At 68.4% G+C, this 49,957-nt stretch carries 49 protein-coding genes; 22 read left to right on the top strand and 27 right to left on the bottom strand.

Translation table 11 applies throughout. The features are described from left to right. Positions 1-39: 39 nt before the first annotated feature. The 4 genes from AC1DVT_RS00305 to AC1DVT_RS00320 form a co-directional block, all read right to left on the bottom strand. Entirely contained in the window at positions 40-1,428 is a 1,389-nt protein-coding gene (locus tag AC1DVT_RS00305; RefSeq protein WP_477385524.1) for a S8 family peptidase, read from the bottom strand. Between the two features lie 268 nt (positions 1,429-1,696). Further along, the gene (locus AC1DVT_RS00310; RefSeq protein ID WP_477385526.1) at positions 1,697-2,404 is read right to left on the bottom strand and encodes a ZIP family metal transporter; all 708 of its coding nucleotides are present in this window, start codon (positions 2,402-2,404) and stop codon (positions 1,697-1,699) included. Between the two features lie 194 nt (positions 2,405-2,598). Next, the gene (locus tag AC1DVT_RS00315) at positions 2,599-3,579 is read right to left on the bottom strand and encodes an aldo/keto reductase (protein WP_477385528.1); all 981 of its coding nucleotides are present in this window, start codon (positions 3,577-3,579) and stop codon (positions 2,599-2,601) included. A gap of 23 nt (positions 3,580-3,602) precedes the next feature. After that, complete coding sequence (locus tag AC1DVT_RS00320) at positions 3,603-4,388, bottom strand: SDR family oxidoreductase (protein WP_477385530.1); 786 nt, start codon at positions 4,386-4,388, stop codon at positions 3,603-3,605. A gap of 138 nt (positions 4,389-4,526) precedes the next feature. Here AC1DVT_RS00320 and AC1DVT_RS00325 point away from each other — a divergent pair, with 138 nt between their 5' ends. Then, entirely contained in the window at positions 4,527-5,399 is an 873-nt protein-coding gene (locus AC1DVT_RS00325) for a helix-turn-helix transcriptional regulator (protein ID WP_477385532.1), read from the top strand. A 253-nt stretch (positions 5,400-5,652) separates the two neighbouring features. On the opposite strand, the gene AC1DVT_RS00330 is transcribed toward AC1DVT_RS00325, so the two are convergent. The 3 genes from AC1DVT_RS00330 to AC1DVT_RS00340 form a co-directional block, all read right to left on the bottom strand. Continuing rightward, the gene (locus AC1DVT_RS00330; RefSeq protein ID WP_477385534.1) at positions 5,653-6,747 is read right to left on the bottom strand and encodes an endo-1,4-beta-xylanase; all 1,095 of its coding nucleotides are present in this window, start codon (positions 6,745-6,747) and stop codon (positions 5,653-5,655) included. Positions 6,748-6,960: 213 nt separating this feature from the next. Further along, positions 6,961-7,287: a heme-binding protein gene (locus AC1DVT_RS00335; protein WP_477385536.1), complete on the bottom strand. Its 327-nt coding sequence runs from the start codon at positions 7,285-7,287 to the stop codon at positions 6,961-6,963. A gap of 35 nt (positions 7,288-7,322) precedes the next feature. Further along, positions 7,323-9,107 (bottom strand): 2-isopropylmalate synthase, encoded by a 1,785-nt coding sequence (locus tag AC1DVT_RS00340; protein WP_477385538.1) that lies wholly within the window; start codon positions 9,105-9,107, stop codon positions 7,323-7,325. Positions 9,108-9,294: 187 nt separating this feature from the next. Between AC1DVT_RS00340 and AC1DVT_RS00345 the strand changes: the two genes are divergently transcribed. Next, positions 9,295-9,963, top strand: a complete 669-nt coding sequence (locus tag AC1DVT_RS00345; RefSeq protein WP_477385540.1) for a FadR/GntR family transcriptional regulator — start codon at positions 9,295-9,297, stop codon at positions 9,961-9,963. Positions 9,964-10,007: 44 nt separating this feature from the next. Here AC1DVT_RS00345 and AC1DVT_RS00350 read toward each other — a convergent pair whose 3' ends face one another. Beyond that, on the bottom strand, positions 10,008-11,147 hold the full coding sequence (locus AC1DVT_RS00350; protein WP_477385542.1) for a PucR family transcriptional regulator: 1,140 nt from the start codon (positions 11,145-11,147) through the stop codon (positions 10,008-10,010). A 195-nt stretch (positions 11,148-11,342) separates the two neighbouring features. Between AC1DVT_RS00350 and AC1DVT_RS00355 the strand changes: the two genes are divergently transcribed. The 3 genes from AC1DVT_RS00355 (at position 11,343) to AC1DVT_RS00365 (ending at position 14,628) form a co-directional block, all read left to right on the top strand. Next, positions 11,343-13,415: a PKD domain-containing protein gene (locus AC1DVT_RS00355; RefSeq protein ID WP_477385544.1), complete on the top strand. Its 2,073-nt coding sequence runs from the start codon at positions 11,343-11,345 to the stop codon at positions 13,413-13,415. A 150-nt stretch (positions 13,416-13,565) separates the two neighbouring features. Next, positions 13,566-14,249, top strand: a complete 684-nt coding sequence (locus tag AC1DVT_RS00360; protein ID WP_477385546.1) for a phosphatase PAP2 family protein — start codon at positions 13,566-13,568, stop codon at positions 14,247-14,249. A 205-nt stretch (positions 14,250-14,454) separates the two neighbouring features. Beyond that, a complete protein-coding gene (locus AC1DVT_RS00365; RefSeq protein ID WP_477385548.1) occupies positions 14,455-14,628 on the top strand; it encodes a hypothetical protein in 174 nt (57 codons plus the stop codon). A gap of 110 nt (positions 14,629-14,738) precedes the next feature. Here the strand turns inward: AC1DVT_RS00365 and AC1DVT_RS00370 are convergent, their stop codons facing one another. Then, positions 14,739-15,404, bottom strand: coding sequence for a DUF4241 domain-containing protein (locus AC1DVT_RS00370; RefSeq protein ID WP_477385550.1), 666 nt, complete (start codon positions 15,402-15,404; stop codon positions 14,739-14,741). A gap of 174 nt (positions 15,405-15,578) precedes the next feature. Here AC1DVT_RS00370 and AC1DVT_RS00375 point away from each other — a divergent pair, with 174 nt between their 5' ends. Both AC1DVT_RS00375 and AC1DVT_RS00380 read left to right on the top strand, forming a co-directional pair. Further along, positions 15,579-16,508, top strand: coding sequence for an ATP-binding cassette domain-containing protein (locus tag AC1DVT_RS00375; protein WP_477385552.1), 930 nt, complete (start codon positions 15,579-15,581; stop codon positions 16,506-16,508). Next, positions 16,505-17,278: an ABC transporter permease gene (locus AC1DVT_RS00380; protein ID WP_477385554.1), complete on the top strand. Its 774-nt coding sequence runs from the start codon at positions 16,505-16,507 to the stop codon at positions 17,276-17,278. Before AC1DVT_RS00375 ends, AC1DVT_RS00380 begins: the two co-directional genes overlap by 4 nt. Before the next feature lie 86 nt (positions 17,279-17,364). On the opposite strand, the gene AC1DVT_RS00385 is transcribed toward AC1DVT_RS00380, so the two are convergent. Continuing rightward, positions 17,365-17,709: a hypothetical protein gene (locus AC1DVT_RS00385; protein WP_477385556.1), complete on the bottom strand. Its 345-nt coding sequence runs from the start codon at positions 17,707-17,709 to the stop codon at positions 17,365-17,367. Positions 17,710-17,931: 222 nt separating this feature from the next. Between AC1DVT_RS00385 and AC1DVT_RS00390 the strand changes: the two genes are divergently transcribed. The 3 genes from AC1DVT_RS00390 (at position 17,932) to AC1DVT_RS00400 (ending at position 19,628) form a co-directional block, all read left to right on the top strand. Then, positions 17,932-18,348: a hypothetical protein gene (locus AC1DVT_RS00390; protein WP_477385558.1), complete on the top strand. Its 417-nt coding sequence runs from the start codon at positions 17,932-17,934 to the stop codon at positions 18,346-18,348. Positions 18,349-18,439: 91 nt separating this feature from the next. Further along, positions 18,440-19,090: an HAD-IA family hydrolase gene (locus AC1DVT_RS00395; RefSeq protein ID WP_477385560.1), complete on the top strand. Its 651-nt coding sequence runs from the start codon at positions 18,440-18,442 to the stop codon at positions 19,088-19,090. Between the two features lie 97 nt (positions 19,091-19,187). Further along, positions 19,188-19,628 carry a GNAT family N-acetyltransferase gene (locus AC1DVT_RS00400; protein ID WP_477385562.1) on the top strand — a complete coding sequence of 147 codons (441 nt, stop codon included), beginning with the start codon at positions 19,188-19,190 and terminating at the stop codon, positions 19,626-19,628. Between the two features lie 19 nt (positions 19,629-19,647). On the opposite strand, the gene AC1DVT_RS00405 is transcribed toward AC1DVT_RS00400, so the two are convergent. Next, positions 19,648-20,949: a glycosyltransferase gene (locus AC1DVT_RS00405; RefSeq protein WP_477385564.1), complete on the bottom strand. Its 1,302-nt coding sequence runs from the start codon at positions 20,947-20,949 to the stop codon at positions 19,648-19,650. 118 nt (positions 20,950-21,067) lie between these two features. Here AC1DVT_RS00405 and AC1DVT_RS00410 point away from each other — a divergent pair, with 118 nt between their 5' ends. After that, a complete protein-coding gene (locus AC1DVT_RS00410; protein ID WP_477385566.1) occupies positions 21,068-21,778 on the top strand; it encodes a lysophospholipid acyltransferase family protein in 711 nt (236 codons plus the stop codon). 72 nt (positions 21,779-21,850) lie between these two features. Then, positions 21,851-22,024, top strand: coding sequence for a hypothetical protein (locus AC1DVT_RS00415; protein ID WP_477385568.1), 174 nt, complete (start codon positions 21,851-21,853; stop codon positions 22,022-22,024). A gap of 33 nt (positions 22,025-22,057) precedes the next feature. Here the strand turns inward: AC1DVT_RS00415 and AC1DVT_RS00420 are convergent, their stop codons facing one another. Together AC1DVT_RS00420 and AC1DVT_RS00425 are read right to left on the bottom strand one after the other, a co-directional pair. Beyond that, a complete protein-coding gene (locus AC1DVT_RS00420; RefSeq protein ID WP_457100872.1) occupies positions 22,058-22,609 on the bottom strand; it encodes a DUF937 domain-containing protein in 552 nt (183 codons plus the stop codon). Positions 22,610-22,734: 125 nt separating this feature from the next. After that, positions 22,735-23,625, bottom strand: a complete 891-nt coding sequence (locus AC1DVT_RS00425) for an NAD-dependent epimerase/dehydratase family protein (protein WP_477385570.1) — start codon at positions 23,623-23,625, stop codon at positions 22,735-22,737. 83 nt (positions 23,626-23,708) lie between these two features. On the opposite strand from AC1DVT_RS00425, the gene AC1DVT_RS00430 reads away from it, so the two are divergent. Continuing rightward, positions 23,709-24,056 (top strand): MerR family transcriptional regulator, encoded by a 348-nt coding sequence (locus AC1DVT_RS00430; RefSeq protein WP_457100874.1) that lies wholly within the window; start codon positions 23,709-23,711, stop codon positions 24,054-24,056. 45 nt (positions 24,057-24,101) lie between these two features. Here AC1DVT_RS00430 and AC1DVT_RS00435 read toward each other — a convergent pair whose 3' ends face one another. Both AC1DVT_RS00435 and AC1DVT_RS00440 read right to left on the bottom strand, forming a co-directional pair. Next, complete coding sequence (locus tag AC1DVT_RS00435; RefSeq protein WP_477385572.1) at positions 24,102-24,485, bottom strand: hypothetical protein; 384 nt, start codon at positions 24,483-24,485, stop codon at positions 24,102-24,104. 54 nt (positions 24,486-24,539) lie between these two features. After that, entirely contained in the window at positions 24,540-24,893 is a 354-nt protein-coding gene (locus tag AC1DVT_RS00440) for a VOC family protein (protein ID WP_457100876.1), read from the bottom strand. Positions 24,894-25,031: 138 nt separating this feature from the next. Between AC1DVT_RS00440 and AC1DVT_RS00445 the strand changes: the two genes are divergently transcribed. Next, positions 25,032-26,003, top strand: coding sequence for a GNAT family N-acetyltransferase (locus AC1DVT_RS00445; RefSeq protein WP_477385574.1), 972 nt, complete (start codon positions 25,032-25,034; stop codon positions 26,001-26,003). An 81-nt stretch (positions 26,004-26,084) separates the two neighbouring features. Further along, positions 26,085-26,924: a YhjD/YihY/BrkB family envelope integrity protein gene (locus tag AC1DVT_RS00450; RefSeq protein ID WP_477385576.1), complete on the top strand. Its 840-nt coding sequence runs from the start codon at positions 26,085-26,087 to the stop codon at positions 26,922-26,924. Here AC1DVT_RS00450 and AC1DVT_RS00455 read toward each other — a convergent pair. Beyond that, a complete protein-coding gene (locus AC1DVT_RS00455; RefSeq protein WP_477385578.1) occupies positions 26,905-27,477 on the bottom strand; it encodes a TetR/AcrR family transcriptional regulator in 573 nt (190 codons plus the stop codon). The two genes, AC1DVT_RS00450 and AC1DVT_RS00455, sit on opposite strands and share 20 nt — an antisense overlap. A 71-nt stretch (positions 27,478-27,548) precedes the next feature. Here AC1DVT_RS00455 and AC1DVT_RS00460 point away from each other — a divergent pair, with 71 nt between their 5' ends. Further along, entirely contained in the window at positions 27,549-30,074 is a 2,526-nt protein-coding gene (locus tag AC1DVT_RS00460) for an MMPL family transporter (RefSeq protein WP_477385609.1), read from the top strand. Between the two features lie 122 nt (positions 30,075-30,196). Here the strand turns inward: AC1DVT_RS00460 and AC1DVT_RS00465 are convergent, their stop codons facing one another. The 5 genes from AC1DVT_RS00465 to AC1DVT_RS00485 all read right to left on the bottom strand — a co-directional run bounded on the left by AC1DVT_RS00465 (position 30,197) and on the right by AC1DVT_RS00485 (position 35,087). After that, on the bottom strand, positions 30,197-31,780 hold the full coding sequence (locus tag AC1DVT_RS00465) for a transporter (RefSeq protein WP_477385579.1): 1,584 nt from the start codon (positions 31,778-31,780) through the stop codon (positions 30,197-30,199). Next, positions 31,762-32,526, bottom strand: coding sequence for an ABC transporter ATP-binding protein (locus AC1DVT_RS00470; RefSeq protein WP_477385581.1), 765 nt, complete (start codon positions 32,524-32,526; stop codon positions 31,762-31,764). Before AC1DVT_RS00470 ends, AC1DVT_RS00465 begins: the two co-directional genes overlap by 19 nt. Then, positions 32,526-32,921 carry a VOC family protein gene (locus AC1DVT_RS00475; RefSeq protein ID WP_477385583.1) on the bottom strand — a complete coding sequence of 132 codons (396 nt, stop codon included), beginning with the start codon at positions 32,919-32,921 and terminating at the stop codon, positions 32,526-32,528. Before AC1DVT_RS00475 ends, AC1DVT_RS00470 begins: the two co-directional genes overlap by 1 nt. Then, positions 32,918-33,877, bottom strand: coding sequence for an LLM class flavin-dependent oxidoreductase (locus tag AC1DVT_RS00480; protein ID WP_477385585.1), 960 nt, complete (start codon positions 33,875-33,877; stop codon positions 32,918-32,920). Before AC1DVT_RS00480 ends, AC1DVT_RS00475 begins: the two co-directional genes overlap by 4 nt. Positions 33,878-33,968: 91 nt before the next feature. Then, positions 33,969-35,087, bottom strand: coding sequence for a glycosyltransferase family 4 protein (locus tag AC1DVT_RS00485; protein ID WP_477385587.1), 1,119 nt, complete (start codon positions 35,085-35,087; stop codon positions 33,969-33,971). A 178-nt stretch (positions 35,088-35,265) separates the two neighbouring features. Here AC1DVT_RS00485 and AC1DVT_RS00490 point away from each other — a divergent pair, with 178 nt between their 5' ends. After that, complete coding sequence (locus AC1DVT_RS00490) at positions 35,266-37,446, top strand: amylo-alpha-1,6-glucosidase (protein WP_477385589.1); 2,181 nt, start codon at positions 35,266-35,268, stop codon at positions 37,444-37,446. 27 nt (positions 37,447-37,473) lie between these two features. On the opposite strand, the gene AC1DVT_RS00495 is transcribed toward AC1DVT_RS00490, so the two are convergent. Beyond that, entirely contained in the window at positions 37,474-39,927 is a 2,454-nt protein-coding gene (locus tag AC1DVT_RS00495; RefSeq protein WP_477385591.1) for a beta-glucosidase, read from the bottom strand. Positions 39,928-40,040: 113 nt separating this feature from the next. Next, a complete protein-coding gene (locus tag AC1DVT_RS00500; protein ID WP_457100887.1) occupies positions 40,041-41,324 on the bottom strand; it encodes an MFS transporter in 1,284 nt (427 codons plus the stop codon). A 171-nt stretch (positions 41,325-41,495) separates the two neighbouring features. Between AC1DVT_RS00500 and AC1DVT_RS00505 the strand changes: the two genes are divergently transcribed. The 5 genes from AC1DVT_RS00505 (at position 41,496) to AC1DVT_RS00525 (ending at position 46,939) form a co-directional block, all read left to right on the top strand. Beyond that, a complete protein-coding gene (locus AC1DVT_RS00505) occupies positions 41,496-42,470 on the top strand; it encodes a LacI family DNA-binding transcriptional regulator (RefSeq protein ID WP_477385593.1) in 975 nt (324 codons plus the stop codon). 231 nt (positions 42,471-42,701) lie between these two features. After that, positions 42,702-43,592 carry a hypothetical protein gene (locus AC1DVT_RS00510; protein ID WP_477385595.1) on the top strand — a complete coding sequence of 297 codons (891 nt, stop codon included), beginning with the start codon at positions 42,702-42,704 and terminating at the stop codon, positions 43,590-43,592. Next, the gene (locus tag AC1DVT_RS00515) at positions 43,589-44,806 is read left to right on the top strand and encodes a cytidylyltransferase domain-containing protein (RefSeq protein ID WP_477385597.1); all 1,218 of its coding nucleotides are present in this window, start codon (positions 43,589-43,591) and stop codon (positions 44,804-44,806) included. The genes AC1DVT_RS00510 and AC1DVT_RS00515 overlap by 4 nt, the downstream gene beginning before the upstream one ends. Then, entirely contained in the window at positions 44,803-45,675 is an 873-nt protein-coding gene (locus AC1DVT_RS00520) for an N-acetylneuraminate synthase family protein (RefSeq protein WP_457100891.1), read from the top strand. Before AC1DVT_RS00515 ends, AC1DVT_RS00520 begins: the two co-directional genes overlap by 4 nt. A 4-nt stretch (positions 45,676-45,679) precedes the next feature. Further along, the gene (locus AC1DVT_RS00525) at positions 45,680-46,939 is read left to right on the top strand and encodes a DUF6716 putative glycosyltransferase (RefSeq protein WP_477385599.1); all 1,260 of its coding nucleotides are present in this window, start codon (positions 45,680-45,682) and stop codon (positions 46,937-46,939) included. A 2-nt stretch (positions 46,940-46,941) separates the two neighbouring features. On the opposite strand, the gene AC1DVT_RS00530 is transcribed toward AC1DVT_RS00525, so the two are convergent. The 4 genes from AC1DVT_RS00530 to AC1DVT_RS00545 all read right to left on the bottom strand — a co-directional run. Next, the gene (locus AC1DVT_RS00530) at positions 46,942-47,430 is read right to left on the bottom strand and encodes a hypothetical protein (RefSeq protein WP_477385601.1); all 489 of its coding nucleotides are present in this window, start codon (positions 47,428-47,430) and stop codon (positions 46,942-46,944) included. Further along, complete coding sequence (locus tag AC1DVT_RS00535) at positions 47,423-48,217, bottom strand: prolipoprotein diacylglyceryl transferase (RefSeq protein WP_477385603.1); 795 nt, start codon at positions 48,215-48,217, stop codon at positions 47,423-47,425. Before AC1DVT_RS00535 ends, AC1DVT_RS00530 begins: the two co-directional genes overlap by 8 nt. 4 nt (positions 48,218-48,221) lie before the next feature. Next, complete coding sequence (locus AC1DVT_RS00540; RefSeq protein ID WP_477385605.1) at positions 48,222-48,539, bottom strand: hypothetical protein; 318 nt, start codon at positions 48,537-48,539, stop codon at positions 48,222-48,224. Further along, a partial coding sequence (locus AC1DVT_RS00545) for a radical SAM protein (RefSeq protein WP_477385607.1) occupies positions 48,536-49,957 on the bottom strand: 1,422 nt, incomplete at its 5' end. The genes AC1DVT_RS00540 and AC1DVT_RS00545, both read right to left, overlap by 4 nt.

A 49,957-nucleotide genomic window follows, 5' to 3' on the forward strand; every position in this document is an offset into this window, starting at 1 on the left:
GCCCGKGGGTCAGCGAGCGGGTCGCGACGGGCTGGGCGCCTATTCGTCGGGGCCTTGCCACCAGAGTTCGTAGTCGCCCCCGCCGTTCACGCTGGTCACCTCCAGCTTGTAGGTCGCGAAGTCACCGCGGAACGCGATCGACTCAGTCGATTTGCTCGTCGTGGCGGACAGCAACGGGACCCAGCTGCCCACGGACGGGTCGAGCTTGGACAGAGCCAGGTTGAAGTTCGACTTGATGGGGCCCGCGAGAAGGATCCGCTGGTTTCCCGAGATCCACGTCGGGGTGTACCCGAATGGAACGGTGGCTGTTGCTCCCGTCCCGGCGAGGTGCCCCGTGAACTTGATGGAGATCTGCCCGCCGGGCGATCCGTCTGCGGCGTAGGCGCTCCACGCCCTGCTGTCGACGATGGCCTCGTGAACGGTTGCCGCGGTGGCGGCCGGATCACGCTCGAGGAAGAGCGCGGCCATCCCCGCGACCAGCGCCGACGCCATCGATGTGCCTGACATCGTCGTCGTTGCGGTGGACGAAGTGATCCCCGCCGATTCGATGTTCACGCCGGGTGCGTAGACGTCCACGCACGGACCCTTGTTTGAGAACGCTGGAATGACATCGCCGTTCCCGTCCTGGTCTGCAAGCTGAGGTATGCCTACGGGGCCGATCTCCGTCGCGCCCACCGTGATCGCGGTCGGTGTGGACGCGGGGGTCGTATGGCATGCGTCACCGGAGCCGTTGCCGGCGGCGACGACGAACGGGATGCCTTTGTTCGCGATGACGGACGCGATAGCGTCGTTGAGCACGTTCGTCTCCGCATTCCAGGTGCCTTCTATACTCATGTTCACGACCGCGGGCTTGACGGCGTGCGCGGCGACCCAGTCGACTCCGGCGAGGACAGTGCTCAGCGTCCCCGCCTTGGCGCAATCGAGCACCCGTACCGACACGAGCCTCACGGCCTTCGCGACACCATAGGTGGCGCCCCCAATCGTGCCGGCGACATGTGTTCCGTGGCCGGCGCAGTCCTCACCCTTCGTGCCGGTGCCCAAGCCCAGAGCGTCGAACGCGTCGAAGCCCTTCTTGCCTGTCACAGCGCGGCCGCCGAATTCAGCATGATCGGAACGGATGCCGCTGTCGATGACGTACGCGGTCACACCGGCGCCGGTGGTGACGTATCGATAGATCCCATCGAGCGGGGTCCTCTGCTGATCGATCCGGTCAAGATTCCAGGGCGCGTCATCCTGCTCGGTCGCTGCCCGCACCACCGTGTCTGCGACCACGACATCCACGGCCGGGTCCGTTTCCAGACCTGCTGCTTCGCTCGCGGTCAGCGATGCCGAGAAGCCGTTCAAAGCGGCCGAGTACTCCTGCCCGGTGCTGACGTGATGCGCGGCCGCGACGGCATGCTTGTCCGCGCCGTCCACCAGACGGACCACGTAACCCGCTCGAGCACCCCCGGTCACAGGCGGCGCCGCCGTCGCCGCATCGGCCCCGATCGCCGTAATGAAAAGACCGATCGCCAGCGCAATCGCCGGCACCATTCCACGCGGTGGCGCATCTGCCTTTGTCCCAGTCCCACGAACCATTTCAAGCCTCCTCATTGAGGGGGTATCTCCCCGCCGCCATGAGAACACGGTGCTCGTGCGGGCGCATCGGGCATTTGCCCCTCTCGTCGATGAGCCCTACTTCTCCTGTGGTCGGGCCCTAGGCGGCGGCGGACAGCCCAGCTGCGACGGCGAACCCGAGCACGGCGACAAGTCCAGCGGTATTGCCCGCCTTCTCGGTCGCTTCCGGAATCATCGAGCCGACCAACATGACGAGAAGCGCGCCGGCCGCGAATCCGTCGACGGCACCAGTGAAGCTATCCCCGACCAGGGCGGAGATGCCATACCCGCCGACCGTGGCAAGCACACACAGTATGGCCACGATGGTCCAACCGAGAATGATCGTCCGGGACTTGGTCCCAGCCGATCGCATGTCCGTCGCGGAGCCGATCGCCTCGGGGAGGTTCGATACGAAGATCGCGACGAGCAGAGCGATGCTCACGCCTTTGCCGGCGGCGAGGCCGATGCCCAGGACCGCCTGTTCGGGGATTCCGTCGAGGAGCGCGCCCAGCAGCAACGGCATCCCGGCGGCACCCCCGCCCGAGCGGCCGCCGATCCGCTCCACGGCGCGATCGCCGAGAAAGAAGGCAAGCGCACCCGCAGCCAGTCCGATCGCGACGGGCAGCCCTCCGGAGGTTGCCAGGCCTTCTTCAACGAGCTCGAACGAAACGCTGGAGATCAGCGCTCCCGCGCCGAAGCCCAGCACGGCCCCGATCAGGCGGTCGTCCCACCGGCGAAGGACCCCGAGCACCGCACCGATGACGAGGGAGGATGCGGCAACCGCACCCAACAAGAGAGCCCACAACATGTCAATGACGATAGCGATGACAGCGCGACCCCCTATGACATGGGCGGGTCAGCAAGTTGGCGATCATGACCGTCGTTCCGGCAGCGCGCCCACCGCGAGGAGCTTGAGCCGAACACCGCCGGCACAATTGCGCGCAGTCGGCGACGTCCGCGGGAGGATCCCGTCTGACGGCCCACGGCTACCGCGTGACCCGGTCAGTTGTCGATCGAGACCATGTTGGCTTCGTCGTGTCGTGCACCGGCCGGGGGTTCGAGAGCGGTGAGCCGGTCGGCGTGGTCCGTCGTGAGCTCGACGGTGTCGGCTGCGGTGTTCTCCTCCACGCGCGCCACCCGGCGGGTGCCCGGGATGGGCGCGATGTCGTCGCCTCGAGTGAGAATCCACGCCAGCGCCGTCTGAGCAGGGGTCGCGCCGATCTCGGCGCCGATCGCGCGGACCTCGTCGACGAGGCGGAGGTTGCGGGTGAAGTTGTCGCCCACGAAACGCGGGTTGGTCTTGCGCCAGTCGTCGTCGGCGATGTCGGCTGCGGAACGGATCTGTCCGGTGAGCAGGCCGTGCCCGAGGGGGGAGTAGGGGACGAACCCGATGCCGAGTTCGCGGAGCACGGGCAGGATGTCCGCTTCCACGTCGCGCGTCCACAGCGAGTATTCGGTCTGCAGGGCCGAAACCGGCTGCACGGCATGTGCCCGGCGGATGGTCTGCACGGATGCTTCGGAGAGACCGAAGTGGACCACCTTGCCTTCCGCGATCAGGTCGGCGACCGCGGCCGCGGTCTCCTCGATGGGCGTGTGCGGGTCGACGCGGTGCTGGTAGTACAGGTCGATGTGGTCTGTCCCGAGACGCCGCAGCGACCCTTCGACGGCAGCTTTCACGTTGGCGGCGCTGCTGTCGATCACGCCGGGGCCTCCCCCGGAGTGGGAGACGAGCCCGAATTTGGTGGCGATCTTCACCCGATCACGGCGGCCCCGAACGGCCCGGCCGACGAGCTCCTCGCTGAGGTAGGGGCCGTAGATCTCGGCGGTGTCGATGTGGGTGACACCCAGCTCCAGGGCGCGGTGAATGGTGCGGATGGACTCGTCGTTGTCGAGACCACCCCCGGTCGTGTAGACGCCGGCCATGGTCATCGCGCCGAGGCCGATGCGGGAGACCTCGAGGCTCCCGAGGTGCGCGTTCTTCATCAGGTGTGCTCCGTTCCGGCCGGTCAGGCCTGTGAGGTGGGCATGGCCCACAGTTCGGCGATCGAGGAGCGCCGGTGACGGGTGACCATGTACGCGATGCTCTCGGCGATGTCTTCCGGCTGCAGCTTCTCCGGGATGTTCTCCGCGTCGGAGGCGACGAGGTGGTCCTTGATGGTGTCGTTGTTGTGGGAGATCAGTTCGGTCTCGACGGCGCCGGGCTCGAGCACGCCGACTCGGACATGCTTCTTGGTGATCTCCTGGCGGAGCGCTTCGGTGAAGCCGTTCACCCCGAACTTCGTCATGTTGTAGGCGGCGAAGTTCGGCCACGCCTGCCGGCCTGCGATGGAGGAGATGTTGACGATGTCCGCGACGCCGCGCAGTTCGTCTTCGGCCGCGACCAGCAGGTGCGGCAGAGCGGCCTTGGTCATGAAGAGCAGACCGTTCTGGTTGACCGAGATCATCCGCAGCCATTCCTCGATGTCCTGATCCAGGACCGTTCCGAGCAGCATCAGCCCGGCGTTGTTGACGAGGATGTCGAGGCGTCCGAACCGGTCGATGACCGTCGCCACGGCGCGTTCGGCCTGGACGCGGTCGGTGATGTCGGCGGTCACGGCGAGAGCCGAGCCGCCGGCAGCCTCGATCTCGGCGACGAGGGTGGTGAGCCGGTCCTCGCGGCGGGCGATGACCGCGACGGTCGCGCCGAGTTCGGCGAGCTGCTTCGCTGTGGCTTCGCCGATGCCGCTGCTCGCCCCGGTGACGATCGCGACGGTCCCGGCGAGCTTGTTCTGCAGGTTGCTGCTGATGGTCATGCCCTTCTCGAATTTCACCGCTCGTTCGGCGGCCGATGGTTCGAGTCAACCCTCCTTCGCCGGAGTTAGCGTGGCCCTACCTATGGGTGCCCCGACAGGGACCCTCTGCACGCCCGGAGTCGGCGTACTTTCGATGGCATGGACACCGCCGAGGCGATCAGTGAGTTCCTCACCACGCGACGCGCGAAACTTACGCCCGCGCAGGTGGGGCTGCCAGACTTCGGCGGTCGCCGCCGGGTGCCGGGGCTGCGCCGCGAGGAAGTGGCGCTGGTGGCGGGAATGAGCGCGGAGTACTACAAACGCCTCGAACGCGGCAACGCCGCCGGTGTCTCCGAAGCCGTCATCGATGGCGTCAGCCGCGCCCTGCAACTCGACGACGCCGAACACGCCCACCTGTATGACCTGATCCGCGCCGCCAACGCAGGCGCTCACCCGCAGAAGCGAGCACGCACGACCCGCAAGACGCAGCTCACACCCGGTATGCGACAGACCATCGACGCCATGTCGACGGTACCGGTCTACATACAGAACGGCCGACTCGACGCCGTCGCCACCAACCGGTTTGGAGCGGCGCTCTTCTCCGAGTTGCTCGACGAGGCCAGGCCGCCAGCCAACGCCGCCCGATTCATTTTCCTCGAACCGCGGGCCCAGACGTTCTACCGGGAATGGGAAGCACAGACCCGCCAGATCGTGGCCGTCCTTCGCGCCGAAGCCGGCCGCTCGCCCTACGACCGACAGCTCACCGACCTCGTCGGCGAACTCTCCACCCGAAGCGATCTCTTCCGAAAGCTCTGGGGAGCCCACGACGTCCGCGAACACCGCACTGGCCTCAAACTCGTCCACCATCCAGTCGTCGGCGACCTCGACCTCACCTTCCAAGCGATGGACCTCGCCTCCGACCGCGGACTCCAGATGATCGTCTTCTCCGCGGAACCCGGATCGGCCACCCAGGAACGCCTCCAACTACTCGCCAACGTGGCCGAAACAGCCGCGCCAAACGCGACTATCTAGCTACCGATCAACGACCCGAGCGCCGCGCGGAAGGACAAAGCGCGCGCCGCCCTTTGATGGATCCCACGCGGCCGTCCGACCACGGTCGACCCGCTCTAGCGGCGCGGCTGGGGCGGATGGTCAGCCGCCGGGACCTATGCCGCCTGCGGGAGAACGGCATCGAGGTCTTCGACGGGTCCCGCCAAGCTTTCGGCTGCCGCGCAACCGTGCGGTGCGACGGCGGCCGGCCGCGACCGGCCGCCCTCGCACCGATTCAGCCGTGCCGCGGCGACGTGCCTGGAGTCGCCTCGCGCAGCGACTCGAGCATCGCGGAGAAAGCGGGCTTCGGCGAGTAGTCATCCTCGAAGATCGTCGCCCAGCCCTCACCGGGGAACACGCCGGGAACCCACGAGTTCGCGTCTGGGAAGCCCCACACAGTGAAGGACGAGCAGGCGGTCACGTTCAGGCACGCCGTCAGCATCGCGTCGTAGCGCTCGGCCTGTGTGGCGACCTGCTCGGGTGTCGGGCCGGTCTCACCGGGCTGCACCGGGATGCGGACGTCGGCCTCGGTCACCGCCACCTGAAGCCCGAGCGCGGCGAAGCGCTCGAAGTTCGCCTGGATAGACGTGTCGAAGCCGTAGAGCAGGCTGAGGTGGCCCTGGGCGCCGAAGCCTCCCAGCGGCGCGCCGTCGGCGAGCATGCGCTGTGCGAGCGCGTAGTACGCATCGGTCTTCTCGTTGATGCCCTCGGCGTTGTAGTCGTTGAGGAACAGCACCGCGTCAGGGTCGGCCTCGTGCGCCCAGCGGAACGCGTCCTCGAGGAGCGCGATCGGGTCGTCGGCGCAGGCCTTCAGGAACGGGTTCGCCTCGGTGCGCAACCGCACGCCGCCGTTGTCCCACGTGTCCTGGAAGATCTCGTTCGCGACATCCCACTCGTAGATCTCACCCTTGAAGTGGCCGACGACTGTGCGGATGTGGTCTTCGAGCACCGCACGTGCCTGGTCGCACGTCCACGTCTGGCTCGCCGTCGTGACCCATGCCGGGTTCTGGCTGTGCCACAGCAGCGTGTGGCCACGCACCTGCTGGTGGTTCGCCTTGGCGAAGGCGACCAATGCGTCGGCGGACGAGAAGTCGTACACGTCCGGAGCCGGGTGGACGGCATCCCATTTCATGTCGTTCTCAGGCGTCAGCGACGAAAACTGGGCGCTGAGGACCTGCTGGTACTCGGTGGGTGCCTTGCGGTCGTAAGCGACGAGGTCCCTGCGGCCCCAGACGGCGCTGCCGATCGCGAGATCGCGCGGTGCCTGGTTGCGCAGCGTGTCCTTGTCGGCGTGGCTGTAGCCGGGCGGCTCGGCGTTCGCTGCGGTCACGCCCAACAGAGGCAGTAGCAGGGCAGCGGTGGCGGTGGCCACCAGAAGTGATCGGAGAGATCGGCGCATGGGGGAACTCCTGACATCGTCGTCGGTCATATGCCCGCGTGAGCGGCGCATATGTTTTTGCGTACAACAAACGCTAGGCGGCCCTATCGGACAAGGCAAAAGGTTTCGGAGCGTTTTCCACGACCGTGCGCACGGCCACCTGGGTCAGGACGATGAGTTGTTCTCGTCGATGTCGACGAGCACTTCGTTGCGACGCAGAAACCAGGGCGTGTAAGGCGGGTCGAAGCGCGCGAAGCGAGGTGTGCCGATGGGCGTCAGGCCGTTGGCAGACAGACTTGCCAGGAGCGCCTCCCGGTGAGAGTCCCATGACGCGCGTGTCCATCGCCCCGAGAATCGCTCAGCGGCCACCATCCGCTCCGGCACGGTGCGCAGTGTCACTTCGCTGCGTGCGGGTACGGGATCCGCACTGCGACGATCAGCGGCGGACTCGTGCACGGAGCAGTTCAATGGAGTGTCGTGGCCGCACGCCATCCGCGTGCGGAGTCTCTTCCGAAGGCGGACCCGGGTCAGACTGGCGCGCGGGTCGCGGCGAGGGTGCGGGCGGCGCCCAGGACGGCGTTCACGCTCGCGTTGAGTACGGATCGGTCTGAGCCGGCCGCCCAGTGAATGCCTGTGGTGTCGCGGTATTCGATGAGGGTGAGGGCCTCGCTGCTGCTGCCTGCGGTGAGCGATGTCTGGTGGAGGGAGACGATCTCGACAGGGATGCCGTGCTCGGTGAGGAGCGCGGTGACGGCCTCGACGGGGCCGATGCCCTGGTAGCTGCCGTGTCTCTCGGTGCCGTCGATGTGCAGGGTGAGCTGTGTACGGGTCGCCCCGTCGTGAGTCTCAGAGCTGATGTCGACAAGCTGGATGTCGGATCCCGCGGGGTTCAGATAGCTGCGCTGGAACAGGTCGAAGAGTTGGGGTGCGTCGATTTCGAGTCCGGTGCTGTCGGTGTGCTGCTGGACGCGGCGCGCGAAGTCGATCTGCAGTCGTCGGGGGAGCTCGATGCCGTAGTCGGTCTCGAGGAGGTACGCGATGCCTCCCTTGCCTGATTGCGAGTTGACGCGGATGACGGCGTCATAGCTGCGACCAAGGTCGGCCGGGTCGATCGGCAGGTAGGGCACCCGCCACTCGATCTCGCTTTCCGGACGGCGCTCGGCTGCAGCGCGGGCGCGGTGCTCGGCGAAGCCCTTCTTGATGGCGTCCTGGTGSGWGCCGCTGAACGCAGTATGGACGAGGTCGCCGACATACGGGTGGCGGGGGTGGATTTCGAGGCGGTTGCTGTATTCGACGGTGCGGCGGATCTCGTCGATGTCGGAGAAGTCGATCATCGGGTCGATGCCCTGGGCGTGCAGGTTCAGGGCAAGGGTGGCGATGTCGACGTTCCCGGTGCGTTCGCCGTTGCCGAAGAGGCATCCTTCGACGCGCTGCGCGCCGGCGAGGACGGCGAGTTCCGCGCAGGCGATGCCGGTGCCTCGATCGTTGTGCGGGTGGACGGAGAGGATGACCGCGTCTCGGCGGGCGAGGTTGTGGTGCATGTACTCGATCTGGTCGGCGTACACGTTCGGGGTCGCGATCTCCACGGTCGCGGGAAGGTTCAGGATCACCGGTCGCTGCGGGCTGGCATCCCACAGCGTGGTGATGGCGTCGCAGACCTCGAGCACGTAGTCCGGTTCGGTCAGGTTGAACACCTCGGGTGAGAACTCGAATCGGACGTTGTCGAGGGCGCCGGCGAACTCGAGTACGTCACGGCCGCCGGTGAGGATCAGCTCCGTGAGCGCGATCCGATCGTGGCCGAGGACGACGTCGCGCCAGGTCGGCGCGGTGGCGGTGTACATGTGGATGACGACCTGATTGCGGATGCCGCGAATCGAGGCGACCGTGCGTTCGATCAGGTCGCGGCGTGCCGGAGTGAACACCACGATCGTCACGTCATCCGGGGCGATGTCGGTCTCGGCGATCAGGCGGACGAAGTCGTAGTCCGTCTGCGATGCGGACGGATAGCCGACCTCGATCTCCTTATAGCCCATCTGCACCATCAGCTCGAAGAGCCGCCGCTTGCGCGCGGGGTCCATCGGCTCGGCGAGGGCCTGATTGCCGTCGCGCAGATCGACCGGCACCCACAGCGGTGCCGCTGTCAGCCGGCGTGACGGCCACTCGCGGGCGGTGAGCGGCACCTCGACGCGTGCGTAGGCGTCACGGTAGCGGTGCGATGGCATCTGCGAATGCCGCTGACGGTTCCACTGCGGTGCGCCCGCGGGAACCGGGCCAATTGGGGTGGAGATACGGGAGAACGGGGGAGTGCTCATTGCGGGGTTCCTTCAACTGCTGCGGGGAAGTCAACCGGCGCGCGTTTCGGCTCCACGTCGGGGAGCCGGTCTGGCTAGGCCCCGCCGTGGCGACGAAGAAGAAGGAGTCCGTCGAGAAGCATGAGCTCACGCTAGCACAACTCCTCAGACAAGTAGACAAGTGTGCTTCATGGGCGAAGATGGTGGGATGACCCAGGTCCGCCGCGAACCCCTCGCCGACCAAGCCGCCGACGCCCTGCTCGAACGCATCCGCGCGGGCGAGTGGATGCTCGGGCAGAAGCTGCCGGGGGAGACGACTCTCGCCCCGCAGCTCGGCGTCGGCCGATCCACGATCCGCGAAGCCATCCGCCAGCTCGCCGGCCGCGGCATACTCGCCACCCGCCAGGGCGCCGGAGTATTCGTCACCGCCGTAGACACACCGGACGACTGGGACCAGGTGCTCCGCCGCACGGACATCATCTCCGTGATCGAGGCACGCATCGCGATCGAGGTCGAGGCATCCGCACTCGCCGCCGAACGCCGCACACCGATCGAGCTGCGCGCCATGAAGCGCGCCGCAGAGCACCGCGACAGGCATCGCACACACATCGAGGAGCACGTCGACGCGGACATGAACTTCCACCGCAGCATCATCACCGCCGCGCACAACCCCCTCCTCACCGAACTGTTCGACGGATTCACCCCACGCACCAGACAGGCGATGATCGACCTGCTCCGCATCCGCGGCGAATACGGCAGCGACGCCGACCAACGCGTCCACGCGCAGATCCTCGAGGCGATCGCCGACCGCGACGCAGACGCCGCCTCAACACTCACCCGCGACCACCTGCTCACACTCAAGGCAAGCCTGCGCTGATCCACGCATCGATGCACAACCCCGCATCAACGAACCTCGCGATGTCATCGGGGTTCGCGCAGCGCGAGGACCATCGTGGCGAGGTCCTCCGGGTCGTCGAGGTCGAGCTCGGTCAGCTCTTGTGCACGGCGCAGGCGGTGATCAAGCGTATTGGGGTGGATGTGCAGGCGCTTGGCGGTCTGCTGGCGGTCGCGGCGCAGCGCTACGTATGTCGCGACCGTGCGCCGGAGGTCGCCGCGCGGTGGACTCGTTTCAGCGCCGAGTCGGTCTATGGTGCGGCTGCGGAGGCCGGCTGCCAGGCGCGGCGAACGGGCGAGCAGCAGGTCAAGAGTCAACTCCCCGATCGGCACGATCCCGGTTCGGCTGTCGCGCAATGCAATGTCGATACCGAGCCGGACATTGGCGATGCTCTCGGCGAGCTCTTCGCGCGTTACCTCGACGTCCACAACCGCCACGGAAGCAGCGGGCAGACCGATCGTCGGATCGCGGCGTGGCGATGAGAGCCCCACGACTCGGTTTCCTTCGGTCAGCGCGAGCACACCTACCGCTCGCAGGCCGGCCGCGGCCCGCGCGTGTGCGTGCGTTCCCTCGCCCGAGGTCACCGCCGCGAACGTCGTGAACCTGCCGCCCACCACGAGGCCGAGGCGGGCGGCAGTTTCGTGGTGGCTCGCGTCGAGGGCATCTCCTTTGATGAGCGCGTCCAGCAGTGCTCGCAACCCGCGCTCCTGTTCGGAGACGAGGTGTTGGCGCTCCTCGAGGTACGCGGTCGCGACGATGCCGGAGACCTGATCGAGGTAGCTCATCACCAGCTCTGCGGCGCGCAGCAGTGCGTCACGCTCGTCCGCTGCGGCTGCGGTGACGAGGACCCGCCACGCTGCCGTGGCTCCGAGCCGGTAGGCGCGCAGCAGGTCTTCGACCGGCATGCCTTCGGTCGCGCGGTTCTTGGCGGACTCGCTGAACTCATCGAAGCGCGCGGCCTCAGGCTCTCCGCCGCCGGCTACCCAGTCGAGGCACAGATCGATGTTCTGGCGGATGACCTGCAGGATCTGGCCGCGGAGGACAGAGTCGGGCAGGCGCGAGTAGCCGGGGATCTCGGCGCGGAACCCGCCGAGCAGGACCTCGGCGAGCTCATCGCGATTGATCCGCTCGACGAGAGCCGCAAGCGGTTGGGACATTTTCGCCATCCACCCATTGTGACCAATCACAACAATCTTGGGGTGGGCCCTCTGGCCAAAGGGTTGATTGGATGTGAGCCTGTCATGATCCCGACGCGCAGCGTTGCGCGGCGCTTGCTGATCCTCAAGGGTGCCCTGGTGGGCGCGCGCGATGTTCTCTGGGCACGCCGTGACGTAGCGCATGTCCCCCTAGGAGAATCACGCATGCTTCGTCGTCTCGCTCCCGCCGCGCTTGTCGTCGCCGCCGGAGTGCTGTTGTCATCGGCAGCAGGCGCGTCGTCGGCATACGCCGCGACCGCAGCCCCAGCGCCCCAAGCTCAAAAGCCTCAGCCTGATACCGCTCTGTTTCAGGTCGGCACCTCGGTCGTGGACATCTCACCTGACGAGCCGATGGTCGATGGTGGCTATAGCTCGAACTACCTCGTTACCGGTGGTGTTCACGATCCGCTTCAGGTCAGAGCGTTCTTCATCGGCCACGGCACGCAGGCGGTGACGTTCGTGTCGTTGGACTCGCAGGGCTGGTTTGCCGCCTATCAGGCGCCGAACGTCGGCGACGGCGCCGACGCGGCACGCCACGACGCCGCCGCTGGGCTTTCCGCTCGCGGGTACGACGTCACTGCCGCCAATGTCGTCGTATCGACCACGCACGACCACGCTGCCCCGACGATCATGGGGGTTTGGGGTCACACCGACCCGGCATACCTGCACCGAATCAAGGAGGCAGCGGTCCAGGCCGTCCTCGATGCCGAGGCGAACGCTCGCCCGGCCGAACTGTGGTCGGCGACCGGCACGATCCACGGCCTGGTCTCCCAGGTCCAGGGGACCGATCAGATGGCCGGGTATGCCGTCGACGACCAGCTGCCGATCCTGTGGGCCCGCGAACCGGGCACCGGCGCGACGATCGGCATGTACGCCGACGTTCCGGTCCACGTCGACCAGTACGACCCCAGCGAGCCCGGCAACAACCAGTTCAGCGCCGACTACCCCGGGTACGTCCGTGATCGTCTTGCGGAACTGTTCGGCGGCACCCAAGTGATCGCGGCGGGTACGCTCGGCCGCCAGGAGGCGATCGGCGCGGACAGCAGCTACGCCGAGGTCGCTGAGCAGGGACGCTTCATCACCAACGCGGTGACCCGCGCGCTCGCCAATGCCCATCGCATCACCGACACCACGCTGGCAGCTGCCAACCAGTCATTCTCGACCGCAGCCGAGAACCGAGGCCTGCTCGCCGCGATGTCGTGCAACCACCTCAACGGGCCGCTTGGCTGCCCTGGCCCGCTCAGCGAGCCGGCGAGCAACGCGAACAGCGGCACATGGGACTGGCGTGCGGTCGGCGGCATCTTCACGATCAACCGCTCGCTCGACGCGCCGTACTTCACCACTTCTGGCCGCATCGGCACGTCGGCGACCGTCGCCCGGGTGGGCGATCAGGTGTACGCCACAGCCCCGGGCGAGGCCTTCCCCGAGGTCACCGCCGCAATCCAGCGGTCGTTTGCCGCGTCACCAGGCATCAGCGCCGCGCACATCATCAACCACGGCAGCGACCAGCTCGGTTACTACTGGGACCAGCGGCCGGGCATCTATTCACCCGCTCAGCTCGCACAGAGCGACTTCGACAGGTTCAACGTCGGGTCGCATCTTGCGCAGGACAACGTCGACGCCGTTCGCGCCGCCGGCGAGCTCCTGGGCCTCAACCCGACCGCCGAGCAGGCCTTCGCTCAGATCGACAACCAGAACGCGTTCTCGCAGCCCTCGATCCAGTTCTATCCCGGCCAGGTCGAGAGCGACGACCCGGCGGTGAGCTTCTACGGCACGGCCAAGAAGGCGCAGGTGTCCGGCGCTCCGTCAACGTCCATCGGATCGACCGCAGCAACGCAGGGCGATGGCGCGATCAACTGGGACTTCGGTGACGGCACGACCGAAACTCACCCCATCTCGGCGCGATTCACCCACACGTTCCCGCAGCCCGGCATCTACCAGGTGCGAGCGAGCATCACCGACAACCTCGGCGACACCTACACCTGGACGCAATCCGTGCAGATCGACCGGCCACTGACCGCAGCCGTCGACCAGAGCCCGAAGCGGGCAAACACGATCGCCCTGACCGCGCACGCTGTCGGCGGGCAGGGGAGCGTCCTGGCCGCGCACTGGACGTTCGCCGATGGCACGACTGCCGACGGCCCGACGATCACCATGCCCCACAAGCACTTGGACGGATCGGTGACGATCACGGACGGGGTCGGCAACACCGCGACGACCAATCTGCACATCAACTAACCCGCACCCGTTGCCCGGTCGGTAGCGGTCATCGCTATCGGCCGGACAACGAGTCCTCCCGACTGCTGCAGGTCGACGTCGAGGAGCTGACCATTCGTGGTGCGGCGCTCCGACCTACTCCCGTCCACGCCGCGCCACTACGATGCGGGCATGCCGTTGCTCCGAGCCGTCGTCCTGCCAGGGCTCGGCGCGATCGCCGTGTTGGCCGCGGCCGGGCGCGCGATGCGGCTCCTCGGCGGCGACGACCCGCGCGAAGACCGGGCTGTGCGTGCGCTCCAGCACGCGTTCGGCCACCGGCCGGACGACGGCGATGCCGCCGTCACGACTGATCCCGCCGATCCGTCTTGGCCACGCGAGTCGATCGACCGGGTCACCGGGTCGCTCTCCTGGTACTCCGGCGTGCCGCAGACCATCGCGAGCGGGGCGCTCTGGTGCGGCGTCACTTGGCTGTTGACGCGCGACCGGCGCTCAGCGGCCGCCCCTGCGGCGGTGCTCGCGCTCGAGACCGCGTGTTTCGTCGCATCCGCGGCGCTGGGTGGACGGCCACGACCCGAGGGGGTGTGGCGCCCGGAGCCGCCGCACGCGACGTCGTCGTTCCCCTCCGGGCACACGGCGGCGGCCTTCGCGCTCCACGGCACGCTTGCCGACCTGCTCGATAGCCACGGCACCCGTGGCGCGCGGCTCATCGGCCCCCTCCTTCGCTACGGGATTCCCGGAGCGATCGCGTTTTCGCGGGTCTACCGTGGCCAGCATCACATCTCGGACACCGTCGCAGGCGCAATGCTGGGACGGTGGAGCGCCGCTGCCGTGCGGCGGGAGCTGATCTCGTCGTAGGCGGACGGGACCCTCCGCCCGACGGCCGAGCGGGTCTGCAAGTGGCCTGTTTTGCGACCACCGCAAGCAACCAAGGATCCCTCTGCGTGCACTAGCTTCGAGGACCGCTGAGGGCCCTGGCCGGTGCGAGCAGCCGATACTGATCGGGCGAGGGACGGTGCCGAATCACCTCTACCTAATGTTTCGAGTGTGGGATTGTGAGGTCATGGAGATACTGATCCTCGTCGCTCTGCTACTGAACTTGTTGGTCTTCTACTTCGTCATCCGTCTTGCGATCAAACACGCGATGCGCGATGCACGCTATGAGGAGTTCATAGAGAAGAACCGCCCCGAGAAGGCGAAGTGGGCGCCGTATGTCCAGAAGGCAAACGGCCTGTAGCTCTTCCGCATCTCATCCTCCGGGGATCGAGTGCGTTCGCTTCCGATCCCTCAATGGGCGGAACTGCCGGGCGAAGCCCCGATTCGGCGTCGCGGCCCGGGGGTTCGCGCCTATTCTTCCGTCAGGCCGACGACTAGGAAGTCGATGTGGATCCCGGTGACTGTGCCGTTGGCGGCGAGGGTGCGCTCCAGTGCATAGAACCCGTCGTCGCCGTAGCCGGCCCGCGCGAGGATCAGGTTCTCCCCGTGAGTTGCCAGAGGCAAGACGACGTTTGCAGTGTCGACGGGTTGTGGGCCGTCACTTTTCGCCTGCGCAAACCAGGAGTCGGGCTTGCCTGAGTTGAAAATCTCGGAGCGCCAGTCGACTGCTGCACCGGGCATGCAGCGGGTCGCGGCTTCCGCGTCGACGAAGGCGACGGTGCCGGCATCGACCTCTACACCCCAGTACCGGCCGGGGTCAGGTGGTCCGTCAAGACTCGGGGCCGGCTCGAGGGATGCTGCTTCCGACGCGGAGAGCACGACGGAGAGATATGCCTCCCGCCACTGCGACCCGTCTTGGGCTTCTGACAGATCCGCATACGTCACTCGCACCGGGTAGTGGCCTGACGGGACCGGGATGACGAGCGGCGCATCGAGGTTCACGTATGGGTCGCAGACGCCGAGCTGCCCCGAATCAACATGCAGTTCGCCAAGGTCGACAACAGTCAGTTGCACCGATCGCCCATCAGGCAGCGGAGCCTGACCGGAAGCCAACGCGTAGTGATCGCCGATGTCCATGTCTCGATCATGCCGTCCGGTCGATCTTCCAGGTACGGGCGACGCGACCTGCGGCCTCCCGACCGCATAGAGGCGTCAACTGCTAGTGGGCTTATTGCCCGCAAGGGGATCGTTTTCGATCCGGGCGCGAGAAGCTTCACGCCCTTAGGCTCAATGTGATCGAGAGGTGTCGGAGTGATCGAGGTAGCTGGTCTGACGCGGCTTTTCGGCTCTCGCGTGGCCGTGGATGATGTCAGCTTCACCGTGCGGCCGGGCACGGTAACCGGGTTGCTCGGTCCGAACGGGGCCGGCAAGTCGACGACGATGCGGCTGATAGTGGGATTGGATCGGCCGACCTCGGGCACGGCGTTGGTGGACGGCGCACCGTTCTCCCGCTCGATGACGCCGATGTCGACGTTGGGCGCCCTTCTGGACGCGACCGCTGTGCATCCCGGCCGTACCGGGCGGACGCACCTGCGCGCATTGGCCGCGACCAACGGGATTGCCGATCACCGAGTCGACGCGGTGCTGACGATGACCGGATTGACGGATGCCGGGGCTCGGCGCATCGGCACTTACTCGCTGGGGATGCGTCAGCGGCTCGGCATCGCCGCCGCACTTCTCGGCGACCCGGCGACGCTCGTTCTTGATGAGCCGGTGAACGGGCTCGATCCCGACGGGGTTCACTGGGTGCGCGAACTTGCCCGCTCTCTCGCGGCGGAGGGCAGAACGATTCTGATCTCCAGCCACTTGATGAGCGAGATGGCGCTGACCGCTGACCGGGTCATCGTGATGGGCAGGGGACGCGTCATCACGGATGGGCCGATCGCGGACGTCATCGCGCACGCCACCCGCTCCTCGGTCCTCGTCCGCTCGCCGCGCAGCCCCGACCTGGCCGCCGTCGTCGCGACAAAGGGGGGTCGGGTGGAGAGCACCGCACCCGACGGTGCACTAGTCGTTACCGGTATCACTGCTGAGGCGATTGGGGACCTCGCCGCGGCTCACGCGATCCCCTTGCACCAGCTCACTCCCCAGCAGGGCTCGCTGGAGGACGCTTTTCTGGCCTTGACCGAGGGTGAGGAGCAGTTCGCCTCCGGCGCGCCGATTCATGAGGAGCAGCGATGAGCGTCGCACAGACCACGATCGAGCACCGCATCACGATGCGGCGTGCCATTCGGTCTGAGTCGATCAAGCTCGCCGGCCTGCGCGCGACACCGTGGCTGATCGGCGCCGCACTCGTCGTGCCGTTCCTGGTCACGCTGATCTGGGCATCCGGGGCGAGCGGACCCGTTGATGCGGCCGCGATCCTCGACACCGCAACACCATCCTCGGCCGCGACGCTCATCTTCTTGATCCTGATCGCGATCATGACGGCGACCTCAGACTATGAGAGCAACGCCGCGATCCAGACGTACAGCGTCGTGCCTGCACGCATCCCCGTGGTGCTCGCCAAGTACGCGATCGTGCTCGTGGTCGCCGTGGCCATTTCGCTCGTCACTGCCATCGGGACGTTCGCTCTCGCCGACGTCTTGAGAGGCGGCGGGATGGACGCGTGGTCCCCTGAGGCCACAAGAGTCCTGCTCGATCTTGCCCTAGCCGAAACGTGCTGCGCATTGATCGGCGTCGCCGCCGGCCTGATCGTGCGATCCGCGATCGGATCCCTCGGAGTCGTACTCGGCTTCTTCTACCTCGTGCCCCTGATCCTGGGCCTCATCCCCGTCGACGCCGTGAACCTCGTCGGCAGGTCTATCCCGGGCGCGTCCCTCGGCACGCTGATCTCCATCACCACCGCCGGGGGTCAGCTCGACCCGGTAACGCTCGCCTTCACCACGGTCCTCTGGACAGCCCTATGGCTGGTCGCCGGGGCCATCACGGTCAAGCGACGAAACATCTGACGCATAAGCCGACCCTTGGGGTGGTTCGTGATGAACCTCCTTGGAGCTCCCTGTCACGGCATCAGGGTGCCGTAGGAGTTCTGGGATCAAACTGCTTCTTGATCCGCTATCCAGGTCCGGGACTTCGCCTCAAGGAACGCCCCCAGGGCTGAGACCACTGAGAATTCGTACGCGACGTTCATCGCTGTCGACGGCCTCATCGGGATCGAGCCTTCCCGCCCTTCGATGGTGATAACCCACTCCAGCGAGGGCGGTTCCGGCTGGAGGTAAGCCAGTGTGGGTGAGTTCACGAATTGGAAGACCACTAAGCCCGTATTAGCGTCGTCGGCCCCGTCCTGAACGATGACACGCGCCGCTTCCGCAGTCGGATACCCCAAACCGGCGAACTCGTCGAGCCACGACCGCAGTGTATCAATGCTTCGAACTGGCACACCCACACTCCTGACCCAGCGCCTTGCAGACAGTCATTAGTATGCGCTTCATTAGGGCGATCGTGTCGCCACCAGCATCACGCCGCGTGCCCACACGAAGTCAGCGTGCCACGGGCCTAGAGACTCACGCATGCAGAAGCCCGCTGAAGGATCCCGCCTGACGGCCCGCGGCAGGGAGGTGAGGGCATTGATCGCCTGTGCGTGGAACGCTAGCTTTTGCGCATGTCACCGCCGGCGCGTTACACCAACCCACTTCTGCGGTATGCCAATTCCGCGGGGATCGTGGGTGCGGCGGGCGCCATTACCGCACTCGTGCTCGGGGCGACTGTTCCCATGCCTGCGTGGGTGTGGACTGTGCCCTTTCTGCTGGCGATGGGCCTGGTGGGGATCTGGGCTCCTTCACCGCACTACAGGCCGCTCGTCGCGCACGAGTTCAAGAAGTGGAACGACGCACGTCAAGCGGCGACGACGATTTCGGACGATATCCCAGAAGAGGTACGCCAGTATCAAGCCGCACGAGAACATCACGCCGAATGGAAACGCCTCAACCAGACCGCATTCGAGGCTGCCATCCTCACAGGGCTGCTGTTCGCACTCATCATCGCGCCACCCATCGGAATCATCGCGCAGCTCTATTAGCAATCCTCACGAGCGGGCGCCTCGAGCGCTGATCGGGGGGCAGAGAACCGGGCATCATGGGACGAGTGGAACGCGGCGTTAGGGTGATCACGTGACGTCGACCCGAGGGGGAGCCCTCCTTCTGGACATGGACGGCACACTGGTCGATTCGAACGCTGTCGTCGAGCGTGTCTGGACGCAGTGGTCGCACGAGCACGGTATCGACCCCGCGCGCACGCTCGAGGTCATCCATGGTCGGCAGGGCCACGAGAGCATGGCGATTCTGCTGCCGGKGYGGCCACACACGTTCAACCTTGCCGAGAACCGCGAGCTCCTCGCCGCCGAGACGGCGGAGCTGGACGGCGTTGTCGCGATCGATGGTGCAGCACAGCTCTTGAACGATCTTTTCGGCGTTCCGCACGCACTCGTCACTTCCGCAACGCGGGATCTGGCGGTTGCGCGCATGGGCGCGGCAGGACTGCGGATGCCGAACCTGTCGGTCACCGCGGAGGACGTCCGCCGGGGAAAGCCACACCCCGACGCGTTTCTGCTCGCTGCGGCGGGCCTCGGAGTGGATCATGCCGACTGCATCGTGGTCGAGGACTCCGCAAACGGGATCGCCGCGGGAATCAGCGCCGGGATGCGAGTGCTCGGCGTCGGTCCCGACGCCAAGCGAGCCGAGCCGACCTGGGCTATCGCATCGGTTGCATCCTGCCGCGTGACCGCCGCCGACGATGGGCTCATCCTCTCCTTCGCCGAGTGAGATCGGTCGGTCGAACTTCCTGATCAGCCCACCTGCCAGTCCACTTGCATCGAGTCAGCACGGCGGATGCCGACGCCATTGCTGATTTCATCGAGACATGGCGAATGATCTGGTCTTCTCATCCGAGGCATCCGCGATGGATGTCGAGCGCGTGCACCGCTGGCTCTCCGAGGAGTCCTATTGGGCGCGCGGTCGAACTCGAGAAGCCCACGACGCGGCGATGGCCGGCTCCCGCAACTACGGCGTGTTCGACGGCGAAAGTGGCCCACAGCTCGCCTACGCGCGGGCGATCACCGACGGTGCCACCTTCGCGTGGATCGCGGATGTCTTCGTCGCCCCGGAAGCGCGAGGTCGTGGCGTGGGAAAGCTGATCATGCAAGGCATCATCGACGACCTGGAACCGCTCGGCTTGAAGCGGACGGCTCTCTTCACCGAAGACGCCCACGGCCTCTACGAGAAGTTCGGGTTCGAGCAACTCGCCGACCCCGAGTCTTGGATGCTCCGATGGGGCCGCGGATACGGACCGAACCCTACCTAGATCGTCAACGCTGTCGGTGTCAGCCGCCGGATCGAAGGGTCGACTTGTCCGCTGGTTGAGCGAGCTGATCGAGCAGTTCGGCTGCGCGAGCAGCCCCGCCGAGCGACCGCAGCTGTGCGCCGACGCGGGCTGCGGCATCCCGGTATGACGGGTCTGTGGTCACTCTGTCGACTGCGGCTGCGACCTGAGCCGCGGTTGGCGTGCCGGTCTTGAGATTGACGGCTGCTCCGGTCCATGCGACGCGGGATGCGATCTCGGGTTTGTCGAGGTCCCCTCCAGCGATCACGAGAGGGATGTCGTGGGCCAGCATCGCGAGCGTCCCGCCCCATCCTCCGTTCGTCAGGGCGACATCCACTCGCGGAAGGAGCTCGGCGTAAGGCAGGAATCCTGCGACCCGCGTGTTGGAGGGGACGGGGAAGGGCAGCTCATCATCTCCGGGGACGCCCGTCGCCACCACCACGAGCAGGTCGTCGCGGTCGGCCAGCGCCTCCAGCGTGGGCACGATCAGGTCGGCGGGATCGATGTTCTGCGTCCCCTGCGTGACATGTACGACCCGTCGGCCTTCGAGTTCGCTCCACCACGCCGGCAGCGGATGCGACGCCTGCGGAGGCATCCGGAGCTCGCCGACGAAGTGCAGGAAGTCGGGCCGGTCAGTGCGCTCGAAGTCCAGGAGCGGGGATCCGCTCGCCGCGATGAGCTGACGCGAGAAGGTGACCTCCTCCATGGTCAGCCCTCGCGGCCGGAGGCCGATGGATTTCTCGGATCTCGCGATCGCCTTCGTGAGCGATCGGGCCATGAGCGGCGCAGCCGCGCGGAGGGCGGCATCCCTCGCCTTGGTGAACGGATTCGTACCGGGCCATAGACCCAGTCCGGCGGGAGGGCCCTGCGTTCCGGAGAGATTCAGCGGGGTGATCGAGATCGTCGCTCGGGGCCCGCCGTTCTGCGCCGTGTACAGCGCCGCGCCGATCGAGAGGTCGTCGCCGGCGATCGCATCCCACGGTTCCCTGACCCACTCCTCCCGCAGATCCTGCACCTGCCCGGCGGAAGTGTTGATGAAGACGTCTTCGACGTTGATGAGGAGCTGACTGAGCCCCTTCTTGCCCCTGAGCCGCGGGAACGTCGCGGCGAGGTCATTCTCATCGAAGTCGGGAGCGTGGTGCCACGGGACGAACCGCGAGCCCGTCGACTCGACGGCCGCGCGGAACGCCTCGCCCGAATAGACGCGCACGTCGTGTCCGCGTGCAACGAGCGCAGTCGCCACGGCGCGAACGGGGCTGACGTGCCCCGTGAACGGCATCGCCGAGAGCAGGAAGCGGGCCATGGGACCCAGGATGCCGCGTGGAATAGGATCCCGCCACCGGGGGGCTTCACAAACCGCACGCCCGCCGGGCATCGCCCGATTGCGGATCCGCTTCGGCGGCGACGGATATGGTGGCGAGGTGACAGCGTCTGCTCCCACGAGCCCTGCCCCTGCACCGCGGCCGGGTGCCATCTACTTTCTCGGGCGCGCGGTCCTGCGGCCACTGTTCTGGCTGATGTACCGCCCGCGCATCGTGGGCCGAGCGAACGTGCCCGAGCGTGGACCGGTGCTGCTGGCGAGCAACCACCTTGCGGCACTCGACACGGTCATCATCCCGACATCCGCGGCCCGCCCCGTGCAGTTCCTCATCAAGTCCTCGTACTTCACCGGCTCGGGGCMGCTCGGCCGCCTTCGGCGCTGGTTCTTCGCGTCGATAGGTGGTGTGCCGGTGTACCGGGCAACCGGACGCGACGCGCGTGCCGCGCTGGACGCGGGTGCCAGCATCCTGCGATCCGGCAGCGTGTTCGCGGTGTTCCCCGAGGGCACCCGCTCACGCGACGGAAAGCTGCACGCGGGTCACGGTGGCACCGCCTGGATGGCGCGCGACACCGGCGCCGCAGTCGTGCCCGTCGGGCTGATCGGGACAGCCACCATCAAGCCGCTGCGCCATCTCCTGCCGGGGCGGCCGCGTCTCGAAGTGCACTTCGGCCAGCCGCTCGACCTCGCCGACCTCGACGGTGTGCCGGATGGGAAGGCTCGTCGCGAGATCACCGAGCGCATGATGGCCGCCATCGCCGCCCTCAGCCGCCAGGAACGCTCCGGCACCATCAACGCGTCATCGCGCGACTGAGCCGCGCCGGGGCTGTCGAGTGAACGAAACACGGTCGCGACCAGGGCGCTCTCGCAGGCTAGGCTCCGGTGCATGTCTGAGTTTCTTGATGACTGTGATGTCTATGCTGCGATGTCATACCCTGTGGCCATTTCGCGGGGGCATCGCGTCAAGCAGAAGGTGAATCTCAAGGCGCGGGTAGATGCCGAAACAGGCGAGGTCACGTTCTACGTGCCGCTGGACGAGATCGGCACCTTGCGTAGTTAGCCCCCCGCGATCTGCGGGGGCGCGCCGAAACCGCTACTTCTTCCCCCCGAAGAGGCCGCCCAGCAGTCCGCCGATGTCGATGCCGCCCGCCGGAGACCCGCCGCCCGTGCCACCGCCACCGAGCAGTCCGCCGATGATGTCCCCGATGCCGCCTCCGCCGGCGGTGCCGGCATCCGCTTGGCCTGCCGCGCCGCCCTGCCTCTTCGCGATCAAGCCGAGCACAATGGGCGCGAGGATCGGCAGGAGTTTGCCGAAGTCGATGCCCGCCGTCTTAGGCTCCGACGTGAGCTTCTGCGCAACGGCGTGCTGCTGGTCGCCGAAGATGTGCCCGAGGATCTTCTGACCGTCCGTGGTGTCGACGCGGTCGACATCCACTGTTCCCTCGCCCACGGTGCCCGAGTGCTTGTCGAGGGCATTCAGGATCGCCTGCGAGCCTTCGGGTGTCTGCGCGTTTCGCTGCAGACCGGTCAGGATCGTCGCGCCGCCCTCTTGGATCGCCTGCCGCGCAACGCTCGGGTCGACCCCGAGCTTGGCGGCGATCTCGTCCACCGGCAGTGATTTCAGGATCTCGTCGTCTCCGGCCATGATCATCTCCACACCGCGAGGTCGTTCGTCCCCGCTCGTCGTCAGGGTAGCGGCGTCCGTCGAGCGGAGCGAGGGCTTGCGATCCACGGTCGAGCGTGCTTGGAATCGGGTACCCAGGTTTCGGATCAAGCCGGAACTGTGTAGGAGCCGTTGCGGACGTCGTCGACGAGGGATCGGGTGGTGGGCTTCCATCCGTAGCTCGAATGGGCCTTGGCTGCGGGGAGCCGACTGGACGTCGTCATGATGCGAGCGGCCGGGCCCAGGCGCTGCTCGGCGACGACCACGGGTACCGAGACGGTGGGTGTTCCGGTCAGGTCGCCGATGGCCGCGGCGAGGTCCTTGAACGCGAACGGGACTGCGCCGGCGGCATTGAAGATGCCCGGTACCGGCTGCTCGAGGGCGCGGAGGTACAGGTCGGCGAGGTCGTCCACATGCACGGGGTACCAGGTGTTCTCCCCATCGCCGATGTAGGTGGATGCGCCGTTCGCGAGCGCCCCGGCGATGAGGCTGGTGACTAGGCCGGTGCCGCCGCGTCCGAAGATCAGTCCAGCCCTGATCACGATGCCCGACACCGCGTCGCTTCCGAGGACGATCTGCTCCGCCTTGGCCTTCACGGGCTGAGCGCTGATCTCGGGCAGCTCGGCGTCATCGCCAGTGTCGGTCGGATCGAACCCGTAGACCAGGCCGGTCGAGGTGTAGATGACCGGCGTCGCTGACGAGGATGAGCTCGCACCGGCGACGACCGCTGCCACGGCGTCGAGTTCGAGCTGCATCGACTCGGCGGTCGCGGCGTAATCCGAAGCCGCGTAGACGACGGCATCAGCGCCCGCGGCGGCCGCTTCGAGCACGTCGGCATCGCTGATCGACCCGGCGACCGGGGTTGCGCCGAGGCTGCGCAGCCGGTCGGCGCCGTCGTCCGATCGGGCCAGTGCGTCCACCGTGTGTCCTGCCTGGAGGAGGTGTTCCACGAGGACCGAGCCGAGGTAGCCGGTGCCACCGATGATGAAGACGTTCATTGCGCATCCGTTCTGCGGCGTCTCTCGCCGCGAACTCCACGCTAAACATTGACATCAATGTCAATGTCAAGCACGATGTGCGGATGAAGATCAGTGAGCTCGCCCGCACAACCGGTGCCAGCGCCCGCTCCCTCCGGTACTACGAGGAGCTCGGGTTCATCAGCCCGCGGCGCCGATCCAACGGATACCGCGACTACGACGAGTCCGCCGTCGCAGTCGTCGGCACCATCAAGACACTGCTCGACCTGGGTCTGCCGTCCGCGTTGATCGAGCAGATCCTCCCGTGCACGCGGGGCAAGAAGGTCGAAGACCAGTGCCCCAGCATCGTCGACCAGGTGGTCGCGATCCGTGACGACATGGATGCCCGCGCTCAGGAACTGCTGCGAACTCGCGATGCGCTGTCGGAGTCGCTCACCCGAATCGGGCGTTAGAAACGGGTGAACGCCTCCCGGCAAGACGGGATGGTGCCGCCTCCACTAACGGCTTCGAGCCGCGAATCGGATTTGAAAGTACTTGGGTGCATAAGCAAGCACCATGAGCAGCCCGAAGACAACGCAGACGGCGCCGAGAATGACGTCCGAGCCGGGAAGGCTCAGTCGCCAGACGCCGAGGATCATCCACCCGATCCCGATTGCGGCCAATGATCCGTATGTCGCCGTTTTCGCGCGGGCCGTGCCGCGATTGAATGCGCGAAGCTGCGGACGAAAGATCACGGCCAGCAAGAGCAAGACGACGACGACTGCTGCAACTACCAGCCCGAACACGAATCGCCCGGTGAGCATCAACGCGATTGCTGCCGCACCCCCCAGCACGAAGAGCGAGGGCGTGACCCAACGAGGTGTGACAACGCCCGGAGCCACAGCATCCTCATCACCCGATGAACTCCCGAGAACCATAAGGGGGACCCGCAACCCTCAGCGCGGCAGCGACTTGTACACGACCAGACCGTTGCCCATGCTGTCGTACACCACGGCGCGGCGCTCGTGGGCGTCGTTATAGGGGCCTCGGGCAATGGCGCCGCCGGCGGCGTCAATGGCGGATGCGGCAGCATCCACATCGTCGCTCTTGATGCCAACGACGACCTGCCCGGGGATCGGGTGGTCGAGTGCGGTCGCGAGTGCCAGGGTGATCGTCCCGCCGTCGAGCGCGGCGAAGTGGTCGCCATCGCGGAACTTCAGCGGAAAGCCGAGGGTCTCGGCGTAGAACTGGATCGACGCGTCCAGGTCGTCGGTGGTCAGCACCACCATGCGGACGGCGTTCTCGGTCATCGGGTCCTCCTCAAAGTCGACGTGCGCCCGCGCGGCACCCGCCGTGGGTCCATCGTGCCCGATCCGAAGCCCCACCAGTCGGTGCCCAGCGGATCGTCAACGATCTCAGCCCTCGCCGCGCCCAATATGGTTGCGATCATGACTGTCGAGTCAAAGAATCTGGTTTGGCGCCCGCTGGCGGTGTCCGACAGTGCGGCGATGGCCGACCTCCTGAACGCGATCGACGCGGAGGACCATGTCTGGGGTCAGTACACCGCGGAGGACGCGGCCGAGGAGTTGGACTCCCCGGTCGACGACCTCCCGACGTCCACTCTGGCGGTGTTCGACGGCGCGACGATGCTCGGCTTCTCGGCGGTCCACTACAAGCCGATCGCGGAGAGCGTCCACCGGGTGCAGGCTGCGGGCGCCGTCCGCGCCACCCACCGTCGCCAGGGACTCGGGACGAAGCTCATGCAGCACGGGATGGCGACCGCCGAGGCGCTGCACGCACTGCACCACCCCACGCTCGAACTGGTCGTCGAACCCAGCTACGCCGAGCATGTTCACGGGGCAGTCGCGCTGTACCGTGCGGCAGGCATGACGGCGACGAAGTGGAGCCGGCACATGAGGCATCCGCTCGGCACCGCCATTCCGGACGCCCCTGTCCCCGACGGCCTGCGGATCGAGGGCTACGCGGCTGAAACTGACGAGGAGTTCCGCGCGGTGCGCAACGAGGCCGCCCACGACTCGGGCGGGTCGCGGCTCAGCGCCGAGGAGTGGAAGGTGTGGGCTGTGAACGCGAGCTTCCGGCCCGAGTCGAGCTTTCTGCTCCGTGACGTCGAGACGGGGACGGCGGCCGGGGTCGTCCTGGTCGTCTCGTGGGAGGCCGAGACGATGGCGACCGGCATCCGCGATGCGTACTTCAGGGTCATCGCCACGCGGCCTGCGTACGAGGAGCGCGGCGTCGCCGAAGTCTTGATCTCGCACACGCTTCGGGAGGCGCAGGACCAGGGCTACGGACGGGCCAGCCTCAGGGTCGATGCCGATGGTTCGAGCAGAGAGTTCGGAGTGTACGAGAGTGCCGGGTTCGTCACCCACGACACCCAGGTCCACTACTCCATCGAACTCTGAGGCGCTCCGTCGATGCGGTGCTAGCCTCGCACTGGATCGGGTGATATCGGCGCCGATCGCCCACCGTCTGCGAGGTGCCACATGGATCGGTGGTCCGCCTCTGGCCTGGTGCGAGCCGGTGCCCGGTCGTCGGCGGGGCGATTTGCGCTGCGGGTTCTGCGCGACCTGGGCAACCTCGCGCTCATCGATCGCGGCATGACCCTGGCTGCGACAGCGTTCACTTCGGTCCTTCCGATGCTGATCGTCGCGGGCGCGCTGCGCTCGAGATTGGACCCGCAGACCGGGCCCATCTTCGTCGAGCACCTCGGCTTCGACGATGCGACGGCGGACATCCTGGAGAATTCCCTGCCTGGAGGAGTGCAGGAGCTGCGGGCCACGGGCGTCATCGGCGTGGTGGTCCTCATCATCGCCGCGACGTCGTTGGCCCGGGCCCTGGAACGGGCGCTCCATACGATCTGGCATTCGCCGGCCGTCAGTCTCAAGTTCGCGTGGAGATGGTTCGTCACGGTCTTCGCAGTGATCCTCGGACTGGCCCTGATCGTCGTGACCCGAATCATCGTGCGCGGAGATGGTCCGATCCCGGTCATCGAATTCATCGCCGAGGTGGTGCTGTGGGGCGTGCTGTGGTGGATCGCGTCGTGGATCGTCATCAATCGACGCGTGAGCCTTGGTGAGCTCCTGCCCGGCTCGGTGCTGGCTGGGTTCGGGTTCGCCGTGGCCGGACTGGTGGGCCGAGTCGTCCTTCCGACGCTGTTCGCAGATTCCGCCAGTCGATACGGCGTCCTCGGCATCGGATTCACCTACATCGGATGGCTGCTCGTGCTGGCGATCATCCTCCTCATCGCGCTGACGGTCGGTCGAGTCGTCCACCTCACCTCCACCGGGCAGGCGTGGCGTCGATCTAAGTCCGCGCCAGGATGAAGCGCACCAGGCGGCGCATCGGCGCCTCGTAGCCGGTGTTCCGCGACAGGACCTGCAGGATGATGGCGCCCATGATGGCGGCGCCGATCTCGTCGGCGGGTGCGGAATCCGGCAKCTGACCCTCTCGGATCCCGATGCGCAGCCGCTCGGCGAGCTGCCGATCCACGCCCAGGCTCGTGGTGAGGCGGTCACCGATCTCCGCGTCCTCGGCGGCCGCGGCGACCAGGGAGCGCAGCAGCGACTCGCCATTGTGCGAGACGAGGATGCCAGTCACGCTCGAGACCCAGGCCTCCACGTCCGCGACGAGGTCGCCGGTGTTCGGGGCGGCGAGGTCGACCGGGAAGAGCCGCCCGTCGGTCAGGCACTCCGCGATGAGTGCGCTCTTCGATCCCCACCACCGGTAGATGGTCTGCTTGCCGACGCCGGCCTGCTTGGCGATGCCTTCGATCGTGAGCTGCTCGTAGCCCACCTCCTGGAACATCTTCGCGGTCGCGGCAAGGATCGATTCGCGCGCAGCTGCGCTGCGAAGCGGTCCCGCTCGATGCTCGTTCACGGCTCCAGGCTAACTCCCAGGGAGTAGACGAGACGGTGCGTATGATCAAACGCGACTTCAAGGAGATCTCCATGGCCGCGCTGCTCTACCGCCTTGGTTCATTCGCTGCACGCCGGGCCTGGCAGGTGATCGTCGCCTGGGTGCTCATCCTGGGCCTGTCGATCGGCGCCTTCCTCGCCTTCGGCGGGTCGCTCAGCAACAGCTTCGACATCCCCGGCACGGCGTCCGGTGCGGTCGTCGACGAGCTCACCAAAGAGCTTCCGGACAGCGCCGGCATGACGGCATCCGTCGTCTATCAGACTGATGACGGCTCGCCTTTCACCGACGAGCAGAAGGCGGCGATCTCGGATGTCGCGTCCGGCGCGGAGGACCTCGACGACGTCGCATCGGTGATCGACCCCTTCGACGCGCAGCAGCAGCAGGCGGACGGCGCTCAGCAGCTCGCCGACGGGCAGACGCAGATCGACGACGGGCGCGCCCAGCTCGACGCCGGCCAGGCGCAGCTCGATGCGGGGAAGGCTCAGCTCGACGCCGCGCAGGCGCAGCTGACCGCGGCGCGGACCCAGGCCGAGGCGGCCGGCGCCCCGCCCGAGCAGCTCGCCGTGCTCGACCAGCAGCAGGCGCAGCTCGACGCGCAGCAGGCGGCGCTGCAGACACAGCAGGACACGCTGGATGCCTCGCGTGCCGAGCTCGACGACAAGGCCGAGCAGGTCGAGCAGGGTTCGACGCTCCTCGAACTGGCCGACGGGATCGGCGTGGTGTCCGAGGACGGATCGACCGCGATCGTCAATGTCACCTTCAACGAGACCCGGCTGGAGCTGCCCGAAGACGCGAAGCAGACCACGATCGATCACTTCGAGTCCCAGCCCATCGATGGCGTCTCGGTCTACTTCGGATCGGAACTCGCCCAGGGCGTTCCCGAGCTGTTCGGCGTCGGCGAGGCGATCGGTCTGATCTTCGCGGGCATCGTGCTGATCGTGACGCTCGGGTCGCTGCTGGCCGCGGCCCTTCCGATCGTCACGGCGCTCGTCGGCATCGCCGTCGGCGTGACCGCCTCGCTGGCGTTCTCGGGCATCGTGAACATGGCGTCGATCACGCCGGTGCTGGGCGTCATGCTCGGGCTCGCCGTCGGCATCGACTATTCGCTGTTCATCGTCTACCGGCACCGTAAGCAGCTGCTGCGCGGAGTGCCGGTGCGCGAGTCGATCGGACTCGCGACCGGAACGTCGGGCACCGCGGTGGTGTTCGCCGGATCGACCGTCATCGTGGCGCTGCTCGCCCTCAATGTCACCGGGATCCCGTTCCTCGGGCTGATGGGCACCGTCGGCGCGGTCTGCATCGGCGTCGCCGTGCTCGTCGCGATCACGCTCGCGCCGGCCCTGCTGGGGCTCCTCGGCATGCGCCTGCTGTCGCGCCGCAAGCGCGCGACCATCGGCGCAGAGATCACGCCCGCGAAGGTGGCGAAGCCGATCACGCCGATGTCGAACCTGCGCGCGATCCTCACCGTGCTCGGCACCATCGTGGCGCTGCTGGTCATCGCCATCCCGTCCATGTCGATGCGGCTCGGACTGCCCGACGGCGGCAGCGAGCCCGCCGGCTCGACCAGCTACCAGGCGTTCCAGATCATCGAGGAGGAGTTCGGCGCCGGCGCGAACGGACCGCTGCTGGTGACCGCGACGTCAGCTGACCCGATCAGCGAAGACGATCTTCTCGCCGCCCAGGTGGAGGTGGCCGAGCAGCTCGCCGGCCTCGACAACGTGGCCGCGGTCGCGCCGATCGCGACCTCCGACGACAACACGCTCCTCGCCTTCCAGGTCGTGCCTGAAGAGGGCCCCAACAGCGAGTCGACGGCGCAGCTCGTGCAGGACATCCGCGCCCTCCCGCCGGTCGGCGGAGATCTCACGCTGGGTGTGGCCGGTCAGGCGGCGAGCAACATCGACATCTCGGACGCGCTGAGCGACGCCCTGCCGATCTACCTCCTGGTGGTCGTCGGCCTGTCGTTCCTCATCATGATCCTGGTGTTCCGCTCACTCCTGGTGCCGGTCATCGCGACCGGCGGCTTCGTGCTCTCGCTGTTCGCGACCTACGGCCTGATCGTCGGCGTCTTCCAGTACGGCTGGGGCGCGTCGCTCATCGGGCTGAGCAGCACCGGACCGATCCTGAGCTTCCTGCCGGTGATCTTGGTCGGCATCCTGTTCGGGCTCGCGATGGACTACCAGTTGTTCCTCGCCTCGGGAATGCGAGAGGCCTACGTGCACGGGTCGTCGGCCAAGATGGCGGTCGCACAGGGCTTCCGGGCCGGTCGCTCCGTGGTCACCGCTGCGGCGCTCATCATGGTGTCGGTCTTCGGCGGGTTCATCTTCTCGCAGTCGACGATGATCCGGTCGATCGGCTTCGGCCTCGCGTTCGGCGTGCTGCTCGACGCGTTCGTGGTGCGGATGCTGCTGATGCCCGCCCTGATGCACCTCCTCGGCCGGTCGGCGTGGTGGCTGCCGCGCTGGCTCGACAAGGTCATGCCGAATGTCGACCTCGAGGGCGCGTCCCTCGAGCGCGACCACCCCGGAATGCAGGTGGGCGGGGTCCCGCACACGACCTAGCCGCCGCTCGGCCGCCGCCGCGTACCCAGCTGCGGGGATAATCGGCGACACGCCGGGGGAGGGATGCCTCGACCCGGCGTGTCGGCCGTCCCGCCCGCAGCTGGGTACCGGTTGTGGCAGGGTCAGGCGCGGACGAGCCGGAGCCGGGCGAGCACGGCGTGCCCCGACCCATCGAGCACGCGGCCGCCCAGCGCGACCCMGCCCGCGGCCACGGCGCCGCCGAAGGCGAGGCCCGCGGCGAGGGTGAACCAGCCGAGCGCGGGGATGGCCGACAGCAGCGCGCCGATCGCCAGTGCGACGACCGGGATCGCCAGCACGAACGTCACGATGGCCACCAGGTACGAGGCGAAGATCGCGGTGGTCGCCGAACCCGCCTGCGCCGAGAACGGGTTGCGCCCGGTGCGCGCCACCGGCACCACGAGCCGCGCCGACGACACGCTCACCACGCCGATGGAGATGAGCAGGATGCCGAGGGTCAGGCCGAGGAGCGCGGGAAGGTCGGACATCCGTCCGATGATCACGGCGACGGTGAGCTGCACGATGACGGACGCCGGACCGGCCACGACCAGCAGCGCGACGGCGCGGCCGAGTCGGTCCTGCCAGCCGCGCACGCCGGCCGCGAGCTCGGCCGCGAACGCCGTTCCGTCGTAGGAGAGCCCCGCGAACGCGGCCAGCGGCAGGATCGAGGCGACGATCGGACCGATGGCCAGGGCGAATGCGTCGAGGTCGAACAGCCGCCACCAGATCAGCAGCAGCGCTGGCATCACCGGCAGCAGGAGGAGCTGCCGGGACTGCCGGGCATCGCGGAACCAGTAGATGAGCGAGCGGGCGGCGACCGCCCCGGTCGGGGTCGCCGGCACCCAGCCGAGCGGCCCGAGGCGGCCGCCGGCGATCGCACGCGGCGGACGCTCGCCGCGTACGCGCAGGCCGGCTCCGAGGGTCAGCCGCCACAGCACGACGATGCCGGCGAGGGTGCCGACCGCGATGAGCGCGGCCACCGCGGCGCCCGCGGGGTCGCCCATCGCGAGACGGCCGGGCACCGACCAGACCGCGCCCAGCGGCGACCAGCCGAGCACGTCCAGCGCCGTGATGAGACCGGAGGTCGATCCGCCGCTCGCCGCCGTCGCACCACCCAGCGTCGCGATGGCCAGCGGCACGGCGAGGGCGAGTGCGCTGAGGGCTGCGATCGCGACGCGTGCGGCCCCGCGGCCGCGCAGCAGGGTGCCGACCACGGTCGTGGCCAGCTGGGATCCCGTGATGCACGTCGCGGCGCCGATGAGGCCGCCGACGACGGCCGCCGCCGCAGCGGCCGGATACCCGCGCCACGCGATCGCGACGCCGACGGAYACGACGAGGGTGGCGATGCCAGGCACCCACGTGATGCCGACCAGGAACATCGCGATCATCAGCGTGCGGGTGCGCAGCGGGAACCGCGCGAGCTTGAGGGGGTCGAGCGTGCGGTCGACCCCGTCGAACAGCAGGGGTACGACCAGCCAGCCGAGCACCAGCGTGGCGCCGCCGACGACCACCACCGCCTGCGTCACGGCGGGGGAGAGCGCCGAGGCGAGGTACATCACTCCGAGCGCGAGCAGGGCCAGTCCCGCGGTGAGCGTTCCGCCCACGATCACGGCGACCAGCTGGAACGTGTTGCGCTGCAGGGTGTTGGCGAGCACCCGGAAGCGGAGACTCAGGAGGAGAGCAACCACGCCGGGCCCTCGCCCTGTCGTCGGCCCCCGACCAGGTCGAGGAAGCGCGTCTCGAGGTCGCCCGACCCGCGCACTTCGTCCATGGAGCCTGCGACCAGCACCCGGCCCCCGGCGATGATCGCGACGTGGTCGCACATCCGCTCCACCAGTTCCATCGAGTGGCTGGATACGACCACGGTGCCCCCGGCTTTGACGAAGCCGTCCAGGATGTCGCGGATGTTCGCCGCCGCCACCGGATCGACCGACTCGAACGGCTCGTCGAGCACGAGCAGGCGCGGTGAGTGGACGAGGGCTGCGGCGAGGGCGATCTTCTTGGTCATGCCGGCGGAGTAGTCCGCGACGAGGCGTCCGGCGTCATCCTCGAGATCCAGCAGCCGCAGCAGATCCTGCACGCGGCCGGCGAGGGTCGTGCGATCGAGTCCGAACAGGAGCCCGGCGAAGGTGATCAGCTGCTCGCCGGTGAGCCGGTCGTACAGATCGACCCCGTCGGCCAGGTTGCCGATCAGCCGCTTGGCCTCGAGGGGGTGCTGCCACACGTCGATGCCGTGGACGAGGGCGGTCCCGGCATCCGGTTTCAACAGCCCCGTCGCCATCGAGAGGGTCGTGGTCTTGCCGGCGCCATTGGGGCCGACGAGGCCATAGAACGAGCCGTGCGGCACCGTGAGACTCAGGTCGTCGACGGCATTCGCTCCGCCGAAGCGCTTGGTGAGGCCGCGGATCTCGAGCGCGTGCGCCACGGCCTCCATCAGTCCTCGTAGCCGATGAGCCAGGTCACGCCGAACCGGTCGATCAGCTGCCCGTCGTGCGCGCCCCACGGCCGCAGCTGCAGCGGATCGGTGACCGTTCCGCCGACGGACAGCTGGGTGAACCACGACTGGAGGGTCGCGGCATCCGCGGTCCCCAGCAGCGAGAACAGGATGCCCTCGAGGCGCAGGGGTGCGGTGTCGCCGTCGGCGTCCGCGCCGAACAGCTCGACGGGTCCGCTCAGGATGCCGTGGGCGATGGCGTCGGCCGGGCCATCGGTGCGCCCGAAATCGGCGAGGGTGTGCAGGATCAGCTCGCCGCCGAAGATCTCGTGATAGAAGGTGAGAGCCTCGCGCGCGCGGCCCTTGAAGTGCAGSTAAGGAACAAGGCCGGTCATGATCCGAGCACCTCCGCGAGGGCGTCGGCGGCCGCGAGCGGATCGGCGCCGACCGGGATGAGCACCGCCGAGGTGACGCCTGCCTCGCCGAGTTCGCCGATCCGCGCACGCACCTGCGGTGCGGTGCCCGCGAGCGCGAGCCGCGCGACCCACTCGTCGGGCAGTCGCTGCGCGAACTCGGCAGGCGACCCGCAGCGTGCGCGCAGCGCGGCGAACTCCTCGGCGATGTCGAGGGGCGTGATGTGCGGCGACCAGTCGGGTTCGCCGATCCACTCCAGCCCTGGCCGGGCGGCGGCGATCGCGTCACCTTCGGATGCGGCCACCGCCGCGATGTTGTAGGCGATGACCCGGTGCGGGCCGGCCGCGTCGATCTGGTCGATGGCCGCGCGCACGTACTCCGGCGTGCACGGCTCGGCCAGCACCGTGCCGTCGGCGACCTGCCCCGACACCTTCAGCGACTTGGGACCGCGCACGCCCAGCACCACGTCGGGTGCGACCGCGGGCACCACGTGAGGGTCGAGCACGATGGGGTCGTCGCCGTCGATCAGGCTCGCGATGGACTCGCCGCGCAGCAGGGCCTTGAGCGAGACGACCTGGTCGCCGAGGAAGCGCAGCGGCCGGTCCGGCCAGACTCCGAGTGCGCGCATCCATCCCGGCATCCCGTGTCCGATGCCGAAGTCGACGCGACCGGGGAAGAGCTGCGCGAGTGTGGCGGCCTCCATCGCCGTGTAGGCGACGTTGCGGACGGCGGCGGGGAGGATGCCGACCCCCACGCGGATCCGCTCGGTGACGGCGAGCGTGGCGGCGGCCTGCGCGATGCCGCCGCGGAATCCGAGGTCTTCGACGACCCAGAGTTCGTCGAAGCCCAGCTCGTCGACGTGACGGGCGAAGTCCAGCACACGCCGGGGGTCCATGTCGCGGGGGAGCATGATTCCGATCTGCGGCGCTGCTGACACTGTCCGGGTCCTTTCGGTGCGGCACCGTGGAGCGGATGCCGAGCGCCATCGTCTCACAGCCGCGTGGCCGACGACCCCGCGCGGGCGGACGCTATGCCACAGCCTGCGCGGCGCTCCGGGTCCGACGGCTGCGGTTCAGCACGCGCTGATACACCCGCTCGTACCCGGCACCCATCACCGGAAGGTCGAAGTGCGCCGCGACCCGCTCGCGGCACGCGTACGGGTCGATCTCGTCGGTGCGCGCGATCGCCGCGGGAAGGTCGTCGACGTCGTCGACGATGATCCCGGTTCGGCCATCGTCGATGACCTCAGGGACTGATCCGCGCCGGGTCGCGACGACGGGCGTGCCGCAGGCCATCGCCTCGACCATGACCATGCCGAACGGCTCGTCCCAGGAGATCGGGAACACCAGACACGACGACTTCGCGTAGAGCTCGCGCTTCAGTGCGGCATCCGCCTCTCCGACGTATTCCGCGTCGGGCCCCAGGAGAGGACGCACCTCGCTGTCGAAATACTCCTGCTCGGCCGGCTCGTTGAGCTTGCCGGCGAGGACGATGCGGCGACCCGCGCGCCGTGCCGCCTGGATCGCGACGTGCGCCCCTTTCTCCGGGGAGAAGCGCCCGACCCAGAGGACGTCGCGGTCCTTCGACTCGCGGAACGGGAAGGTGCTCAGGTCGATCGCGTTGTACACCGTGCCCGCCCAGTTCAGGTGCGGCGCATCGTTGCGCTGAGCCCGCGAGATCGAGACGAGGTCGAGGGTGCGCCCGAGGCGCGTGAAGTAATCGCCGTTCTCGCCCAAGGACGGGCCGTGGATGGTCGCCAGGGTCGGGATGTCGCGGCCGCGCGCGAGCAGCGGGCCGGCGAGGGAGTGGTCGTGCACCAGATCGAGGTCGAGTCCCTCGAGCGCCTCGGCCGCCATGGCGACGTGGATGACCTCGGGCATCGGGGACGACCCGAGCTGATCGGAGGGAGGCTCGGGGTAGGTCGTGATGTGCCGAGTCGCCCGGGTGGCCGCCGGACCCGCGGCGACGAGGGTCACCTCGTGTCCGCGCTCGACGAGCTGGTCGACGAGACTCGCGACGACGGCCTCGGTGCCGCCATAGCCCTCGGGCGGAATCGCGAACCAGGGCGGAGCGATCATGCCGATCCGTAGCGCGACCTCCGCGCGCTGCGTCGGGCGGTCCGCAGGGGCGACGGCGGCAGTGGACATGGGGGCGCCTCCTTGTGGATCGAGGTCGTGGCAGTGACCGGTGCGGTCCGGACGGACCGGGATCGCACTCTCCGGATGGTAGGGGAGGAACCTGGTGAGCACTCGTTTTCACGGGGGGCGTTTACCCGCCGGCCGGTGAAGCGTAGGATCGATGTTTCGCAATCCGAGAGGATCCCGCGTGACACTGAACGTAACCGTGCCAGTTCCCTCGAACGACGACACGGCTGGTGGGCCCGACGGGCACTCCGCCACCGGGCCGCGAGAACCCCGACCGGATGGAGTCGACCGGGTCCTGCTCGTCCAGTCGAGTGTGACCCTCGTCGAAGGCTCGACATTCTGCGTGTCGRGCCACGACGGCGACATCGACCCGCTGCGCCCGGACGGCCTCTTCGTGCAGGACACGCGGGTCGTGTCGCGCTGGCAGCTGCGTCTGGACGGGATGCCGATCGAGCCCCTCGGCGTGGTCGCCGCGGAGCCCTACGAATCGGTGTTCGTCGGCCGAGCGGCGCCTCGCGCCGGTCATGCCGAGGGTACGGTCATCGTCGAACGGCACCGCATGGTCGGACAGGGCATGCGCGAGGACATCCGCCTGCGCAACTACGGCTCCGAACCAGCGGGCGTCGATCTGACGCTGACCGCGGACGCCGACTTCGCCGACCTCTTCCTGGTCAAAGAGCACCGGCTCGCGCACGTGCCGCCGGTGGGTCATCGTCACGTCGGTGGGGACCTCGTCTACTGGCTCGACCGGCCGGGCGCGCAGCGCGGCATCCGGATCTCCGCTCCGGGAGCACTGTCCAGTCCGAACACCCTCACCTTCCGCGTCGTCGTTCCCGCGCGCGACGAGTGGCGCACGACCATCGAGGCGGTGCCCAGCGCTCAGGGGATCGACCTCGAGTTCCTCTACCCCGCCGACCGGCCATTCGCCGAGACCGCACCGGCGCAGCGGATGCGGGACTGGCGCGACGAGGTGCCGGACACCGTCACCTCCAACCGCGTGCTCGCGGAGGCCCTGCGCACCAGCGAGCGCGACCTGGGAGCGTTGCGCATCCAGGACCCCGAGCATCCCGAAGACGACGTCGTGGCCGCCGGCGCGCCGTGGTTCATGGCTCTTTTCGGCCGCGACTCGCTCCTGACCGGCTGGATGATGCTTCCGTTCGCACCGCGGCTCACCCTGGGCACACTGCGAACTCTCGCCCGTCTTCAGGGAACGCGGCTGGACCCGCGGAGCGAGGAGCAGCCAGGGCGGATCCTGCATGAGGTGCGCCTGGGCGCAGATCTCTCGCTCGTCCTGGGCGGGACGAACGTGTACTACGGCTCCATCGACTCGACCCCGCTGTTCGTGATGCTCGTGGGCCGCGCCTTGCGCTGGGGCATCCCGGCCGAGGACTTGGCGGAATTCCGGCCCGCCGTCGAACTGGCCCTCGAATGGATCATCCGGTACGGCGACCGAGACGGCGATGGGTTTGTCGAGTATCTCCGCTCGAGCGATCGGGGACTGCTCAATCAGGGCTGGAAGGACAGCTCCGATGGCGTCACCTTCCACCGCGGGACGACCGCGCGGCCGCCGATCGCCCTCGCGGAGGTGCAGGGTTACAGCTACGCGGCGATGCGCGGGGGAGCCGACCTCCTGAGAGCGTGGGGCGACGAGGTCGCAGCCCGTGCCTGGGACGAGCGGGCGGAAGCGCTGCGCACGCGGTTCGACGAGGCGTTCTGGATGCCGGCGGAGAACACCTATGCGCTCGCGCTCGATGCCGACAAGCGGCAGGTCGACTCCGTCACATCGAACATCGGCCATTGCCTGTGGAGCGGCATCGTGCCGCCGCACCGCGCCGACGCCGTGATCGACCGGCTCGTCGCCCCGGACATGTTCACCGGCTTCGGAATCCGCACCCTCTCGGCGCAGTCGGGTGCCTACAACCCGGTGAGCTACCACAATGGGTCGGTCTGGCCGCACGACACGGTGATCGCCGCGGCCGGCATGGCGGCATACGGACGGCGGGATGCCGCAGCGACCGTCATCGAGGGGCTGCTGGATGCTCTCGAGGCCCACGGGGGCCGGCTTCCCGAGCTTTTCTGCGGATTCAGCCGCGACGAGAAGCCCGTGCCGGTGAGCTATCCCGCCTCGTGCTCACCCCAGGCGTGGGCCGCCGCGACGCCGTTCGAGCTGGTCCGGATCGCCGTAGGGCTCGAGCTCGACCTCCCGCGCGGTGTCGCCCGGGTGGAGCCGACTCCGGCGATCATCGGCTCCGTGCGCATCGAACGCCTGCCGGCGGGGCCCGCGCGCCTCGACATCACCGCAGACTCCGACCATGCCGAGCTCACCGGGTTGCCCGGAGCGCCGGCCACCCCGAAGGAGTGACCGGCGCTGCCGATCAGCGATTGACGATCAGGCGAAGACGGGCTGCGCCACGTCTACGCGCGCGAGGAAGCTGCGCTCGCCGCCGACGTGCACGGTCGGGCCGTTGACCTCGACGCGCGCGGACGCGCGCAGGTCGTCGGACGCCGCCCCGAACGCCACCTCGATCGCGCCGGGCTCGAAGATGAACCCGTCGTCCTCGAGGCCGATGTAGGCCAGCTGGCTCAGGTCGAATTCGACCGTGACCCGCTTCGACTCGCCCGCGGCGAGTGCGACGCGCGCGAAGCCGACGAGCTGCTGAGCCGGGCGCGTCACGCCACGGGCGCGATCGGCGACATAGGCCTGCACGACCTCTTCGCCGTCCACTTCGCCGGTGTTGGTGACCGAGATCGTCGCCGTAACGGTGCCGGATGTCGTGACCGCGGCATCCGCCAGCTCGATCGTGCCGTACTCGAAGGTCGTGTACGACAGGCCGTGCCCGAACGCGTACAGGGGCGTGGCGGGGTGGTCCTGGTAGCCCTTGTGCATGTCGGTCTCGCTGCGGCGGTAGCCCGAGCCGAGGTGCTGACCGCTGTGGATCGGCACCTGCCCCGACGTGCGCGGGATCGTGAAGGGCAGCTTTCCGCCGGGGTTGGCTGCGCCGGTGAGGACGGATGCCACGGCCCGGCCCTGCTCGCCACCGCCGAAGTAGGCGGTCACGATCGCGGAGACCGAATCCTCGATCGAGCTCAGCGCGTAGGGGCGTCCCATCTGCACGACCGCGATGACGGGCTTGCCGAGTCGAGCGGCCTCCTGTGCCAGGCGCACCTGGATCGCGGGCAGGTCGATGTCTGCCGAGTCCACGCCTTCTCCTTCGGTGCCGCCGACAGCGCCGGCCAGCCACGAGGACCGTCCGCCGAGCGCGAGGATGACGACGTCGGCGTCCGCGGCGGCGCGCAGGGCCTCCGCAGAGTCCCACTCCTCCTCGCGGAGCGGGGTGACGACGGAGGCGATCTCGGCCGCGGGGAGCGCGTCGCGGAGCGCGTCGGTGAGCGACTGGGCGCCATAGGCGCCGCGCACGACCTGCTCCAGGTCGATCGACATGAACGCCGCCATGGCCTCGGCCGCCTCGGCGGCGACCTCTTCGGGCAGGTCGGTCGGGGTGTCGTCGAGGCCCGCCATGTTGCCCATGCCGCCGGACATCATGACCTTCATCAGCTCGATGCCGGCCGGCTGCGTGTACGCGGCGAAGGCCGTGTAGGCCGACTCGGCGTGCGGGCCGAGCACCGCGATCTTGCGTGTCGACGCCGCGAGCGGCAGCACGTGGTCGTCGTTCTTGAGCAGGGTGACCGACTGGTTCGCGAGGCTGACGGCGAGCTCGCCCCCGCGTCCGGCCACCTCGTTGATCTCGATCGGATCTTCGCTCGCGTACGGGTGCTCGAACAGGCCGAGCGCGAATTTGTCGCGCAGCACGCGATGCACGGCCTCGTCGACCGCGGACTCGGGGATGCGACCGTCGCGGACGGCACCGGCCAAGACCGGCCCGTAGGCGTACGGGTTGGGCAGCTCGACGTCCAGGCCCGCGGCCAGGGCGAGCGCCGCGGCCTCGACCTTGTCTTCGGCGACCTCGTTGCGCTCCACGAGCATCTGGGTGGTCATGTAGTCGGAGACGACGGTGCCGGTGAAGCCCAGCTCGTCGCGCAGCAGTCCGCGCAGGATCGCGGGGGAGGCTGCGACTGGGACGCCGTCGATGGTCGAGTACGAGTTCATGACCGAGGCGAGGTTCGCCAGGCGGATCGCCGCCTCGAACGGGCGGGCGTACACCTCGCGGAGTTCGCGGCGGGTGACCGCGGTGGCGGCCATGTTCTGGCCCGCCTCGGTCACGGCGTAGCCGAGGAAGTGCTTGGCCGTCGCGATCACGCCGGTGCCGAGGTCGTCGCCCTGCAGGCCGCGGATGAAGGCGACGCCGAAGGCCGAGGCGAGGTAGGGGTCTTCACCGTAGGTCTCGTGCACCCGGCCCCAGCGGGCATCGCGCGCGACGTCGAGCACCGGCGAGAGCGCCTGCGTCAGACCGACGGTGCGCATCTGCTCACGGATGAGCTCGGCCATCTCCTCGACGGCGTCGGGGTTCCAGGTCGCTGCCAGCGCGATCGCGGTGGGGAACGACGTGAAGCCGGGGGCGACGACGCCGTTCAGGGCCTCGTTGTGGAAGATGGCCGGGATGCCCGCGCGGGTGTTCTCGACGAGATATCGCTGCAGCGCGTTGACCGACGCGGCGACCTGCGGCGCGCTCTGCGAGCCGAACATGCCGATGCCGGAGACCTGGCCGATGCCGCCGCCGAGCGCCTGCTCGACGGCCGCGGGCACGAGGCCCTGCGGGCCGACCAGGCCGAACGGCATGATGCCGACGAGCTGCTGGGCCTTCTCTTCGACCGTCAGCTGCGCGGCGAGCAGTGTCGCGCGCTCGTCGGGGGTGCCGGTGGCGGGGATGTCGATGCGATCCATGATGAATCTGTCCTTCGGTGTGATCGATTGGTGTGGCTCGGTGTCGAACGGGGTGTCCTCGCTGCTCGCGCAGACACCCCGTTCGATTTAGGCAGCGGCCTTCTTCGAGCGGACTACTTGGCGCTCTTGATCGGCAGGATGCACGCGGCGGCGGCGACGACGAAGACGAGCGCGACGATGAAGATCGTCTGGTAGCTGTTTCCGCCCTGCGCCGAGGTCGCGACGATGATCGCCGAGACAGCCGGTGCGACGATCTGCCCGCCCGTGTTGGCGAGATTCAGGATGCCGAGATCCTTGGCCTGCGTCGCCTTGTTGGGCAGCAGCTGCACGACGAGCGCGACATCGACCGCCCAGTAGGCGCCCATGCCGAGGCCTGCGATCGTCCAGAAGATGATCATCGACACCGCCGTGGGGGCGAGCATGGGGAACACGAGGCCGATCCCGACGAGGATCGTCGCGAGGATGACCATGGGCTTGCGCTTGCCGAGGCGGTCCGAGATCGGCCCGACGACCAGGCCGGTCACGACACCCGTCGCGAGGCCGATCAGGCCCGAAAGCTGGATGAGTGCACCAGCGCCCGATGCCTCGAGACCGAGGTACGACACGAGGATGTTGAGCTGGAACAGCGACACCATGAAGTAGCCGAGCACGAGGAGGAAGCGGCCGGCGAACGCCCAGTAGTAGTCGCGTACACCCTTCGTGGGGAACGAGAACGCCTCGAAGAAGACGCGCGCGGTGAGCTTCGGCTTGGGGATGTCGAGGTTCGAGGTGTCGGGTGCCAGCAGGACGAACGCCGTAGCGAAGACCACCGGGAAGATCGCGAAGATCACGAAGCCCGCGTCGGGGTTCGTGACGAAGCTGCCGCCGATGATCGCTCCGACGGACTGGGCGAGGGCAGTGCTGGCGCCGAGGACGCCCGAGATGAGGCCCTGGCGCTTCGGTGCCACGCGGTCGGCGATGACGGCGGTCATCGGCGCGAGGTACATGTTGAGGAACATCTGCATGATGCACCAGACGAGCAGGAACATCGCGAAGGTGCTGGTGGCCGACAGGCCGAGCACGGCGAGGCTCATGCCGACACCACCGGCGATGATCCAGCCGGTGCGTCCGCCGATCCGGGTGCGGCTGCGGTCGGAGAGCGCGCCGAAGATGACGTTCGACAGCAGCGCGACGATCGATCCGACGATCGAGACGATGCCGAGGTTGACGGGCTGAGCCAGGGCATCCAGCTCCGACAGCTTCGCGGGCAGGAGCACCACGATGCTGCCGATGAACGGCACAGCCCATGCGAGCGCGGCGATCGCGAACGCCGCGATGAGGCGTCCGTTGCCGACCTTCCCGCGCAGAGGGGCGTCACTGGGGGGTGCATCCAGCGGGTGGGCTGATTCGGTGGTCACGGGGGCAGACATCTGCGTCCTTTCGATAGCAACTTTGCCATTACGCGCGTAAGTGACGCGGGTAAGTTGTAACCTACGCTTGTGGTCGGCGCGATGCAAATCCGCGAAAGGCCTCGGATTCGCGGGCGGAATGGAAGGGTGATCGTGACGGACGGGCCAAGCAAAGTGCGCGTGACGAGCGCGGACGTTGCGCGACGTGCGAAAGTGTCACGGGCAACGGTGAGCTATGTGCTCAACCACAAGCCCGGACACGGCATCCCGCTTGCGACCCAGGAGGCTGTGCAGCGCGCTGCGGAGGAGCTCGAGTACCGGCCGAATCTCGCGGCACGTCAGCTCGCCGGCGGGGCAGGGGGCATCCTCCTGCTCATCCCGGCTATCCGCTCCTCCGATCAGGTCACGGCGCTCGCTTCGCACCTCACGCAGGAGCTCGGTGCCCGCGATCTTCTGATGTCGGTGGCCTTCGACGTCGAGCACGCCCCTCCGCTCGCCGATATCGCGCGTGCGACGGGAGCGAGCACGATAGCCGTCATGCGTGCGCTGACACCCGAGGAGCGGTCGGGGCTCGATGCCATGGGCGTGACGGTCGTCACGGGCGGCGGAGGCTTCGCTCAGGTCAACGAAGCCACGGGCGAGAAGCAGATCGAGCACCTCTGGGAGCTGGGGCATCGCCGCATCGCCTTCGCGAGCACGCACGAGCCCGGACTCGACTCGTTCRTCGCGACACGGCGGACGGGAGTCGCCGAGGCGGCCGCCCGGCGCGGTGCCACGATCGCCGTCGATGGTTTCGCCGTGGACGGATCGGATGCCGAATCGATCGTCCGCCGCTGGCACGGGGCGGGGATCACCGCCGTGGCCGCGTACAACGACGAGGTCGCGATGCGCGTGCTGCACGGCATCCGCCGCGCCGGGCTGCGCTGCCCCGACGACCTCGCCGTCATCGGCGTCGACGACATCCCGACTGCCCAGGTCAGCGATCCCCCCCTCTCGTCGGTGAAGCTGTCGCCCGAGCACTTCGCGCGCGTGATGGTGCGGGATCTGCTCGCCGCGCTGCCGCGAGGGCGGTCAGCGACGACCCCGCTGCCCGAAGACGCGGAGCCGGGCGACGCGCTGCGCCTCATCGCCCGCGCATCGACGGTGGGGCTCTGAGCGCGGGATCGAGCGCCTAAGCGCTTCTGCGCGGAGGGGCATTTGGGACGTTGTCAACCCCGTGGGCAAGGTTCCCGCACCGCTTTAGCGTGGATTTCCGTCGGATCGCCGTCGCGATCCGTCTACCGGAGGTTTGCCCAGGGGTCGGGATCGATTCAGCGTTCCGACCGTTCCTGTTCAGCCGTGCCACGCATCGTGGATCTGGCCTGAACATCGTGAAACGGAGGCGACGTGGAACGAGCAGCTGCACCCGCCGTCGCCTGGGTGGAATCCCCTCTGCAGCTGCTCGGCGCGGCCGAGTGGGCCGCCGCCCACGATCGCACGGTGCCCATCGCCGGTCGTCTCACGGCGCAGATGTCCGAGACCGCGGACGAGCTCATTGCGCGTGGTGCGTCCTTCGGCGCGACTGAGCCATATCTCGGCATCCCCTGGAAGCTCCTATCCACGCACCACCACTGGCTGGTGGGCGATGGGTTCTCCGGTCAGTTCCGGCTCGCCGCGACGGTCCTCCGCCCGCGCCGCATCACCTTCCTCGACGACGGGGCCAACGCCACGGCGTTCGCCGGGGCGCTGCTCGGCATCGAGCCGTACGCCCGTCCCGGCGTCGCGGAGCGCGGACTGACCACGCGCGTGGCACCGTTCGCCCGCGACCAGATCCTCGGTCGTGCGCTCGCCGGCCAGGTGTCCTTCTTCACGGCCTTCGACTTCGGCGCGGAGCGCTCCAGCGGCCTCGCCGACCTCGGCGTCCGCGTCGAGCGCCACCGCTTCGAGTGGACGCGGCGCACCGCGCGCCCCTTCGACGCACCCAGCGGCCGGGTCATGCTCGGCAGTGCCCGCTCGGTGGACGGACGGATGCCGCTGCGCGAGTATCTCGCCTGGGTCGAGGTCGAGGCATCCGTCGCCCCGCTCACCTACCTCCCGCACCGTCGCGAACCCGCGGCGCTGCTCGACGCCGTGCGGAAGATTCCGGGCGTGACGGTGCGGCAGCTGAAGCTTCCGGTCGAACTCGTGCTCGCCGGGGCGACCCAGCCGATCGAGATCATCACGCTGCCTTCCAGCACCACCACGACGCTGCCGCTCGTGCTTCAAGGCATCGGGGCGAAGGTCCGGGTGGCTCGATGAGTCTCGTCGTCGCGATCATTCCGGCCCGCGGGGGCTCGAAGGGCGTGCCGCGCAAGAACCTCCGTCGCGTCGGCGGCGTGCCGCTCGTGGCGCGGGCCATCGTTGCGGCGCAGGCAGCCGAGAGCATCGATCTCGTCGTGGTCTCCACCGACGACGACGAGATCGCCGCGACGGCGAACGAGTGGGGGGCCTCGGTCATCGCCCGCCCTGCCGCCCTCGCCGGCGATACGGCATCGAGCGAATCCGCGCTGCTCCACGCGCTCGAGACGCTGCACGACCAGTCGATCGATGTCGGCGTGGTCGTGTTCATTCAGGCGACATCGCCCTTCGTCTCGTCGGCGGACCTGGACCGGGGGGTCGCCATCGTGCGCGACGGCACCTTCGACAGTGCGTTCTCCGCGGTGGAGACGTACGGGTTCCTGTGGAGCCGGGACGCATCCGGTGCCGCACAGGGCATCAACCACGATCCGGGCACCCGCCCACGTCGTCAGGACCGCGAGCCGCACTTCCTTGAAACCGGTGCTTTCTACGTGATGGATGCCGCGGGCTTCCGCACCGCGAAGCACCGGTTCTTCGGACAGACGGGATACGTCGAGGTCGCCGAGAACGGCGCGATCGAGATCGACTCCGAGGAGCAGCTGCAGGTCGCACAGGCGATCGCGCCGCTGTGGCGTGACGATGCAGGCGCGATCGATGTCGACGCCGTCGTCACCGACTTCGACGGCGTGCACACCGACGACACTGCGGTGATCGACGCCGAGGGCCATGAGACCGTCCGGGTCAGTCGCACCGACGGGATGGGCGTCGCGCGGCTCCGGCGCGCCGGCATCCCGGTGCTCATCCTCTCCACCGAGACCCACCCGGTCGTCACGGCGCGTGCGAACAAGCTGCGGGTGGAGGTGCGGCAGGGCGTCGAGGACAAGCTCACCGCGCTGCGCTCGTGGGCGTCGACCCAGGGCATCCCGCTCGCGCGCGTCGCCTACCTCGGCAATGACGTCAACGACCTGGCGTGCCTCGACGCGGTCGGCTGGCCGGTGGCGGTGCCCGATGCGCACCCACTCGTGCTCGCCGCTGCGCGCGTCGTCGTGCCGCGTCCCGGCGGCAAGGGCGCCGTGCGCGACCTCGCGGAGCTCGTGCTCCGTGCGCGCGAGAAGCCGCCGCAGACCATCGACCCGCACGCCGTTCCCGACCAGACCGAAGGAAGCCAGAAATGACCGTGACGATCGGATCCCGAGTGGTAGGCGGCGGACGCCCCACCTATGTCATCGCCGAGATCGGCCTCAACCACAACGGCGACGTCGAGATCGCCAAGCAGCTCATCGACGTCGCCGCGGATGCCGGGGCCGACGCGGTCAAGTTCCAGAAGCGCACACCGGAGATCTCCACTCCGGAGCACATGCGCGGGATGCCGCGCGAGACGCCGTGGGGAACGATGACCTACCTCGAATACCGCCACCGGGTCGAGTTCGGCCGCGACGAGTACATTGCGATCGCCGATCACGCGCTGCTGCGCGGGGTCGACTGGTTCGCCTCCCCGTGGGATGTTCCGAGCGTCGAGTTCCTCGAAGACCTGCAGGTCGCCGCGCACAAGGTCGCTTCCGCGTGCCTCACCGATCGCGCGCTGCTCGAGGCTCTGCGCGACACCGGCAAGCCCGTCATCCTCTCCACCGGCATGTCCACCCCGGCAGAGATCGATGCCGCKATCGACACCCTCGGCACGGATCGGCTCGTGCTCATGCACGCCACGTCCACGTACCCGATGGAGCCCGAAGAGGCGAACCTGCGAGTCATCCCGGTCCTTCGCGACCGCTACCCGGGCGTGCCCGTGGGCTACTCGGGCCATGAGCGCGGCATCCAGATCTCCCTCGCCGCCGTCGCGCTCGGCGCGGTCGCGGTCGAGCGGCACATCACGCTCGACCGCACGATGTGGGGTTCGGACCACGCGGCGTCGCTCGAGCCGACCGGGCTGCGGCATCTGGTCCGCGACATCCGCATCGTCGAGACGGCGCTCGGCGATGGCGTGAAGCGCGTGTTCCCCGGCGAGCTCGCGCCGATGGCGAAGCTGCGCCGCGTCACGGTGTGACAGCGTGACGCCTGGAGGTCTGCGCGTGGTCGGCCTGGCCGACACCGACTCGTACGTCAAGTGGGCGGCGGCCCTGCTGGGCCGCCTTCCGGACGGCTCCACTGCCGACCTGCTGATCGTGGAGACCGCACTCGCGGTCAGTCCGGCTCAGCAGGAGACCGCGCTCGCCCGCAGCGGTCTAAGCCGGGACTCCGTGCGTCGCGTCGACTTCGACCGCCTGGCGAAGCAGCTGGCGGCGCTGCGGCCGGATGTCGTGCTGGTCGCGGCGCGCGGACCGGTGGCGCGGGTGCTCATCCGCCTCGTCGCGGAGCTGACCCCGCGCCCCGTCATCGTGTCGGGGCTGCCGGGGATCTCGATCCCCGCGACGACCGCGGCGCTCATCCACCGGACGCAGAGCGACTTGTTCGTCCTCCACTCCACCCGGGAGGTCAGAGAATTCGCGGAGCTCGCCGCATACCGGGGCCTCGCGCAGAACTTCGCGCTCGCGCAGCTGCCGTTCGCCGCGCACGCCGCAGCGGCGGGACCGGCGGCGGGGGCCACCGACCTGGTCTTCGCCTCGCAGGCGCTCGTGCCGCAGGAACGGCCCGAGCGGATGCGGGTGGCGAAGCTGCTCGTGGCGGCGGCCGAGGCCGACCCGAGTCGTCGCGTCGTGGTGAAGGAGCGCGCCGTCAAGGGCGAGCATCAGACCCACCGGCAGCGCATCGGCATCCCTGATCTGCTCGCCAGGCTGGCGCCCCTGCCGCCCAACCTCGTGGTCTCCACCGTCGCAATGAGCCGAGCGCTGGACACGGCGGAGGGGCTCGTGACCGTCAGTTCCACGGCCGCCATCGAGGCGATCGCCCGCGGCATACCGGTCATCGCCCTGGACAGCTTCGGGGTGACCGACAAACTGATCAACACGGTGTTCCTCGGCAGCGGGCTGCTCGCCTCCGAGAGCGCGGTCATCGCCCGGGACTTCCGGCACCCCGCGGCTGCGTGGCGCGCCGACAACTACTTCCACGACGCGGCTGCCGATGACTGGGTGATTCGCATCGAGGAGCTCGTCGCCCGTCGAAGGGCGGGGGAGCTGCCCCCGAAGCCGCCGCGGGATCGCCGCGGGGGAGCGGCGCGCGACACGTGGGAGCGCAAGGTCGCCCTGGGCCGCAAGGACCGCTCGGCGGCCGGCCTCGCGGTGGTCGCGGTCGGGATCCCTGTGCGCTTCGCCGTGCGATGGGCGCACCGACTGGCGAAGATCGCGAAGCCGAAGGTGCAGCCCGCGGGATAGCGCTAGGCGATCATGCCCGGCACGAGCAGGATGCCGTAGCAGGGCCCGATCACGACGATCCACATCGCGGCGGCGACGATCAGCACGCCGGTGGCGAAGCGCCGCCACTTGCGCGAGAAGAGCAGCGCCGCGAAGCCCACCGTGATCAGGATGAACGGCCACAGCATCAGCACCGGGTACGGGATCACGAAGAGCGTCAGCAGGAACAGCACCACTCCGACGAGCTGCAGGACGAAGCCGATGCCGATGCCCGCTCCGACACTCGGGCGCTTCTCCGGGGGCGCGTCGATGGGCGGCACGGCACCGTAGCCCGCATAGCCCTGGGTGGGTGGGGCCTGGCCGGGCGGCGTCGGTGGCGCCCAGGCCTCGTACGGCGGCGCGGGTGGCGGTGGTGCCGCCTCCCCAGAGGGCTCCGCGKCCGGGGTCGCGGCATCCGTCTCGCCGTCTGGTGGCGTCGGATCCTCCGGCTCGTTCTCAGGCGTCTTATCCACGTGCGGGGATCCTTTCGTTTCGGAGCAGCGTTCCCCGGCGCGCTTTGAACGCGATGCGGCCGAGCAGCAGCGGGATGGTTACGAGCAGGAAGAGCTGTGGTCTGGTGAGGCCCATCCAGGCGATGTCGTTGCCGCGGACGAACTCCACGAAGAAGCGGAACAGCCCATACGCGGCGATGTAGAGGGTGAGGATCTCGCCGGCCGCGACGTCCCGGTGCCGCAGCCAGAACCAGATCACCGCGAAGGCGGCGGCGTGGAACGCGATCTCATAGAGGAACGACGGATACAGCGGCACCCCCGCCGGGGAACCCACCCGCGCCGCGGTCTCGGCGTCGAGGACGATGCCCCAGCCGGCGCCCGTGGGGCTTCCGGGGTGCTCGGTGAAGAAGCATCCGAATCGTCCGATCGCCATCGCGAGCGCGACCGCCGGCGCGAACAGGTCGCCGGTGCGCAGGGGATACCGCACGATCCGCTTCGCGACGTGCACGCCGAGCCACGCCCCGACGAGGGCGCTGAGCATCGAGGCGTTGCCGAAGGCGAGCTGCTCGCCGAGGCTGAGGTTCTTCGTCGGATCGAGATGCTGCGCCCACGTGCCGAGGCGCGACGCCACCGCCGCGCCGGCCAGCGCACCCAGCACGAGGTACGGGATGCGCGGATCGGTCACCCCTCGGCGGCGCTTCTCGATCAGGAACACCACACCCGCCGCCATCATCCCGAGGGCGACGAACGCGGAGTGGGTGTCGATGGGCGGTCCCCACCCGAACAGCTCCTGCAGCGTGGGGAACATCGGCTCAGACCAGCCAGTCGATCCAGAACGCGACCCAGAAGGGAGTCGCGACGGCCGCAGACACCGCGACGACCGAGAGGTACAGCAGCACCAGCCGGGTGTCGCCGAGCTTGCAGCGCGAGCGCAGCAGGCCGTTGCGGAGCGCTCGCGCGTACCCGGCGATCGCGAGGAGTGAGAAGCCGAGCACCGCGATCGGGCCGAGCAGGAACGCGATCAGCGCGACCGTCGTGTAGATGCAGAGCCGAAGTGGATCGAACGGCGGCGCGGGGTCGCCGACCGACTCGTCGTACCGGTTGAGGTCGCTGAAGTCGGCGGCGGTCATGACACGGTCACCGGGAGCTGGCGGCGGGTGCCGCCGGTCGCGGTCGACAGTCGCGTGCGCGACAGCGGCGCCCACGCCTGCACGGCGCAGAACGGGGCGCACTGGTGCGCATCGGTCGTCTCGTTCACGGTCGCGACGTGCACGCAGCACTGGGTGAGCCGCTCTTCGATCATCGTGTTGATGTCCATGAACGGCTTGACCGTGATCCGCATCACGCGTTCGCCGAGCATGGCGCGCAGGCGCTTGTGCTGGCCCGGCAACGTCGAAGTGGCGAGCGCCGTGAGCGTGCCGATGCCGAGGTCGCAGTTCTGGCAGATGTCGCGCCAGATCGTCGACATCGACGGATGCGTCAGCGACGACTGCTCGCTGAGCAGATCCAGCAGCGAGCCCTTCACGACGTCGCGCATGGCCTGCGAGATCTTGTGGTCGGCGATGCGGTTCGCGAGCATGTCGGGTTCGAGGTCGAGGAACTCCTTGAGCTGGTCGTGGCCGATGAGGCTCGTCAGCGATCGCCACACCCCGGAGTCGTCGCGCAGGAGGTAGCCGACCGAGCAGCAGTGCGGATGGCTGCAGGGCAGCGCCGTCAGGTCGCGCCAGGTGACCTCGCCGTCGGTCTGTCCTTCCAGCCGGGCGAGCACGCCGGTGTGGGTGAGCCGATTGTTCGGGTCGATGCCGGCCGATCGCCCTGAGCCGAACACGGGCTGGACGGTCACGCCGCCGACATAGGGGGTGGCCATGGCGCGGCGGATGACCGCGCCGATCTCGCCGTCGTTGACGCCGAGCGTCGCGGTCATCGTGAGGGTCATGAAGACGCCGGCGGCCGAGAGCCGCTCGATCGCGCGCTGCTTGAAGCGGCGGATGTCGGCCCCGCGATGGAAAGCGGATGCCTCGGCGCTCTCGCCGTCGTACTGCAGGTAGATCTCGACCCGCTCGCGGTGCTTGCGCAGCGTCTCGACGAAGGCGTCGTCCTGGGCGATGCGCAGCCCGTTCGAGTTGATCAGAATGCGCACGATCGGGCGCGCGACGAGGTGCTCAAGCAGCTGCTCGAGCCACGGATAGAGGGTCGGCTCGCCGCCGGAGAGCATCAGCACGTCGATGCGGTTGTTCTCCTTGGCCAGGCGCGCGTCCACTGACGCGAGCACCGCGGCGAGCGGCGCGACCGCGCTCGCCGCAGGCCCCGACTCCGCGAAGCAGGTCGGGCAGCGCAGGTTGCAGTGGTCGGTGAGGTCCTCGAGCAGGATGCAGGTGTGCTGGGTCTGCATCTGCGGCAGCCCGTCCTCGTACGCGGAGGGCACCGGCTTGAAGTTGCCGACGATGTCCGGGCCGTGCACCTTCGTCGGCGCGGTCCACTCCTCGAGGTAACGGAGGATCTCGGCCGACTCGTCGTACATCGTGCGCACCATGCCGTGGTCGGGGCA

It is taken from the genome of Microbacterium sp. P2_F9, assembly GCF_056403635.1.

Coding starts and splice junctions, on each gene's coding strand:
- AC1DVT_RS00495 (WP_477385591.1), bottom strand. CDS start 39,927: ATGGATCGCATCGACATCCCCGCCACCGGCACCCCCGACGAGCGCGCG.
- AC1DVT_RS00355 (WP_477385544.1), top strand. CDS start 11,343: ATGCTTCGTCGTCTCGCTCCCGCCGCGCTTGTCGTCGCCGCCGGAGTG.
- AC1DVT_RS00445 (WP_477385574.1), top strand. CDS start 25,032: ATGACTGTCGAGTCAAAGAATCTGGTTTGGCGCCCGCTGGCGGTGTCC.
- AC1DVT_RS00540 (WP_477385605.1), bottom strand. CDS start 48,539: ATGACCGCCGCCGACTTCAGCGACCTCAACCGGTACGACGAGTCGGTC.
- AC1DVT_RS00370 (WP_477385550.1), bottom strand. CDS start 15,404: ATGGACATCGGCGATCACTACGCGTTGGCTTCCGGTCAGGCTCCGCTG.
- AC1DVT_RS00415 (WP_477385568.1), top strand. CDS start 21,851: ATGTCTGAGTTTCTTGATGACTGTGATGTCTATGCTGCGATGTCATAC.
- AC1DVT_RS00400 (WP_477385562.1), top strand. CDS start 19,188: ATGGCGAATGATCTGGTCTTCTCATCCGAGGCATCCGCGATGGATGTC.
- AC1DVT_RS00535 (WP_477385603.1), bottom strand. CDS start 48,217: ATGTTCCCCACGCTGCAGGAGCTGTTCGGGTGGGGACCGCCCATCGAC.
- AC1DVT_RS00380 (WP_477385554.1), top strand. CDS start 16,505: ATGAGCGTCGCACAGACCACGATCGAGCACCGCATCACGATGCGGCGT.
- AC1DVT_RS00315 (WP_477385528.1), bottom strand. CDS start 3,579: ATGAAGAACGCGCACCTCGGGAGCCTCGAGGTCTCCCGCATCGGCCTC.
- AC1DVT_RS00425 (WP_477385570.1), bottom strand. CDS start 23,625: ATGAACGTCTTCATCATCGGTGGCACCGGCTACCTCGGCTCGGTCCTC.
- AC1DVT_RS00420 (WP_457100872.1), bottom strand. CDS start 22,609: ATGGCCGGAGACGACGAGATCCTGAAATCACTGCCGGTGGACGAGATC.
- AC1DVT_RS00390 (WP_477385558.1), top strand. CDS start 17,932: ATGTCACCGCCGGCGCGTTACACCAACCCACTTCTGCGGTATGCCAAT.
- AC1DVT_RS00515 (WP_477385597.1), top strand. CDS start 43,589: ATGAGTCTCGTCGTCGCGATCATTCCGGCCCGCGGGGGCTCGAAGGGC.
- AC1DVT_RS00325 (WP_477385532.1), top strand. CDS start 4,527: ATGGACACCGCCGAGGCGATCAGTGAGTTCCTCACCACGCGACGCGCG.
- AC1DVT_RS00430 (WP_457100874.1), top strand. CDS start 23,709: ATGAAGATCAGTGAGCTCGCCCGCACAACCGGTGCCAGCGCCCGCTCC.
- AC1DVT_RS00460 (WP_477385609.1), top strand. CDS start 27,549: ATGGCCGCGCTGCTCTACCGCCTTGGTTCATTCGCTGCACGCCGGGCC.
- AC1DVT_RS00405 (WP_477385564.1), bottom strand. CDS start 20,949: ATGGCCCGCTTCCTGCTCTCGGCGATGCCGTTCACGGGGCACGTCAGC.
- AC1DVT_RS00360 (WP_477385546.1), top strand. CDS start 13,566: ATGCCGTTGCTCCGAGCCGTCGTCCTGCCAGGGCTCGGCGCGATCGCC.
- AC1DVT_RS00335 (WP_477385536.1), bottom strand. CDS start 7,287: ATGGCGTGCGGCCACGACACTCCATTGAACTGCTCCGTGCACGAGTCC.
- AC1DVT_RS00485 (WP_477385587.1), bottom strand. CDS start 35,087: ATGTCCACTGCCGCCGTCGCCCCTGCGGACCGCCCGACGCAGCGCGCG.
- AC1DVT_RS00350 (WP_477385542.1), bottom strand. CDS start 11,147: ATGGCGAAAATGTCCCAACCGCTTGCGGCTCTCGTCGAGCGGATCAAT.
- AC1DVT_RS00450 (WP_477385576.1), top strand. CDS start 26,085: ATGGATCGGTGGTCCGCCTCTGGCCTGGTGCGAGCCGGTGCCCGGTCG.
- AC1DVT_RS00310 (WP_477385526.1), bottom strand. CDS start 2,404: ATGTTGTGGGCTCTCTTGTTGGGTGCGGTTGCCGCATCCTCCCTCGTC.
- AC1DVT_RS00320 (WP_477385530.1), bottom strand. CDS start 4,388: ATGACCATCAGCAGCAACCTGCAGAACAAGCTCGCCGGGACCGTCGCG.
- AC1DVT_RS00470 (WP_477385581.1), bottom strand. CDS start 32,526: ATGGAGGCCGTGGCGCACGCGCTCGAGATCCGCGGCCTCACCAAGCGC.
- AC1DVT_RS00345 (WP_477385540.1), top strand. CDS start 9,295: ATGACCCAGGTCCGCCGCGAACCCCTCGCCGACCAAGCCGCCGACGCC.
- AC1DVT_RS00365 (WP_477385548.1), top strand. CDS start 14,455: ATGGAGATACTGATCCTCGTCGCTCTGCTACTGAACTTGTTGGTCTTC.
- AC1DVT_RS00440 (WP_457100876.1), bottom strand. CDS start 24,893: ATGACCGAGAACGCCGTCCGCATGGTGGTGCTGACCACCGACGACCTG.